Origin of the sequence: Rhodosalinus halophilus (genome assembly GCF_003298775.1) — a bacterium.
Taxonomy (GTDB): Bacteria; Pseudomonadota; Alphaproteobacteria; order Rhodobacterales; family Rhodobacteraceae; genus Rhodosalinus; species Rhodosalinus halophilus.
In genome coordinates this window covers 1-52,869 of the sequence record NZ_QNTQ01000013.1, presented here as the reverse complement: position 1 = coordinate 52,869, position 52,869 = coordinate 1, and the positions used below count along the sequence as shown (strand labels likewise).

Below are 52,869 nucleotides of genomic sequence, written 5' to 3'. Positions count from 1 at the left end.
GGAGCAGCCCCAGTCGGGCTGGATCGTCGCCGCGCCGGTCGTCTCGGACATCCCCCAGGCCTCGCGCGCGTTGATGCCGATGCCGCGAACGAAGGCCAGCAGATCCTCCGAGATCGGCGCCGCCGCCGTGATCGCGAAGCGGCAGCGCGAGAGCCCGAGGTAGCTGCGGATGTGGCGGTAGATCAGCAGATCCCAGAACCGCCAGCGCAGCCGGTCCGCGGCGCTCCAGCGGTCGCGCCGCTTCGCGCCCAGCTCCCTGGCCACCTTCAGCGCCTTGAGGATCACCGGCCGCCTGAGCCGCCCCGCGGTCGCCGCCTGCACGCTGATCTCGGCCTGCGTCTTCTCCCAGATCCGCGGCACGCCGAAGAAGATCTCGGGCGCCACGTCGCGCAGGTCGAGGCGGATGGTGCGCAAGGATTCGCCGAAGTTCATCACCATCTGCCCGGCGAGCGCATTGGTCACCGTCACGTTCTGCTCGGCGATGTGGCAGAGCGGGAGATAGCTCAGCACGTTGGTGCCCGGCGGGAAATCGGCGAAGATTTCGCGCGAATACTCCGCCGCGGCCGAGAGGTTCGCGTGGCTGATCATCGCGGCCTTGGGCAGCCCCGTCGAGCCCGAGGTGAAGACCATCATCGCGGTGTCGTCGCCCCTCACCAGCGCCTGGCGGCGCGTGATCTCGGTGCGCCGGCGCTCGAGCGCCGCGCGCCCGCGGTCCATCAGCGCCTCGAAGCTCACGAGATTGAGCTCCCGGCTCTGGCCGGTGCCCCGGGGGTCGAAGACGATGAGCTGGCGCAGCTTCGGCAGCCGCCCCCGGAGCTCCACGATCTTGTCGAGCTGTTCCTGGTCCTCGATGAACAGGATCTCGGTGTCCGACGCGTTGACCAGATGCTCGATCTCCGCCGCCGGACTCGTGGGATACATGCCCACCACGACGCCCCCCGCCGCCGCGATGCCGAACTGCGCCAGCACCCATTCCTGCCGGTTCTCGCTGAGAATCCCGCAATGGGCGCCGTGATCCATGCCCAGCTCGATCAGCCCGGCCGCCAGCGCGCGGGAGATTTCGTCCAGCCCGGCCCAGGTCAGTTCCTGCCAGATGCCGAACTCCTTCTGGCGCATCGCCACGCGGTCGGGGGCGGCCTTGGCGTGGCCCGCGATCATCTCCACCTGCGTGCGGACGGTCCGTGCCATGGCCCTCTCCTCAGCTCAGCCAGCGCTTGCGGCGCTTGTAGTGTTTCACGTCGCGGAAGCTCTGCCGCGCCTCGCCCTCCTCGGCCACGCCGAGGTAGAAGCTGCGGATGTCCTGGTCGTCGCGCAGCTTCTCGACCGGCCCCTCCATGACGATCTGCCCGTGCTCCATGATGTAGCCGTAATCCGCCACGGAGAAGGCGACGCCGGCGTTCTGCTCCACCACCAGCAGCGTCACGCCGTCCTCGGCGTTGAGCCGCCGGATCGTCGCGAAGATCTCCTCGACCACCTTCGGCGCCAGCCCGAGCGAGGGCTCGTCCATCAGGATGAGCTGCGGCCGTGCGATCATCGCCCGCCCGAAGGCCAGCATCTGCTGTTCTCCGCCCGAGAGATAGCCCGCGATCTGGCGCCGGCGCTCCTTCAGCACCGGGAAGAAGTCCCAGACCTTGTCGTAGTCGGCCCTGGCGTTGCGGCGGTCGAGCGCATAGCTCGCCGCCACGAGATTGTCCTCGACGGTCATCTCCGCGAAGATCCGCCGCCCCTCGCGCACGTGAAATAGCCCCTGCTGCACGAGCCGGTCGGGCGCGATCCCGCGGATGTCCTGGCCCTTGAACAGGATCCGCCCCTCGCCGACCTCGCCGTTTTCCAGCTTCAGCAGGTTCGAGGCCGCCTTGAGCGTCGTCGTCTTGCCCGCGCCGTTGGTGCCCAGCAGCGTGACGATCTTGCCGTCCGGCACCTCGAGCGACAGGCCCCGCAGCGCCTGCACCACGTGGTGATAGGTCACCTCGATGTTCTCGATGGTCAGCACGGGCGGCCAGTCCTTTCAATGGTCCTCAAATACCCCCGCCGGAGGCAGTCCCGGGCCGGGACGGCCCGGGACTTTCCGGCTCAGACGGTGAACCAGTCCGAGGCGGGCGTGAAGAGATTGGTCTCGGCCGAGTACTGGTAGACACGGCCGGTCCCGATCTTGTTGCCCTGCATGCTGACCGGCACGCCGAAGAAGCCGCCCGACTCCCAGTTCTGGATCGAGGCCAGCGCCTCGGCCGCGTTGTCGGCGGTCAGCTCCTTGCCCTCCTCGTGGACCTGCCGCAGCGCCATCAGCCCCAGCTCCATCGCGCAGAGCGACTGCAGGCCCCAGGTGGGCATGTAGTTCTCCAGCGGCGTGCCGGCGAAGTTCTTCTTCTGGTATTCGGCGTAGCGCGCATAGCGCGGCGCGTTGTCGTTGTCGTAGGAGTAGCGGTAGGGCATGACGCCGAGGTAGCCGTCGAGGAAGGGGCCGGCCTCGGCCGTGACCCGGTCGGCGATCAGCTTCTCCATGCCCCAGAAGGTGCCCATGAACTTCGTGGGCAGGCCGAACTGCCGCGCGCCGCCGATGAGCTGCGGCCAGACGCCGGTGACGTAGCCCTGCAGGATGCAGTATTCCGCGTTCGACTGGGCGAGCTTGGTGACATGGGTGGGGATGTCCGCGCCCTGCGCCTTGGTGCTCTCCTCCAGCACCACCTCGATGCCCAGCTCCTCGGCCTTGGCGCGGCCCGATTCCAGCGGGTCGCGGCCGAACTCGGTGTTGGAATAGATGAAGGCCACGGTCGAGCCGCCCTGGTTGGCGATGCTCTCGAGCAGGATGTCGAACTGGTCCTCGTAGGAGGGGCCGGCGAGATACTGATAGGGGTTCTCCTCGGGCTTCGCGAGCTCGGAGGCGAAGGAGGTGGAGCCCATCAGCCGCGCGTTCTCGCCCCGGAGCTCGGGCGCGACGAGCTTCATGAAGCCGGTGGAGTCGCCATAGTAGTAGACGAGGTTGGGCTCGGTCGCGAGTGCGCGCTGGTAGTTGGCGAGCGCGTTCTGCGGGATGTAGCCCGAGTCCTCGGCCGTGGTGCGGATCGGCACGCCGCCGATGCCGCCGTCCTCGTTCGCCAGATCCTCGAACATCTTGAGGGCGGGCGCGACGAGCTGGCCCGCGGTGGCGAAGGGGCCGGTCATCGGCAGCGACGAGCCGAAGACGTATTCGCTGGGCTGCGCGCGCAGGATCATCGGCGTGCCGATCGCGGCCGAGGCCGCGGCGCCTGTGGCGAGGAAACTGCGTCTCGTCAGTGTCATCTGGATCTTCCTCCCTGGGTTTGGGTCTCGCGTGTTCTTGGTCTTGGGCCTCATCGGGCGAAGGGCCAGCGGTTCATGGCCCTGAGCGCCCGGTCCGCCATGTGGTTGAGGCCGAGGGGCTCGAAGAGCAGGAATAGCACGATCAGAAGGCCGAAGGCGATGTCCTGCAAGGGCGCGAGGAGCTGCGCCATGCTGGCCTCGCCGCCCGTGGCCACGCCGAAGAGCGACTTGATGACCTCGGGCACCATGACGATCACGATCACGCCGAACACGGGCCCCATCGTGCGCCCCATGCCGCCCACGATCATCGCCGCGACGAGCTCCAGCGACAGCGCGAGCTCGAATTGCTCGGGCAGGATGCGGGCGTAGAAATAGGCGAAGAGCGCCCCCGACAGTCCGCAGAGCGCCGCCGAGATCGCGAAGCTGGTGAGCTTGTAGCGCAGCAGCGAGATGCCCATGATCTCGGCCGAATAGTCGCGGTCGCGGATCGCGATGAAGGCCCGGCCCACCCGCGTGCGAAAGAGGTTCTGCACCGCAAGCAGGGTGAGCACCCCCAGCGCCGCGATCAGCACGAACATCTCGCGCTTGGTGTCGAGTTCCCAGCCGAAGAAGTCGGGCGCCGGCGTGTTGATGCCCACCATGCCGCCCGTCCAGTGGGCGAAGGCCTCCTGCTCGATCAGGAAGATCACGATGAAATTGGCGCTGAGAGTCGCCACGGCGAGGTAGAGCCCCTTCACCCGCAGCGAGGGCAGGCCGACGATGATGCCGACGAGCGCACTCACCGCCACCGCCACTGGAATGGCGATCAGCGCCATGAGCCCGTCGGGGATCACCCCCGCGAAGCCCGCGTGGAAGATCGCCACCGTGTAGGCGCCCACTGCGACGAAGGCCGCGTGGCCCAGCGATATCAGGCCCGTGTATCCCGTCACCACGTTCACGCCGACCACGGCGATCAGCAGGATCCCCATCTGGCAGGCCACGAGGATCACGTAGTCGTTGGCGAAACCGGCCATGCCGGCGAGCACCGCAAGCGAGGCCGCGAAGAAGGCCCACTTGTTGCGGTTGTCGAAGACCCGCTCGTCGGCGGCGTAGGAGGCCTTGAGGTTGCCGGTGATCATATCCGCTCGACCTCCTTCTGCCCGAAGAGCCCGTGCGGCCGGATCAGGATGACGACCAGAACGGCGACGTAAGGCACGATCTCGGCCCAGTCGCCGCCGAGCTGCCACTGCGTCATGGCCTCGAGCACGCCCACCGCGAGCGCCGCGATGAAGACGCCCACGTAGCTGTCGAGCCCGCCCATCAGCACGATCGCCAGCACCGAGAAGCCGAAGAGCCCGAGCGAGGGCGAGATGCCGTTACGGGTGGCCAGGATCGCCCCCGCGATGGCGCCGGTGGCGGCGGCCAGCATCCAGGCGCGGCTGAAGACTTTGGGCACCGAGATGCCCATGGAATAGGCGGTGGACTGATCCTCGGCGGTGGCGCGGATCGCGACGCCGGACTTGGTGAAGCGCACCATCGCGACGATCGCCCCGAAGATCAGGAGCGCCACGATCATGTTCACGATGTCCGCGCCGAAGAGGAAGATGGTCGTTCCGAACATCTCGAAGCGCACCGGCGCGTTGGGCGCGATGTGGGGGACGAAATCGGCGTCCGCCGTCCAGACGAGCTGCGCCGCGCCCGCGAGGATCGAGATCAGGCCCACGGTTATCATGATCATCGCGAAGACCGACTGCCCCATCAGCGGGCGCATCAACGTCCGCTCGATGAGAAGCCCCAGCGCGGCGTTGGCCAGCACCGCGCCCGCGAGACCGAAGAGGATGCGCGGCAGGTTCTGCACCCAGTCGAGCACCGCGCCCATGGGCGAGAACATCGGCAGCCCCTCGCGCATCTCCATCAGCCAGCCGGGCTGCCACGAGGCGAGCCAGGCGGGCGCCCACTCGGCGCCGGGGATCAGCACCGCGAAGGTGTAGTAGAAATAGGCGCCCACCATGATGACGTAGCCGTGGGCGAAGTTCACGACCTTCGTCGCCTTGAAGACCGAGACGATGCCCACCGCGATCAGCGCGTAGATCGCGCCCGACATCAGCCCGTTGATCGCGAACTGCAGGAACTGTCCCATCTCTCCCCCTTCAGGCCGCCGCGCCCAGATAGGCCTCGATCACCTCGTCGTCGCGGCTGACCTCGGCCGGCGTGCCTTCCGCGATCTGCTGGCCGAAATTGAGCACGACGATGTGGGAGCAGATGTCCATCACCAGCGCCATGTCGTGTTCCACCAGCAAGATGGTGGTGCCGAACTCTTCCTGCACGTCGAGGATGAAGCGCGCCATGTCGGCGGTCTCTTCCCGGTTCATGCCGGCCACCGGCTCGTCCAGCATCAGCACCTTGGGCCGCATGGCCAGCGCGCGGCCGAGCTCCACGCGCTTCTGCAGGCCGTAGGGCAGGGCGGTGATCGGCGCCTTGCGGATGTGGTCGATCTCGAGGAAATCGATCACCCGCTCCTCGATCTCGGCGCGGAAGGCGAGCTCCTCGCGCCGCGCCGGACCGAAATAGGCGAGCGCCTGCCAGACGTTGGTCTTCAGCCGCGTGTGCCCGCCGAGCTTGATGTTGTCGAGCACGGTCATGCCGCGGAAGAGCGCGATGTTCTGAAAGGTGCGCGCGATGCCCAGCTCCGCGCGCTTGTCCGGCGTGAGCCCCGTGATGTCGCGGCCCGCGAAGGCGACGCGCCCGCGATCGGGGGTGTAGAACCCCGATATCGCGTTGAAGAGGCTCGTCTTTCCCGCCCCGTTCGGGCCGATGACGCCGGTGATCTCGCCCGGCTTCGCCTCGAAGGTGATGCCCTGCAGCGCCTTGATGCCGCCGAAGGACAGGTGAAGGTCGCTGACGCTCAGCATCCCTGTCGGTCGCTCCCTGCCCGGTCAGGGGCTCGCGCCCCGCGCCGGTCCTCCCTGTGGTGCCGCTGCGCCTCTTCCCGGGGCGCGTGGCGGTTCCCGTGAAGACTAGTCAACATGTCCCGCCGCGCAACTTTTTTGCGAAGCGCGCCGGGGCGGACGCTGCGTCAACCGGGACTTGCGCGCCGGCGCGGCGAATATATATGGTGAAATCGGAATGTGTATCACTGGAGGCGGACGATGAGTGCGGCGAAGAAAGTGACCTGTCTCGACTGCGGACAGGTGAACCGGGTGCCGGCGGAGCGGCTGACCGCGGGGCCGAAATGCGGCACCTGCGGCGCGCCGCTCATCCCGTCGAAGGCCGTCGAGGTGGATCCGAAGATCCTCGACAAGGCGGCGCGCACCGACGATCTGCCGCTCGTCGCGGATTTCTGGGCGCCCTGGTGCGGCCCGTGCCGGATGATGGCGCCGGAGTATTCCCGCGCCGCAGGCGCGCTGCGGGGCCGCGCCCGGCTGGTGAAGCTCAACACGCAGGATTTCCCGGAGGCGGGCGCCCGGCACGGCATTCGCGGCATCCCCACGGTGGTCGGCTGGTCTGGCGGGCGCGAGCGCGCGCGCCAGAGCGGGGCGATGCGCGCGGGCGATATCGAGGCCTGGGTGGCGCGGCTGGGCTGAGGCCCTCAGCCGCGGGCGGGGGAGAGCCGCGCGACAGCCGACCGACCGGCGAGCGCGGGCAGGCGGCGCAGGGTGCGCCGGGCGATGTCGCCATACTCCAGCTCGCCGCCCAGCATCCGCATGTAGTCGTAGCGTAGCCGCCCTGACCGTCGGAAGGCGGAGAGAAACCCGTCGCGCAGCGCCGTGCCGTGGATCACGTGGCCCATGAGCGCCGCGTGCCGCAGCGCGCGATGGATGGGGCGCAGCGCCCGGGCGTAGTCGCGCAGCGCCGCCTCCGGCCGTCCGCGGGCGAGCGCGCGGGCGGCGGCCTCGCCCGCCATGCGGCCGCTCGCCAGCGCGTAGGCGATGCCCTCGCCGGTGAGCGGATCGACGAGCCCCGCGGCATCCCCCGCGAGCATCACGCGCTTCTGGCCCGGCACCCTGCGGAAGTCGCCGAAGGGCAGGAAGGCCCCTTGCACCTTCACCCGCTCCGGGTCCACGCCCAGCATCGCCATGTAGGCGCGCATCGCCGTCTTCATCGAGGGGTTGCGCGCATGCACGCCGCCGACCCCGACGGTGGTGCTGCCCGATTTCGGGAAGCTCCAGCCATAGCCCCAGTCGGCGGCGCCGAAATCGATCCGCACCGGCGCCGCCGCTGCCGCCTCGGGCGGCGGCGCCTCGACCTCGAGCGCGAAGCCGATGCGCGCCGGATCGAAGGGGCGGCCGAAGAGCGCGCGGGCGACGATACTGGTGGCGCCGTCCGCGCCGACGATCAGCGGGGCGGTCAGACGCTCGCCGTCTCGGAAGGTGACCGCACGCGCCTGCGGATCGACCTCGGCGACGGGACGCCCGGTGTGATCCTCGGCCCCGGCCGCGAGCGCCGCCTCGACGAGATGCGCGTCGAAGCCCACGCGCGTCGTCATCCAGACCGGGGGCACCCCCTCGATCTCGCCCAGCGGCGCGCCGGCGGCGTGAAAGGCGAAACGGCCGCGCGGCTCGAGAAGCGGCTCGGGAAGGGGACGCCCCAGAAGCGACATGGCCTCTGCCCGCGCGCGCCCGGTGACGCCGCCGCCGCAGAGCTTGTTGCGGGGGAAGGCATGCCTGTCGATCAGCGCGACACGCAACCCCCTCGCGGCGGAGGCATGCGCCGCGGCGGCCCCCGCGGGGCCGGCGCCGATCACGAGAAGATCGAAGCTGCGCATCACCGCCCCCCGGGCTTGTCGCTCCGCGGTGTCGTTAGCACAGCCTGACGGCGCACGCCATGCGGACAGGGGCGGATCCGCCGAGCCGGATCAGGGATTGACGCGCTGCCCCTCGCGCGCGCCCGGATGGTCGGCGGCCGGGCGCTCCTGTCGCAGGGCCGCCACCGCGATCAGTATCAGTGCCAGCGCAGCGCCGCCGAAGACGTAGAGCGCGAGCGCCTGTAGCCAGCCCGCGCCCATCGCCAGGGCGACGAGGGCCGCGGCCATCCCGCCGAAAGCGCCCAGAAGAATACCTGCCAGTGCCATGTGCCCTCCGCACCTTTGGTCACCGCTCATGGTGCGGCTGACAGGTTAAGAAAGGAAAAACGGCGAAAATTGGGCAGATCGACCGGGTTCGATCGGGTTGGTCGCGCCTCGTCTCCAGTTCGTCACATCATGACCGTGACGCGCGTGCCGATCGGGACGCGCTCGTAGAGGTCGATGACATGGTCGTTGAGCATGCGGATGCAGCCGTTCGAGACCGATTGCCCGATCGTCGAGGGCGCGTTCGTGCCGTGGATCCGGTAAAAGGTGTCGCGACCGTTCTGGAACAGGTAGAGCGCCCGCGCGCCCAGCGGGTTGCCGGGCCCGCCCGGCTGGACGTAGTCGTTGTCCTTGAAACGGGCGTATTCCTGCGGGTCGCGCTCGATCATCTCCTCGGTCGGCCGCCAGGTGGGCCATTCCTTCTTTACCTCGATCACGGCGGTGCCCGTGAACTCCAGCCCCGCGCGGCCCACGCCGACGCCATAGCGCAGCGCGCGCCCGGGCTCGTCCACGAAATAGAGGAAGTGGCTGCGCGGCAGGATGACGATATGCGGCGCCGCGATGCCCGTGCGCATGTTCACGCGCTGCGGCTGCAGCTTGCGCGGCAGCTGGAACTGCGCGGCGGCGGCGCCGGGCAGGGCGGCGGCGGCCGCGGTCGCGGCGAGAAGGGTCCGGCGGTCGATCATGGTCTTGTTCTCTCGTCTTGGGCCAGTGCAGCGGTATCTTGCCACCGCTTTCTGGCGATTCAACGGCGCGCGTGCCGATTCGGGTCCGCCACCCGCGCGGCCGCGGGCGGACGCCGCGCAGGTGTTGCCCCGGGGCTTCGGCCCGGCCGTCGCCCTAGCCTGCGGTCTCCGCCGCGATCCAGGCGAGATAGTCGGCATGGGCCTCCATCGGGATGCGCAGGATGGGCGGGCAGTCGTAGGGATGCAGCCGCCGGATCTCGGCCTCGGCGCGCTCGGCGAGATCGGCCCGCGTCTTGAGCAGCAGCGGCACCTCGGTCTCGCGCGCGACGCCGCCCTGCCAGTGAAAGACGGAGCGGATCGGCGCGTAGCGGTTGGCGCAGGCGGCCAGCCGGGCAAGCACGAGTCCCTCGGCGATGGCGTCGGCACTGGCCTCGTCGGGGCAGTTGGTCAGGATCGCGATCATCGACATGGGGCCCAGTCTTCCGCGGAGCCGGCGGGCGCGCAACCCGTAGGGTGCGTGATATCACGCACCCTACGTCGCCGGCGTCGGGCCCAGCGCAAAGCGAAAGGGCGCGGCGGATCGCTCCGCCGCGCCCGTCATGTCGTCCGGTCGGGCCGGATCAGGCGAGGGCGAGGTTCGACGCCGACTGGCGGCCGTCGCGGCCGGTCTCGACGTCGTAGGTCACCTTCTGGTCATCGGCGAGGCCGGTGAGGCCTGCGCGCTCGACGGCCGAGATGTGGACGAAAACGTCCTTGCCGCCCGTCTCGGGCGCGATGAAGCCGAAGCCTTTGGTGGCGTTGAACCATTTCACGGTGCCATTGGCCATGTCCGTGGTCTCCATAGTTGTGCGCTGCCCGCGACATGCGGCAGCCTGGCGTCAGTCGTCCGTGTCGATGAACTGAACGCCGGTAAGGGAGACAGCTGGTCGAGAGGAGTAACGTTAGCCCGCCCCCTGTGACAGGTCCGGGGCGGCGTGGCAAGGGAAATCGGTGTAGGGTGCGTGATTGCACGCACCCCTGTTCACCCTGGGTTAACCGTGCTCGCGCATGCAGGGCGCATGCCTGACTACATCCGCCCGCGCATCCCCGGCGCCACCATCTTCTTCACCGTCGCCCTGCGCGAGCGCGGCAGCGAAATGCTCGTCCATGAGATCGCCCGGCTGCGCGATGCGGTGCGCCGTACGCGGAGCGAGCGGCCGTTCCGCATCGACGCCTGGGTGGTACTGCCCGATCACCTCCACGCCGTCTGGACGCTGCCTGAGGGTGATGCCGATTTCGCCACGCGCTGGCGCCTGATCAAGGCGCGGTTTTCCCGGGGGCTGCCGGCCGGCCCCCGCCGCCCGAGCGACGTGGCGCGCGGCGAGCGCGCGATCTGGCAGCGCCGGTTCTGGGAGCATCACGTGCGCGGCGAGGCCGAGTACCGGGCGTTCGTACGTTACTGCCACCTGAACCCCGTCCGGCACGGTCTGGCAGAGACACCCGAGGCGTGGCCGTTTTCCACCGTGCACCGCGAGATCCGCGCTGGCCGATGGCCGTAGGGTGCGTGCTGGCACGCACCTGTGGCGGCCCGGCGTAGGGTGGTGCGCGATGTCACGCACCTGATCCGGCAGCGTGGTGCGTGCGAGCACGCACCCTACGAAAACCCCCGGGGGGCGTTTCCGCCCATCGACTCACCTCACCTCGCGAACTTCTTGTACTTGATCCGCTTCGGCTCCACCGCGTCCGGGCCGAGCCGGCGCTTCTTGTCTTCCTCGTAGTCCTCGAAGTTGCCCTCGAACCACTCGACATGCGCCTCGCCCTCGAAGGCGAGGATATGGGTGCAGATACGGTCGAGGAAGAAGCGGTCGTGGCTGATGACCACGGCGCAGCCGGCGAAATCGGCGATCGCGTCCTCGAGCGCGCGCAGCGTCTCCACGTCGAGGTCGTTGGTGGGCTCGTCGAGCAGCAGCACATTGCCGCCCTCCTTCAGCAGCCGCGCCATGTGCACGCGGTTGCGCTCGCCGCCCGAGAGCAGCCCCACCTTCTTCTGCTGGTCGCCGCCCTTGAAGTTGAAGGCGCCGACGTAGGCGCGGGAATTGATCTCGGCGTCGCCGAGTTTGATCACCTCCTGCCCGTCGCTGATCGCCTCCCAGACGGTGTGGTCGGGGTTGAGCGCATCGCGCGTCTGATCGACGTAGGAGAGTTTCACCGTGTCGCCGTAGTCGATGCGGCCGGCGTCGGGCTGCTCCTGCCCGGTGAGCATGCGGAAGAGGGTGGTCTTGCCCGCGCCGTTGGGCCCGATCACGCCGACGATGCCCCCCGGCGGCAGGGAGAAGGTCAGATCCTCGATCAGCAGCTTGTCGCCATGCGCCTTGCGCAGTTGTTCCACCTCGATGACCTTGCCGCCGAGGCGCGGGCCGTTGGGGATGACGATCTGCGCGCGGCCGACGCGCTCGCGCTCGGACTGATTGGCCAGTTCCTCGTAGGCCTGGATCCGGGCCTTGGACTTGGCCTGCCGCGCCTTCTGCCCCTGCCGGATCCATTCAAGTTCGCGCGCCAGCGTCTTCTGCTTGGCCTTGTCCTCGCGCGCCTCCTGCTCCAGCCGCTTCGCCTTCTGCTCCAGCCAGCTGGAATAGTTGCCCTCGTAGGGAATGCCGCGGCCGCGGTCGAGCTCGAGGATCCAGCCGGTGATCTCGTCGAGGAAGTAGCGGTCGTGGGTGACGATCAGGCAGGTGCCCTTGTAGTCGATCAGGTGCTGCTGCAGCCAGGCGATGGTTTCCGCGTCGAGGTGGTTGGTGGGCTCGTCCAGCAGGAGCATGTCCGGCGCCTCCAGGAGCAGCTTGCAGAGCGCCACGCGCCGCTTTTCGCCGCCCGAGAGGCTGTCGACGCTGGCCTCGTCCGGCGGGCAGCGCAGCGCCTCCATCGCCTGGTCGACCTTGCTGTCGAGATCCCACAGCCCCTCGCCGTCGATCTCGTCCTGCAGCGCCGCCATCTCCTCGGCGGTCTCGTCGGAATAGTTCATGGCAAGCTCGTTGAAGCGGTCGAGCTTGGCCTGCTTGGCCTTCACCCCCTCCATCACGTTGCCGCGCACGTTGAGATCGGGGTCGAGCTCGGGCTCCTGCGGAAGATAGCCCACCGTCGCGCCCTCGGCCGCCCAGGCCTCGCCGGTGAAGTCGGTGTCGATGCCGGCCATGATGCGCAGGAGGGTCGATTTCCCCGCGCCGTTCACGCCGACCACGCCGATCTTCACGCCGGGCAGGAAATTGAGGCGGATGTTCTCGAAGGTCTTCTTGCCGCCCGGATAGGTCTTGGAGACGCCGTCCATGTGGTAGACGTACTGGTAGCTGGCCATCGGCTGTCGCACCTTTCAAGAAACTGAGGGAGTGTCCGCTGCGTGATACTTGAGCGCGCGGGCCGGGGCAATCGGGCGCGCGATTGACTCTGGCCGCCCGCTGCGGTCTGCCTCGCGCGGCGACAGGGCAGGGGATGCGATGGATCGGCCGGGCACGGGGTTGCCGCCGGTGCGGGCGGAAATGCGGGTGGGGCTCCTGGGCGGCTCCTTCGATCCGCCGCACGCGGGGCACCTGCACATCTCGAAGGAGGCGCTCAAGCGCTTCGGACTCGATCGGGTGTGGTGGCTGGTCTCGCCCGGCAACCCGCTCAAGCCGCATGGTCCCGCGCCGCTTTCCGAGCGGATTGCGGCGGCGCGGGCGCTGGTCGATCACCCGGCGATCGCCGTCACGGATTTCGAGGCCCGCGTCGGCACGCGCTACACCGCCGAGACGCTGAGGGAGCTCCGGCGCGCTTGTCCCGGCGTGCGCTTCACCTGGCTCATGGGGGCGGACAACCTCGTGCAGTTCCATCGCTGGGAGAACTGGCGCTCGATCATGCGGGCGGTCCCGGTGGGCGTTCTGGCGCGGCCGGGCCTGCGGCTCGCGGCGCAGACCTCGGTGGCCGCGCGGGCCTTCGCCCACGCGCGCCTGCCGGCCCCGCAGAGCCGGCGGCTGGGCGGCGCGGTGCCGCCGGCCTGGTGCTTCGTCAACGTGCCGATGGTGGATCTGAGCTCAAGCGCGATCCGGGCGCGGGGGGAGTGGCGCGGCCGCAAGCCGGGCTGAGGCAATCCCTGCGGTGATCACCAGCGCCAGCCCCGCCCAGGTCAGCGCGTCGGGCAGCTCTCCGAAGACCGCCCATCCCAGCGCCACCGCCGCGAGCAGCTGGAAATAGACGAAGGGCGCGAGGCGGGTGGCGGGCGCCGCGGCATAGGCCGTCAGCAACAGAAGGTTGCCCAGCATCGAGGCGGTCGCCGAGGCGAGGGTCAGCGCAGCGACCGGCGGCGTGATCGCGGGCCAGAGCGGCAGGGCGACGGGCGTCAGGATCAGTCCGCCGGTGACGAGCTGGGTGACGAGAAGCGCGCGCGGCGGCGCGAGCGGCGCGAGCCAGCGCGACGAACTCAGATAGGCCCCGTAGCACAGGCCCGCTAGCACGGCGAAGCCCATGCCCGGCCCGGCGCCGAAGCCGGGCCGCACCACCAGCAGCACGCCGGCGAAGCCTGCCAGCATCAGCGCGGTGCGCAGCGGCGTCACCGGCTCGCGCGCGAGAACCGCCGAAAGCGCGTAGCTGAAGAGCGGGCCGACGAAGAAGGCGGCGAAGACGTCTGCGACCGGCTCGGTCCTGAGTGCGGTGAGGATCGCGCTGATCCCGCCGGCCAGCAGCAGGCCCCTGAGCCAGATGCGCCAGTCGCCGAAGAGGCGCAGGGTACCGGGCGGGGCGAAGGCCCCGATCAGCGCCGCCCCGATCGCGAACCGCGACCACGCCACGAACAAGGGGCTCACGCCGTGCGAGCCGGTCAGCAGCTTGCCTGCCGTGTCCCCCGCAGGCACAAGCGACATGGCGACGAACATCAGCCCCGCGGCCTTCCACATGGGGGCTGCGCCTAGCACGCGCTCGTGAAGGGGGGAAGCGTGCGGGGCGCTTGTCAGGCCGCGGCCTCTGGGGTTAGCTCACGACGGAGGAGGGCGGTCGATCCAATGCGCGAGACGTTGAACCGCAGGGTCTTTCTGGCCGGACTGACCGCCGCCGCGGCCGGGCCGGCGCTGGCAGCGCCGCCCGTGGCGTCGCTGCGCCCGCTGGCGCGCGGCAGCGCGTTCCTGAAGAGCTCGCTGCCGACGCTCGAGGACATCATCGCGCAGGCGCGAATCGAAGGGGCCGTCGGCGTGGCGCTCGCCGATCTCGAGACCGGAGAGATGCTCGAGACCGCCCGGCCCGACGCGGAATTGCCGCCGGCCAGCACGGCCAAGGCGATCACGGCGCTCTACGCGCTCGAGTCGCTCGGCCCCGCACACCGCTTCGAGACGCGTGTCCTCGCGGCCGGCGAGATCCGCGACGGCGTGCTCAAGGGCGATCTCATCCTCGCGGGGGGCGGCGATCCGACGCTGGATACCGACGGGCTCGCCGCGCTGGCCGACGGCATGAAATCGGCAGGCCTGCGCGAGGTGCGGGGGCGCTTCCGCGTCTGGGGCGGCGGCCTGCCCTACGAGCGGGAGATCGACCCCGGCCAGCCGCCCTACGTCGGCTACAACCCCGCGATTTCGGGGCTGAACCTGAACTTCAACCGCGTGCATTTCGGCTGGAAACGGGCGGGCGACGCCTATGAGGTCACCATCGACGCGCGCTCGGCCAGCTACCGGCCGGAGGTGCGCATCGCCCGGATGCAGGTCGAGGACCGGAGAGGCCCGGTCTACACCTACGAGGACCGCGAGGGGCGCGACCACTGGACCGTGGCGCGCGGGGCGCTCGGCAACGGCGGCGCGCGCTGGCTTCCGGTGCGGCGGCCGGCGCTTTACGCGGGCGAGGTGTTCCAGACCTTCGCGGGCGCGCACGGCATTCGCCTGCCCGCGCCGGAAGAGGCCGAGGCGCTGCCGGCAGGCGCAGAGGTGCTGGCCCGGCGCGAGAGCGCGCCGCTGCCCGAGATCCTGCGCGACATGCTGGATTATTCGACGAATCTGACCGCCGAGGTCGTGGGCATCGCGGCCTCGCTGGCGCGTGGCGCGACGGTGCCCTCGCTCGCCGCCTCCGCGCAGGAGATGTCGCGCTGGGCCGCGCAGGTGCTCGGCATGCGCAACGCGCGCTTCGTCGATCACTCGGGGCTGGGGGATGCCTCGCGCGTAACCGCGGCCGAGATGGCGGGCGCGATGGTGGCGGCCGGCCGCGCGGGCGGCTTCCGTCCCCTGCTCGAGCGCTACGACGTGCGCGACGAGCGCGGCGCGCCGATGCGCGACGCGCCCTTCGCGGTGCAGGCCAAGACCGGCACGCTGCATTTCGTGAGCACCCTGACCGGCTATCTGACCGCGCCCGGCGGGCGTGCGCTGAGCTTCGCGATCCTCACCGGCGATCTGGAGCATCGCGCCACCCTGACCCGCGCGCAGCTCGACCGGCCGCAGGGCGCGCGCGCCTGGGCGGGCCGCTCGCGCCAGCTGCAGAGCGCGCTTCTGCGGCGCTGGGCGAAGCTCTACCGGGCCTGACGCCTCAGGGCTGGATCACGATCCTGACGGCATCCATCCCGACCTCGCGCACGAGGTTGAAGAGAATCCGCGCGTTTTCGGGCGCGAGGCGAATGCAGCCGGCCGAGGCGGGGGCGCCCAGGCGGTCCACCTGATCGGTGCCGTGGATCGCGTAGTTGCCGTGAAAGAAGATCGACCAGGGCATCGGCGCGCCGTCGTAGAGCGTCGAGCGGTGATCCGGCGAGAGCGCCTGCGGCCGGAAGGTGCCCGTGGGCGTGACCTTGCCGGGCCGCGCGGTGGAGACCGGCCATGTCGCGATGGTCTCGCCCTCGAGCCGCACCGTCATCAGCTGATCCGACAGATCGACCCGCGCCTCGAGCTTGACCGCCGCCGCCGCCATGACCGCGCCCGCGAGCCCGGCCGCGAATGCAGCGACGACAAGCGGCGCGGCCCTCATGCCCGCATGTGGCGGGCGCGCGCGCCACGCTCGATCGCCGCCGCGTGCAGCCGGTCGAGGGCGAGCTCGTAGCGGATCTCCTCGAGCAGCCGGAGTTCGCTCTCGCGCAGGGTGCCGTCTGCGGCGGCCACGTCGCAGGCCAGCGCGTAGGCGGTCTCGTAGAGCCGCTCGGGCAGGTTCTCGCGCAGCAGCCCGAACAGCGCGTCCAGCCCGTCCTCCTGCTCGAAGAGATCGAAGACGACCTGCGCGGCCGATTTCATGCGGTCGATGTCGTAGTCGGCGAAGACGGGAAGATGGTTCACAGCAGCCTGGATCTTGACCAGTTCGGCGGTGCGCAGATCCTCGTCGCTGGCGGAGACGGCGACCATGAGCGCCACCAGGCAGTCCTGCGGGCTCAGCGGGTGGGTAACATTCTCGTTCATCTCGGTTCCCGGCTCTCGGACCAGCAGATTATTGACTGCCCGCCGCCCCGGCAATAGGTAGCGGCCGCGCGCGCGGCAAGGGGCCGCGGCGCAATCCCGGGAGCGAGCCATGAGCGATGCACGACACGCGGCGATGAACGCGAAGGCCTGGCCTTTCGAAGAGGCGCGGCGCGTGCTCAAACGCTACGAGTCCGGCCCGCCCGAGAAGGGGCATGTGCTCTTCGAGACGGGCTACGGCCCCTCCGGCCTGCCGCATATCGGCACCTTCGGCGAGGTGGCCCGCACCACCATGATCCGTCGCGCCTTCGAGACGATCTCGGACATTCCCACGCGGCTGATCTGCTTTTCCGACGACCTCGACGGGATGCGCAAGGTGCCCGACAACGTGCCCGACCCCGAGGGCTTGCGCGAGCATCTGCAGAAGCCGCTCACCTCCGTGCCGGACCCCTTCGGCAAGTTCGAAAGCTTCGGGCACCACAACAACGCCATGCTGCGCCGCTTCCTCGACGCCTTCGGCTTCGAGTACGAGTTCTATTCCGCGACGGAGTTCTACCGCTCCGGCGCCTTCGACGAGATCCTGCTGCGCGCGGCCGAGCGTTACGACGATCTGATGAAGCTGATGCTCAAGACGCTGCGCGAGGAGCGGCAGAAGACCTATTCGATCTTCCTGCCGCTGCACCCCGAGACCGGGCGCGTGCTTTACGTGCCGATCAAGCATGTGGACGCGAAGGAGGGCACCGTCACCTTCGACGACGAGCGCGGGCGCGAATGGACCGTGCCGGTCACCGGCGGGCACGTGAAGCTGCAGTGGAAGCCCGACTTCGGCGCGCGCTGGGCCGCGCTCGGCGTGGACTTCGAGATGTACGGCAAGGACCACTCGACCAACACGCCGGTCTACGACGGCATCTGCCGCATCCTTGGCGAGAAACCGCCCGAGCATTTCACCTACGAGCTTTTCCTCGACGAGAACGGCGAGAAGATCTCGAAGTCGAAGGGCAACGGGCTGACGATCGACGAATGGCTGACCTATGCCTCGACCGAGTCGCTCAGCTACTTCATGTTCCAGAAGCCCAAGACGGCGAAGCGGCTCTATTTCGACGTCATCCCCAAGGCGATGGACGAATACCACCAGCAGCTGCGCGCCTACCCGGACCAGCCCGTGGAGAAGCAGCTGGAAAACCCGGTCTTCCACATCCACTCGGGCGACGTGCCGACGAGCGGGATGGTGGTGCCGTTCTCGATGCTCTTGAACCTCGCCTCCGTCTCCTCGGCCGAGGACAGGGAGGTGCTCTGGGGCTTCATCCGCCGCTACGCGCCGGAGGCCAGCCCGGAAAGCCACCCGGACCTCGACCAGGCTGCCGGCTATGCGGTGCGCTACTACAACGACTTCGTGAAGCCCTCGAAGGTCTACCGCGCGCCCAGCGATCTCGAGCGCGAGGCGCTCACCGAGCTGCGCGACAAGCTGGAAGCGTGGGACGGGCCGGTGGACGCCGAGGCGTTGCAGTCGATCGTCTATGCCGTCGGACGCGAGCGGTTCGAGCCCCTGCGCGACTGGTTCCGCGCGCTCTACGAGGTGCTGCTGGGGGCGTCCCAGGGGCCGCGCTTCGGCGGCTTCGTCGCGGTCTACGGCGTGTCCGAGACGGTGGCGCTGATCGACAAGGCGCTGGCGGGCGAGTTGGCCTGATCGAGAGTTCCGAGCCCGCACGCCTGCCGCGGCTCATGCGCCCGCTGGTCCGGCTGGCGGGCATCGCGCAGCCGAAGGGACGGATGCCGCCCGACATGGCCGCCACCTTCGACAAGGCCACGCTGCGCGCATCCGTCGAGCGGATGATCGCCAGGGCCCCCGAACGGCGCGTGCCGGCGCAAGGACGCTGCTTCGCGACAGCCGCGGTGCGCGAGTCGAAGCGCGCCTTCGCCCGCGTGCTTTGACGGTGGCGGCGCCCGGTCTACCTGTCCCTGCGTCAGCCGAAGGAGACCCGCCCATGCGCCGCCTGCTGCTCGCCCTTTTCGCCACGCTCGCGCTCGGCCTGCCGCTTCGGGCCGAAGAGGCGGCCGCGCCGGCCATCCGCGACGTGATAAGCGCCCAGATCGACGCCTTCCGCGCCGATGATTTCGCCCGCGCCTTCACCTATGCCAGCCCCGGCATCAGGAACGTCTTCCGCACGCCCGAGAACTTCGGGCGCATGGTCCGCCAGGGCTATCCGATGGTCTGGCGCCCGGCCGAGGTGCAGTTCCTCGAGCTCGAGGCGCGCGGCGGCGCATTGCACCAGAAGGTGCTGATCCGCGACGGCGACGGCGTCGCGCATGTGCTCGACTACCGGATGGAGCCGGACGGTCAGGGCGGCTGGAAGATCGACGGCGTCCGCATCCTCGAGGCGCCCGAAGTGGCGGCCTGACGCCGCGCCCGTAGGGTGCGTGCTTGCACGCACCGCTGCCTCGCACGCACCGGCTGACGCCGCCCCCCGTAGGGTGCGTGCTTGCACGCACCCTACGGATACGCCTGACACGCCCGCTCAGCGGCGCGGCTCCGCCTCCCAGATGCGGTAGAGCGCGGCCAGCCGCTTCGCCGCACGCTTCGGCTTTTCGGAAAAGAACCGCGCGCCCAGCGCGAAGGCCTCGCGCTCGAGCTCCGCCAGCGCCCGGTCGGCGATGCGCGCGAGTTCCGTCGCCGTCTCGGGCGCGAGCTTCGGCGCCGCGTCCGAGGCCAGATGCGCGGCATAGAGCGCAAGGTCGTGGTGGTCGCCCAGCACGTCCGACAACCGCTTGGCCTCATGCGCCCGCGCGCTCACCGGGCCGGGCCAGACCGGCGACAGGATGCGGCAGTGATACCAGTGGTATTTCACGCGCTTGCGCCATTCGTGCATCGCCTCGACGGTGGGCGCGCCGCGGCAGTCGGCATGGGCCCTGGCCGCGCGCTCCCATGTCCTGGCGAGGCCGCCCTCGATCACCTGCCGCGGCTTGTCCCTGATCGTCCAGTCGGGGATGCGCGCGGCCAGCGCGTCGAGCGCCGCGCGCGTGTCGTCGCCGATCGTCTCCGACACCCCCTCCTTGCGCCGCGTGAGCGCGGCGCGCACGGGCGCGAAGCGCCCCGGCTCCGCCTCGTCGCGCGCCATCAGCCGGTCGTGCGTCTCGATCAGCGCCTCGAGGTCGCGCAGCCCCGAGAGCCCGCGCGCGAGGTCGCGGATCGCCGCGTTCTCGTCGGAATAGGCGCGGAACCCGGGACGCACCAGCCGGATCAGCCCGCGCAGCTTCTTGCAGCGCTTGCGGATCTGGTGGATCGCGTAGTGCGGGTCGAGGTCCGGGTCGCCCGCCTCGCGGCGCGCGCGATCCACCTGTTCCAGCGCGATCCGCCGCAGCGCGTCGCCGAGCGTCGGGTCGCTTTCCTTGAGCTTGTAAGGCATGGGCCGTCCCTTTCGTTCGGCGCGCAACGTAACGGTGGTCTCGGGGAGAGTTAAGCCTTGGCGGCTACCACGCCCGGGCACCCGGCGCGCCGGCGCCGGCCGAGGCGAAAGGGGCAAGCGATGAACAAGGCGATCACCGAGGGCGCGGCGCTGATGCCGCCGCCCTTCGCGGACGGGCTGGGGCAGTGGTCGAAGGGCGACGGCACGCCCGGCTCGGACACCTACGAAGGCGATCCGAACGCCGCCTTCGTGCCGGCGGATCAGGATTTCGGCGGCTGTCTCGAACTGCTCAAGGGCGAGGACGTGCAACGCCTGCGCTACATGGGACAGACCCCCATGCTCGAGGGCTGCTACCTGCGCGTCACCGCGCGCGTGAAGGCTGTGTCGGGGAATCTGCCTGCCGTGCGCATCGCCGGCTGGCCGGGCGACGCGGGCGGCGCGGAGGTGACGGGGCTCACCGTCCGGGGCCCCGAGGTTGCGCTCACGCAGTATGGCGCGGTGACCGAGGTTTCGGCGATCGTGGGGCCGGGCCTGCGCAGCGGGGTCGACATGGTCTGGGGCACGCAGCCCGCCTACGGGCATTTCGGGCTGGACCTGACCGGTCCCTCGGGCGGGGTGGTGCGGATCGACGATCTGCGGATCGAGGACGTCACCCACGTCTTTCACCGCGACATGATGAGCTGGGTGGACGTGCGCGACTTCGGCGCGCTGGGCGACGGCGTGACCGACGACAGCGCCGCCTTCGAGGCCGCCGACCAGGCCGCGAACGGGCGGCGGATCCTGGTGCCCGAGGGCACCTGGCGGCTGACCCGGAACGTCACGCTCGACAGCCCGATGATCTTCGAGGGGCGGCTGTCGATGCCCGACGACGCGATCCTCTCGCTCACCCGCGACTTCCGCCTGCCGGTATATATCGAGGCCTTCGGCGACGAGGAGCAGGGCTTTCGCAAGGCGTTCCAGGCACTGCTCAACAACGCCGATCACGAATCGCTCGACATGGGCGGGCGGCGCGTCTCGATCACGGGTCCGATCGACATGGCGGCCGCCGTGCCGAACCGGTCGAGCTTCGCCCAGCGCCGGGTGATCCGCAACGGCCAGATCTACGCCGAGGGCGACACCGTCTGGGAGCCCGAGGTGGTGACCTCGCAGGCGACCTATTCGGCCGCAGAGCCCAGGCGTCTCACCAACGTGGCCAACATCGCCAACGTCCCCGTCGGCGCGCTGGTCGAAGGCGCAGGCGTGGGGCGCGAGATCTACGTCCGCTCGAAGAACGTGGCGGCAGGCGACCTGACGCTGTCGGAGCCGCTCTACGACGCCGAGGGCACGCAGGTCTTCACCTTCACACGCTTCAAGTACATGCTGGATTTCAGCGGCTTCGAGCGGCTCGACCGCTTCGCGCTCGCCGATATCGAGCTGCAGTGCAACACCGTGGCGAGCGGCGTCATGCTCGCGCCGGTGGGCGTGGGCTTCCAGCTGCGCGAATGCTTCGTCACCCGCCCGCGCGACCGGGGGCTCACCTCGATCGGGCAGGGCTGTCAGGGGATGCTGGTCGACCGCTGCCAGTTCATCACCCGCGAGGGAGACGTGCTGGCGCAGAACCGCACCACCATCGCGCTCAACGCCAACGCCAACGACATCAAGCTGCGCGACAACCGCTGCACGCAGTTCCGGCACTTCGCGGTGCTCGGCGGGCAGAACGCGGTGATCTCGGGCAACCACTTCTTCCAGGGCGACTCCGCCGCCAACGGCGTGCGGCTGGCCGGGATCGCGCTTCTGACGACCAACACCTCGGCCACGATCACCGGCAACTACGTGGACAACTGCTTCATCGAGTGGACGAACGAGCGCGACCCGGATCCTTCCTTCACCGGCGGGTTCAGCTTCGCCGGGCTCTCGCTGACCGACAACACCTTCCTTTGCAGCGGGGTCGCGCCGTGGTTCTCCTATCTCGTGGTCAAGCCGCACGGGCCGGGGCACGGGATTACCGGCCTCACGGTCACGGGCAACGTCTTCCGCGCCGTGGGCGGGATCATCGACCGGGTGGAGCGGGTGGACACGACCTTCGCCGATCTCGACTACGGGCGCACGCGCGACGTGACCTTTGCGGGCAATACCTACCACAACATCGGCGCGCAGGCGGCGAACCCGCTGCGGCTGTCGCACACCCAGAACACCGAGGCGGCGAGCTGGACGATCGACGGTGCGCCGCGGCTGCCCTTCGGCGGACGGGCGCGCCAGATCGACGCGCTGGTGCCGACCGACCGGATCCGCAACGCGGCCGGGGTCTCTGTGCCCGAGTTGCCGCATGCCGATCTCGAAGTCGGCGCCGACGGCGATCAGCTGCGGCTGAACTGGTCCCAGCCCGTGCGCGGCCGCGTCAGCGTGATGGTGCGGATGGACAACTGAACCGGCATCCGGGTGGGCCGGCCCCGGCTTTCAATGGTCCATAAATACCCATGCGGCGCCCGGGTCCGCGCGTCCGGTTCATTGAAACGTGGGTATGGGTATTTGAAGACCATTGAAGAACGCGGTTCGCCGGTCGCTCAGCCGCCGGGGGCGAGGTCGGCCGGCTGCAGCATATAGGCCTTGCCGAAGCCGCCGTTGAGCAGCGCGCGGCTCACCTCGAAGCGCAGGAAGGAGAAATCGGCGAACCCGATGTAGAGCTGCGCCTTGGGCTGCTGCGTCAGGTAGTGCGCGGCGAGATCGGCATGGCCGGGCGCGCCGTGGCGCAGAAAGCGCGCGGTGGCGATCAGCGTGATCCGCGGATGGGTCAGCGGATCGCCCCGCGGCCCCGGCTCTCCGAGCAGCAGCGAGCAGGCCGGATCGGCCTTCAGGGCCTGCGTGTGATGCGACAGGTCGGAGACGAGGCTCACCGGCCGTCCCTCCGGATCGGTCGCCACGGCGACCCGGCTGACCACCGGGTGGCCGCTTTCCGGATCGCGGACGGCAAGGGCGCCGTGCCGGGCGGCGGCGATCAGCTGCCGCGCCAGCGCGCGGGCCTCGTCGTCGGTCTCTCGGATCGGGTACTGGGCCATGCGTGGCAACCTAGGCGCGCGGGGCCTGCCGCGCCATATCAGAAGCGCTGCCACAGCCCCAGCGCGATCCCGCCCGTGCCATCGGGGTCGAGATCGTGGAAGACCCCGAGGGTGAGCGCGCTGCGACCGCGCAGGGGCATGACGGCCGCGGCCTCGATGCGGGCGAAGGGCGGGTCGCCCCATTCGCGTCCGGTCTGAAGCTGCAGCAGCGCCTTTCGCCCGGCCGCGCGCGTGACGCCCAGGGTGAGATCCAGCTTGGCATCCGTTGTGCCGTCGCCGCCGATCTCGGCCAGTGCGTCGGCGGCGATCCATCCCGTGCGGTGCCCTTCGCCGAAGCTTCGCCCCAGCGAGACCCCGGGGCGGACGACGGCGCGGCCGTTCACGGTGCCGAGCCCGACTTGCCAGGACAGGTGCAGCCCGGCGACGCGGCGCCGCTGCGCCCACTGCAGAAAGATCACCGACTTTCCGCCGCCGTCGATCGCGCGCCCCGCGTCGAGGCCGAAGGTCAGGCGCTCCGTCGCGCCGTATTCGAGATAGAGCGCGGCATAGTCGCCCCGGCCCCCCGGCGTCCCGCGCCAGGTCGCGCTCGCGAAACCCTCGCGCTCGCCGCGGGGCCAGGGGCCGGCCGCGGCCGGCGCCGCAAGGACCACGAGGCCCGCGGCGAGAAGTGCCCCTGACAGCTTGCGCAGCATCGCGGCCTCCGCTTCGGGAGAGAGGATTTCGCCCGTGTCTTAATGATCGGTTAATTCGGCTGGAGGCCGGCGCTGGCGCCGGCCGCGCTTCGCGTGCTATTCTGCGCTGCGGCGTCGCCGCAGGGCGCGGGACGAAACGGGGGCAGCAGCATGGCCGAAGGCCGCATCATCACCATCGCGCAGCAGAAGGGCGGATCGGGCAAGACGACGCTCGCGGCCAATCTCGCCGTCGCATGGACCCGCGCCGGCAAGTCCGTCGCGCTCATCGACACTGACCCGCAGGGCAGTCTGGGCCGCTGGTTCATGACCCGGATCGAGGGGCGCGAGACGCCCGACCTGGAGTTCGCGACGTCGTCGGCCTGGGGCGTGGGCTACGAGACCCGCAAGCTCGCCGGCAGCCATGACATCGTGATCGTGGACACCCCGCCCAAGGCCGACAGCGACCTGCGGCCGGGACTGCGCGCCGCCGATCTGGTGATCGTGCCCGTGGCCTCCTCGCATGTCGATCTCTGGGCGACCGAGGGCGTTCTGGATCTTGCCCGGCGCGAGGGCAAGCCGGCGCTTCTGGTGCTCAACCGCGCGCGCGCCGGCACGCGGCTCGGCGCCGAGGTCGCCGATGCCGCCCGCGCGCTTGACGCCATGGTGGCCGAGACCGCCGTCGCCCACCGCGTCGTCTATGCCGAGACGCTGGGGCAGGGGCGCGGCGCGCTCGAGGCGCCGCGCGGCCCCGCGCGCGACGAGATCGCCGCGCTCGCCGAGGAGGTGGCGCGCCACCTCTGAACGCGCTAAGCCGCGCCCGAGGCGAGCGGAGTCGGCATGCCCGAAAAGATCGAGACTCTCGCCCGGCTGATCCGGGCCGAACGCGCCCGCGGCGCCCGCCCGGTGTCGCGGCTGGGGTATTTCTGCGCGCCCTTCCGGCCGGCCGAGGGCCCGTATTCCGACCGGGTGATCAAGGTCTATCGCGCGTTGCCGGATCGCGACGCCGGGCTTCTCGAGCAGCTCGCCACCGCGCATGCCGCCTATGTCGCGCTGCTGCGCGACGCGGGCGTGCCCCTCCCCGAGACGGAATTCCGCCTGGTGCCGCTCGACGGCGGGCGCGCGCCGGTGATCGTGCAGGAGGCGCTGCCGCCGGAGAGCATGATGCGGCCGCAGATCCGCGCCGCCACGCCGGAGCAGGCGGTCGCGCTGATGGAGGCCGCGGGGCAGGTCATCGCCCGCTTCTGGCATGCGGTGCGGGAACACCCGGGCCGCGTGGGCTTTCACCCCTCCATCCGCAACTTCGCGGTGCGCGACGGGGAGGCCGTCTTCTTCGACACCTTCCCGCCGCTCATCGGCTATTCGCGCGAGGAGATGGGACGGCTTTTGCTGGTCTTCTCCGACAAGCGGCTGATGCGGCTGGTGGGGCCGCTTCTCCGGGCGCGCGTCACGGCGATCCAGGACGAGTGGTATTCGCCCGCCGAGACGCTGGTCGGACTCGTCGGCAGCGCGTGCCGGCTGCGGCCATCGGAGGTGCAGCGCTTTCTCGACTGGGGCCGGGATTTCGCCGGCCGGGAGATGGCGCCCTGGCAGGACGAGATCCGCCAGGGCCTCGCCACGCCGCCGCGTCTGCCCAGGGAGTGGACGGCGCTGCGCCGCCTGCTGGGGCTGGAGGGCGAGCCCAACCTCTGAGGCCGCGCGCCGTCGCCAGGGAGCGGTCAGGCGGCGCGGGCCGGTTTTCGCTGCGCGCCAAACGTGCAAGACTCCGGCCGACAGAGGAGCCAAGCCCATGCTGACCGTCGATCCCGCGCGTTCGTGCCAGACCGTGATCACCACCTTCGAATGCTCGCCCGGCACCTGCCAGGATCTTCTGGAGTCGCTGCGCGACGCCTATGACGCCTTCATCTCCAGACAGCCCGGCTTCATCGCGGCGGCGCTGCACGTCAACGATGCGCAGACCCGGATCGCCAACTACTCGCAGTGGGAGCGGCGCGAGGACTTCCTCGCCATGCTGCGCAGCGACGAGATGCGCCAGCGCAACCGCAAGCTCAACGACCTCGCCCGCAGTTTCGAACCGGTGATGTACGATGCCGTCGCAGCCTTCGGCTGACAGCCCCGACCCTTTGGCGCTCGAGACGCGCGAGGGGCTGCCCGAGGCGCTCAGGACGCTGCTCGAGCACTACCCCCGCGCCGGCTGGGCGGAGGATCCGGGGTTCGCGGGGCTGGTGGAGTTCTGGCTCGACCGGCACGGGATGTTCCGCAAGCTCTCGACGCTGCTCGCTGACGAGGCGGGCGCGGCCGAGGCGGGCCGCCTCGACCCCGAGCGGTTCGCCCCGCGGCTCGCGCGATTCGGCGGGATGTTCCTGCAGGAGCTGCACGGCCATCACCTGATCGAGGATCATCAGTATTTCCCCGTGCTGGCCCGGCTCGAGCCGCGGCTCGAACGCGGCTTCGGCCTGCTCGACGCGGATCATCACGCGCTCGACCCCTGGCTCGCGCGGCTGGCCGAGCGGGCTAACGCGGTGATCGGCGCGGTGCAGGCGTGGCAGGGCGGGGCCGAACCCGCCGGCCGGCTGGCCGAGGATCTGGCGGCCTTCGCGCCGCTGCTGGAGCGGCACCTGACCGACGAGGAGGATCTGGTCGTGCCCGTCCTGCTGCGCCATCGCGGCGCGGGGCTCGGATGACCTGTGTCAATGACCGGCGCGGCCCGATCGCGTCAGAGTGACGCGGGATCAAGGAAAGGAAACCGCATGTACAAGCACATCCTGGTGCCGATCTCCTTCGAGGAGGGGCGCGACGCCACCGGCGCGATCGAGGTGGCCAAGGCGCTCTCCGACGAGGGCGCGCGCGTGACGCTGCTCCACGTCATCGAGCGGCTGCCGAGCTACGCCATCTCCTACATGCCGCAGGACTACGTCACCAACGCCCGCAAGGCGATCGAGGAGGAGCTTTCCAACATGGCCTCCGGCGTGCCCGGTGCCGAGGCCATCGTGATCGACGGGCATGCGGGACGCACCATCCTGGACTGGGCGGACGAGAATCACCCCGACTGCATCGTGATCGCGTCGCACCGGCCGGGCATGCAGGATCTGCTGCTGGGCAGCACCGCCACGCAGGTCGTGCGCCATGCCGCCTGCGCCGTGCATGTGATACGCTGAGACTGCCATTGAAGGGAGGAGAACCGCCATGACCATCCGCCAAGTCTTCCGCCGCGCAACGCTTCCGGCAGTCGCCGTCGTTCTGGCCGGCCTGCCCGCGGTCGCCGAGGAACACCCCCGCGTGGGCATCACGTCCGAGATCGACAGCGTGACGGTCGAGACCCGCTCGGGCCCCGTCGAGATCCGCCGCGTTCAGGATCCGGAGAACACGCTCGAGGGAAGCTGGGCGCGTACCTCGCGGCCCTGCCCGGAGTTCTGCATCCAGCCGCATCAGCCGGCCGAGGGCGTCTCGACCATCGGCGAGCTGGAGCTGCTCGACAAGCTTCAGGACCCGGAGGTGATCGTCGTCGACAGCCGCACGCCCGACTGGTACGCCGGCGGCACCATCCCCGGCGCCATCAACATCCCCTATACCGAAGCCGTCGACCGCATGGGGGATCTCGGCTGCGAGATCGACTTCGACGGCTGGAACTGCGAGGGCGCCAGCGAGGTCGCGCTCTTCTGCAACGGCCTGTGGTGCGGCCAGTCGCCCGCCGCGATCCGCCGCATGATCGAGGCGGGCTTCCCGGCCGAGAAGATCAGCTACTATCGCGGCGGCATGCAGACATGGCGTCTGCTGGGCCTGACCGTCACGGGCGGCGAGGGATGAGCCGCGCTTGAGCCCCGGCCGCCTTCTGGTGACGGGGGGCGGCGGACGGATCGGCCGGCTGCTCGCGCGGGCCTGGGCCGATGCGCCGCCGCCGCTCGCGGCCCTCTGGCAAAGCCGTAAGCCTCTGCCCGGCGCGATCGGCTGGTCTCCGCTCGAGGGGACGGAGGCGCTGGTGCAGGCGCTGCGCGGGACGCCGCCGGACGCCATGCTGGTGCTGTCGGGCGTGACGCCCGGCCCGGACGCCGAACTCGACCTCAACGCCGAGCTCGCCGAGGCCTGCCTCGCGGGGGCGCGGGCCGCCGGCATCCCGCGGGTGCTTTACGCGTCGTCCTCGGCGGTCTACGGCCCGCCGCGCGATCGTCCCTTCACCGAGCGTGACCCGCCGCGACCCGTGAGCGCCTATGGCGCGGCCAAGCTCGAGGCCGAGGCGGTTTGCGCGCAGGCGCGCGCTGAGGGGCTGGAGGTCTGCGCGCTGCGGATCGGCAACGTCTTCGGGGCCGACGCCCTGATGGGCAATGCGGCCCGGCTGGAGCCCGGCGAGGCGCTGCGGATCGACCGTTTCGCCGACGGGCAGGGGCCGGAACGCAGCTATATCGGACCCATGACTCTGGCGCGCGTGCTGGGCGCCCTCGCCGCCGATCCCGCCCCGCTGCCGGCGGTGCTGAACCTCGCCGTTCCGGGGGCGGTCTCCATGGCCGATCTCGCCTCCGCCGCCGGGCTGCCCTGGCGCTGGACCCCCGCGCCGGAGGCGGCCGTGCGACGCCTGCTGCTCGATTGCACGGCGCTCGCCGCACGCGTCCCGCTCGCGCCGGAGACGGGCACGGCCAGGTGTATCGCGGCGGAACTCGGCGCCTTGCCGGACAGGCCGCCGAGCCTAGCTTGACGTAGGGGAAGCTGTGTCCCCGACCAGGGAGGATCGTCCGATGAAGACCATGACAGCAGCGGCGCTCGTCGCGCTCGCGGCGGCGCCGGCCATGGGGCAGGAGCGCACGCCCGCGCCCGAGGGAGCGCGGGCCTATATCATCACGCCCGAGGACGGGGGGGGTCGTCACCGCGCCGGTGACCCTGCGCTTCGGACTCTCCGGCATGGGCGTGGCGCCGGCCGGGGTGGAGCGCGAGGAGACCGGCCATCACCACCTCGTCATCGGTGTCGCGCCGGAGGATTTCGACTTCTCCGAACCGGTGCCCTCCGACGCGCAGCACCTGCATTTCGGCGCCGGCCAGACCGAGACCACGCTGGACCTTCCGCAAGGCGAGCACACCCTGTGGCTGCTTCTGGGCGATGCCTTCCACGTCCCCCACGACCCGCCCGTGATGTCCGAGCCGATCACCATAACGGTCGACTAGGGCCAGGCGCTGGCGGTCCCGGAAGGACTCGAACCCTCAGCCTGCCGATTAGAAGTCGGCTGCTCTATCCTGTTGAGCTACGGGACCGCTTCCGGCCTTTTCCGCCATGCGGGCGCGTTTGGCAAGCGCGGCGGGGGGCTGCGCGGGAACCTGATGCGTCATTTGAGCTGGCTGTCCTTCGAGGCGCGCCGGTTCGGCCCGCCGCGCGTGACGGGGCGCGCGTCGCGCTCCACCTGGCAGTCGCGGCAGAGCTTGACGCCCGGGATCGCCCGGCGGCGCGCCTCGGGGATAGGTTCGTCACATTCGGCGCAATTCGCGCGGCTCTCGCCCTGCGGCTGTCGCCGTGCTCTCAAGCGTTGCAACTCGTCCTCGATCGAGGCTTCGATCTGCGCGTTGACCGCGCCATCTCGCGTCCAGCCTCCGGCCATGCCGCACCTCCGCCACGAAGCCTACCATTTCAGTGAACGGCGCGCGAGCCTGCCGCTCGACGCACCGAGATCGATGCGGAGGATCCAGACGACGGGGCCGAAGACTTTGGCCCGGTTTGCGTGTCGCCGGCGCGGTCCGGACGCCCGGCGCACACGCCTGGTCGCCAGGCGCGACCGTCGAGCAGATGGTGGCCCGCTCCGGCGGACCGCAGGCCGCTCCGATCGACGACTTCGGAAAACTGCTGCAGTCCTACGCGACCGTCGGGGCCTTCGAGGCGCTTGTGCAGTCAATCGCCGAACTGGAAGCGCGCGAGGCGCGGCTTCGCGCGGAAATGGCCTTCGTCGAAATGGCCTTCGGTCGGCCCGCCACCGGCGCGTCGCAGGGCGCGGAGGCGACGCTGCCTCCGGGTGCGGAGATGCTCGACATCTGGGCCTTTCTTCCCGCCGAGGATGCGGGCGCATCGCCGGAGGCGGTGCTGCGGGGGCTGTCGGGCTATGACATTGCGGCCTTCCGCCGGCTCCAGCGTGACCGCCCGGACCTCGCGGTCATCCGCTTTCCCGAGCGCGTCGCCGCGAACGCCCTGCTTTCGGACGTGCGCGAAACGCAGCAGAAGCTGATCGTGGACCACGTGGCGCAATGGCTCGTCGCCTGGAACGGGCTCGAGGTGAAGCGCGACGCGCTCGCGCGCCAGGCCGATCGGTATCGGGAGCAGCAGTCGGTCCTCGAGGGCAACCTAGGTCTTCTCGAGGCGCAACTGGAAAACGTGCGGTCCCTGCGCGAAAGGGGGCTCGCGCGGGAAACCGATCTGCTGAACCTGCAATCTGCCTATGCGAACCTGCTGACCTCGCGGCTCGCCCTGCTCGACGCGATCTCGGAAAACGAGACGGAACGTCTCGAACAGGAGCGCCTCATGCGCAGCTTCGACTCGAACCGCAGCGCCGAGATCGGCGCCGAGCTCGAGCAGGTGCGCGGCGCCTTGATCGAGGCGCGCAGCCGGAAGGAACAGGCGCGTCTCGCCGCCAATGTCGCGGCGGCCTGGCGCGGGACGGGCCATGCGTTCGAAGAGACCCCGCGATTCCGCTATCAGATCCGACGCGGAGGGCAGGGGGATCTCCTGCCGGCGGGCCCGTCTGCCGAAGTCCTGCCCGGCGACGTGGTTCTCGTGTCGCTGATCGAAGACTTCTGAGGCGGCTCGCCCGGCTAGCCCGTCAGATACCGGATCGCCAGAAGGATCAGCGCCCACAGCACCGCGCCCGCCAGCAGCGCGGGACCGAGCACGCGCGCCAGGGCGAGGTCATCCTGCTGCTCGTCCTCGGACGCGCGTAGCGCGCGGCCGCCATCACGGGCGGTATCCTGCCGGGTCGGCGGCTTGTGCGCGCCGCCGGTGGAACGCACGGAAACGCTCGGCCCGCGCAAGGCCGGGCGATCGTCCTTGCCCGGCTCTTCCGCGGCCGCTGAGTGCGACGCGTCCCTCTCGCGATAGATGCGGTTCACCTTGCGACACTCCTCGCGATGCGTCCTGATGCTCATGTCCCGGGGCCATACCCCCAAAATGGGAGGTAGCGAGCGCGCCCGTCAAGGCAACCGCAAACCGCAGTGAGGCCGCTCGGAGCGGTTTTGTCGGGAGCGCCATGGTGGCAGGCGAGCCGCGGTTGCGAGATACCTCGGGGGCACGCGCTCAAACCCCAGACGACGTGGCGGCGGGAGTCGAGGAAGCCGCGTGTCCGCCAGCGCGGTCTCGAGGCGGCGAAACATGGACCCCGTCGCGCTTTACCCGGGCAACGCCTCGGGGCTCAGCACCGCTCCCTGACGTCGCAGAAGGGTCTGAACCGTCGCGGCGTCGAACCGGCCCGCGGCCTCGAGCGCGGCGGCGACGCCCGCCGCCTGGCCGGTGGCCATCGCGGTTCCCATGACCCGGATCGCGGCGCCGGCCTTGCGGTCGCCGTCGGCAAGGCGTCCGGCACAGAAGAGATTCGGCGTGTCGGCGCTGTGCAGGCAGGCCAGCGGAATCTGAAAGGGATCCCGATCCGGCGGGACGTCGAAGCTCGAGGCGAAGCTCGCCCGGTCGTGCCATTCCGCGCCCCAGGCGCCGAGCGCGATGCAATCGTCGAAACTGCGTCGGCCTTCCACATCCGCCCAGGTCAGCTGGCGGCGGCACACGAGGTGGCGGGATTCGCGGGTGCCGATCTCGGGGCCCGTCGAGACGAGATAAGCATTCTCGCAGCCGGGGATCGTGCGCACGGCCTCCAGATAGGCCCAGGCCTGCCGGCGCGCGTCGCGCTCCGCGCGTGAGAGCGACAGCGCATCGCGCGGATCGTAGTCGGCCGAGGCGAGGTAGAGCACGAGGTCGTGCGAGTTGGGCAGCCGCACGACGACGCAGCGGTCCTTGGTCACGCTGCCCGGGGCGAAGCCCTGCGCGGCCACCGCGTCGATCAACTGATCCGTCGTGACCTCGACGTCGGCGGGGATGCCGCCGAAGCGCGTGCCGAGCGTGCCGAGGTTCACGCCGTCAGGGTTGCCGTAGCGCGTCGCGGCGCCCGCCCGCGCGGCAAGGTCGCCGTCGCCCGTGCAATCGACGAAGGCGCGCGCCTCCAGTTCGGTCTCGCCGCCGTGGTCGGCGACGGTCACGGCGCGCAGCCGGCCCACGTCGCGCCGCGCGGCGGTGACGAAGGCGCCGTGCCGGACCTCGACGCCCGCTGCCTCGGTGAGCCGGTCGAGCACGCGCTTGAGCGGCTCGGGATCGAAGGGCAGGAACACGCCGCGGAAGCGCATCACCGGGCCTAAGCCGCCCATCTCGCGCAGGCCCTGCATGACCTCCTCGGCGATGCCGTAGACGGCCTGCCGCGGCGTCTGGCTCAGCGTCATCATCCCGCACCAGGTCGAGACGTTGCGCATCGTCGCCGCGCCGCCGAGGCAGCCGTTGCGCTCGATCAGAAGGGTCCGGGCGCCGGCGCGGGCCGCGGCGATGGCGGCTGCTGTGCCCGCCGTGCCGCCGCCCGCGACGATCACGTCCCAGCCGCTCACGTCCGCCAACCCAGCACCCGGCGCTCGATCTGCGCGATGGCGGCGCTGACGATCACGCCGAGCAGCGACAGGATCACCACCCCGGCGAAGAGCCGCTCCAGGTCGTAGAGCGACCCCGCCTGCAGGATGTAGGCGCCGATGCCGTATTCGGCGCCGAGCATCTCGGCGGCGACGAGCAGGATGATCGCGATGGCGAGCGAGATCCTGAGACCCGAGAGGATCCCCGGCATCGCCCCCGGCAGCACGATCTTGCGCACGATGGAGAGCCACGACAGGCCGAAGCTCTGGCCCATGCGGATCAGCGAGCGGTCCACGTTGTCCACCGCGCCGTAGGTCGCCACGACCGTCGGCGTGAAGGTGCCGAAGGCGATCAGCGCGTATTTCGAGCCCTCGTCGATGCCGAACCAGATGACGAAGAGCGGCAGGAGCGCGATCTTCGGGATCGGGAAGATCGCCGCCACGAGCGGCACGAGACCCGCGCGCACGTAGGAAAAGAGCCCGATCAGCACGCCGAGCAGGACGCCCGCGCTCGCCCCGAGGGCGGCGCCCACGGCGAGGCGGCTCAGCGAGGGGCCGAGATGCTTGAAGAGCAGGCCGCTGTTCCAGAGCTCGACGAAGGTGCCGAAGACGTCCGACGGTCGCGGCAGCGTCAGCGGCGAGATCCATCCCGCGCGCGTGCCCCATTCCACGAGCGCGACGAGCGCGACGAAGACGGCGACGCCGACCCAGCGCCGCGACTGCGGCGCGAAGCCGCCGCCGCGGAAGCGCACCTCCATCGCGGGCCCGTCGGAGGCGGGGCGCTCCGTGGCGGCCGTGGTGTCAGACATCGATCAGCTCCTCCTCGGCCGCGCGGGCCTCGTCGCGCATCATCTCCCACAGATGCCGCTGGACCTCGTCGAGGTCCGGGTCGGCGTAGAGACGCTCGGCCAGTGGCTTCTCGATCTCCACCACCTCGCAGATCCGCCCCGGGCGGCGCGAGAGCACGACGATACGGTGCCCGAGGCGCACCGCCTCGGCGAGATTGTGGGTGACATAGACGGAGGTGAAGGGCTGGCGCGTCCAGAGCGTGATGAGGTCGTCCATCAGCAGTTCGCGGGTCTGGCTGTCGAGCGCCGAGAGCGGCTCGTCCATCAGCATCACCGCCGGGTTCACGGCGAGCGCGCGCGCGATGGCCACGCGCTGCTTCATGCCGCCCGAGAGCTGCTTGGGCAGCGCGCTCGCGAAGTCGGAAAGCCGCGTGCGTGCGAGCACGTCGTCGATGATCGCGCGCGCCCGCTTGCCGCGGATGCCGTGATCCTCGAGCACCAGCGAGATGTTGCCCTGCACCGTGCGCCAGGGCAGCAGCGCGAAGTCCTGAAAGACGAAGGTGAGCGGATTGAGGCAGCCCTCGGGCGGAGCGCCGATCTGCAGGACGCGGCCCTCCATGGGGCGTTCCAGCCCGCCGATGAAGCGCAGCAGCGTCGATTTTCCGCATCCCGACGGACCGACGAGACAGACGATCCGGCCCGCCGGAATGGCCAGCGAGATGTCCTGCAGCACCTCCGTGTCGCCGTAGGCGTGGCGGATCGCCTCGAGGCGGATGTCCATGCGCGCTCCTGTCGGATCGGGGGCGAGAAAAGCTTGACGGGCCCGCCCCGGCGCGAAGCCGGAGCGGGCCGCGACGTCGTGACCGGCTCAGGCCTGGAAGGTCTCGACGTAGCTGGTGTCGACCAGCATATCGAGCGTGATCGACTCGTCCACGAGCCCCTCCGCCTGGAACCACTCCAGCTGATCGCGGACCGAGGCGACGTTGAGCCGCGCCCCCTCGTTGATGCGCATGGTTCCGTTGATGATGGAGGGCGCGGCCTTGTCGAGCGGCCGGTCGGTGTAGACGTAGTTGTGAATGAGCTTCACCATCTCGTCGACGCCTTCCTGGCCGCCGGCCCTGTCGATCATCGTGGCGTTGTAGTCCGACACCCCGCGCGAGAAGCCGGCCAGGAAACTCTCCGTCAGCGCGCGCTCCTCGGCGGCGTTCTCCGTCGAGGTGAAGACGGTCGTGGTCTGGTAGCGCGGCAGGTAGTCCTGCACCGCCCCGATGATGTGGACCGCGCCGGAGCCTGCCAGCGGCTTGGCGATATGGGGCACGATGTTCCAGGCATCGATCTGGCCGGACTTCAGTGCGCCGATCACCGCGCCCACCTTCTGGAGCGGCTTGTAGGTCAGCTCGATCCCCTCGGCCTCCGCGACCCGCGAGCCGACGTAGTGGAAGGACGAGCCCGTCTGCGTGACGCCGTAGGTCTTGCCGTCCAGCATCGCCGGGCTGGTGATTCCGGACTGATAGGCCGCGTCCGAGACGAGGATCTGCTGGCCGTCGATGCCCTCTTCCTCGGACAGCGCGCCGCCGATCACCTTCACCGCGCCCTTCTGCGCGAGCGAGATCAGCCCGCCCGAGATTGCGGTCACGCCGAAGTCGACGTCGCCCGAGGCGATCGCGACGGCCATCGGTTGCGCCGCCTGGAAGAACTTCAGCTCCACGTCGAGGCCCGCGTCGGCGAAATAGCCGCGCTCCACCGCGATGAAGCTCCCCGAATGCGAGGTGAAGCGCAGCGCGCCCACCACGACCTTGCGGTTCTGCGCGATCGCCGGCGCGGCGAGGCCCGAGGCGGCTGCAGCGCCGATCAGGCCGATCGTCTGTCGTCTGTTCAGTTTGACCATGGTCTCCTCCCTTGGGTCTGTTCGGTCGTCGGTCTTCTCACGCCCCCATGTCCGCCCGGATGTCCTCCGCCTGGAGCGTCAGGGCGCGGGGCACGTCTCGATCCAGAACCGCGCGGCACAGCGCGTCGCGCCTGGCGCCGCGCGCGGCGAAGTCGATCCCGCCCTCGCGCAGACGCGCCAGCCGGAAGCGGCGGGACTGGTTGAAGAACCTGGCGGCCACGTCGACGAGGCGCGGCGAGGCGCACGCCTCGACGAGCGTGCCGGCGAAGCTCCGGCAGGCCTCGTCCCATTGCAGGGCGGTCAGATCGCCCGGATCGGCCTGCACCGCCGCGTCCGCCCGCGACAGCGCGTGCTGCGCCGCGACGAGCCGGCCCTCCCAGGCCACGCCGCCGCGCTCCATCGATCGCGCGAGGCCGAGGCGCTCCACTTCGAGCCGCATGAGCAGGATGTCCTGCCGGTCCTCCTCGCTGGCGGAGGTCACCCGGAACCCCCGCTGCGAGGTCGCCTCGACCATGCCCTCGGCGGTCAGCATCCGCAGCGTCTCGCGCATGGAATGGGTGGACCCGCCATAGGCCTGCCGCAGCGCGTCGATCTTGAGCTTCTGATCGGGGCGCAGGACGCCGAAGGAAATGTCGCGCCGAATGGCCGAGGCGAGCATTGCGACCACCGTCGCTTCGTCCTTCCTGTCCGTCCCGAAGAACACGGCGGTCGCGCCCCTGGCTCGTCAGCTCGATAATATGACACATTCTTCGGATCGTTGGGCCGACCCTGTCAAGCGCGGTCGTGTTTCCGGCGACTGCCGATTGCGCGATCCGGACGCGCGACGGATGACGCGACACCTGCCCGCGAGATCGGCGGCGCGCGCCCGTCGCGCAGAAACGACCGCCCGGCGACTTGCTTTGCGCCGCGCGGCGCGCCATGGCTGTTGCAGATGTCCAGCACCACAGGGAGACGAAAGATGATGAAGAGACGCGCATTCCTCGCCGGCACGGGCGCCGCGGCGCTCGGAACGCTCGCTGCGCCCTCGGTCCTGCGCGCGCAGTCCGGCCCGCTCAAGGTCGGCACCTACGGCGGCTATTTCGAGGAGAGCTTCCGCACGCACGTCTACCCGGACTTCACCGAGGCCACCGGGATCGAGGTCGAGTCCATCCCCGAGCCCACCGGCGAAGCCTGGCTCGTGCAGCTTCAGCAGGCCGCGCGCGCGGGCCAGGCGCCCGCGGACGTGTCGATGATGGCGCAGGTCGCACGCATCCGCGGCGAGCGGGCTGGCCTCTGGGCCGAGATCGACCGCGGCGCCATGCCCAACGTGGACAACCTGCCCGAGCACTTCGTCTACGCCTACGACGACGGGCGGTTCTACGGCACCGGCGCGGTCAGCTGGTTCATCACGCTGGTCACCAACACCGAGGTCTACCCGCAGGCGCCCGAGAGCTGGACGGCCTTCTGGGATCCGGCGAACGAGAACAGCCTGGGCCTGCTGGCGCTCGCCTCCAACTCCTTCCTGCTCGAGATCACGGCCACGGTGCACTTCGGCGGCAAGGAGATCCTGGAGACCGAGGAAGGGCTTCTTCAGGTCATGGAGAAGCTCGCCGAGGTGAAGCCCAACGTGCGCCTCTGGTACCGCGACGAGGGCCAGTTCCAGCAGGCGCTGGAGACCGGCGAGATTCCGATGGGCCAGTACTACCACGACGTGACGGGCCTCGCCGCGGCGGACGGCAAGCCGGTGCGCTCGACCTTCCCGAAGGAGGGCGCGGTGCTCGATTCGGGCTGCTGGGTCGTCTCGCGCGCGTCGCAGGCGATCGAGGCGAGCCAGGTCTTCATCGACTACATGGCGCAGCCCGAGGTGCAGGCGAAGCTCTCGCGCTTCGTAGGCACCGCGCCCACCGTGCCGCGCGCGATGACGGACCTCACGGACGAGGAATTCGCCGCCGTCTCGTCGGACATCGCGCCCATCATCCCGGAATACGACCTCTACATCGACCGGGCCGACTGGGTGAACCAGAAGTGGTCCGAGATCGTCACCGGCTGACGCCGCGCGACAGGGCCGGCGCCGCGGCGCCGGCCCGCAACGGAAAGACTTCATGACGGAACTCTCCCTGCACGGCCTGACCAAGCGGTTCGGCAGCTTCACCGCCGTCGACGGCGTCTCGATCGACATCCCGGACGGCAGCTTCGTCTGCCTTCTGGGCCCCTCGGGCTGCGGCAAGACGACCCTGCTGCGCCTGCTCGCGGGGCTGGAAGAGCCCTCGGCGGGCCGGATCTCCGTCGACGGAGAGGACGTCACCGGCACGCCCGCCCATCTGCGCGGCTTCGGCATGGTGTTCCAGTCGCTCGCGCTCTTCCCGCATCTGACCGTGGCCGAGAACGTGGCCTATCCGCTTTCGATCCGGGGCACGCCCAGGGACGAATGCCGGCGCCGGGCCGACGAACTGCTCTCGCTCGTGCAGCTCGAGGGCATGGGCGGGCGGCGCATCCACCAGCTTTCGGGCGGCCAGCGCCAGCGCGTGGCGATCGCGCGCGGGCTGGCCATCGAGCCGCGGCTCTTCCTGCTCGACGAGCCGCTCTCGGCGCTCGACGCCAACCTGCGCGAACACATGCAGGTCGAGCTCCGCCAGCTCCAGCAGCGCCTCGGCGTGACCACGGTCGTCGTCACCCACGACCAGAAGGAGGCGCTGACGATGGCGGACATCGTGATCGTGATGGACAAGGGCCGCGTGCAGCAGGTGGGCGCGCCGATGGAGGTCTACCGCGATCCCGCGAACGCCTTCGTCGCCGGCTTCATCGGCACCTCGAACCTTTTGCCCTGCGAGCTCGGCGAGGGAGAGATCACCGTCTCGGGCCGGCGCATCGCGCTCGATCCGGGCGACCGGGTGAAGGCCCGCCCGGGCGAGGCCGTGCTTTCCGTACGACCCGAGGACATCCGCCTGTCCGCTGACGGCCTGCCGGGAAAAATTAGTTTTGTCAGGGATCTCGGGGAGAGCGTTCAGGTTCTGGTCGAGCACGAGGGGCACGAGATCACCGCGCTCTACGCGCCGGGCGCGCGCCCGGAGGTCGCAGTGGGCGAAACCGTGGGCGTGGAGTTCGTGCCCGGCACCCGCGTGGTGCTTCCGGCATGAGCGCGCGGGCGGACAGGCCGACGCCCGGCTGGCTCGCCGCGATCCCGGCGGCGTGGCTCGCAGTCTTCTTCCTCGTGCCGTTCGCGATCATGCTGGGCGTGAGCTTCGCGCATCGCGTGCCCGGCGGCTTCTACGAGCCGGGATTCGAGCTCGACAGCTACGCGCGGTTCCTCTCGCCCTTCTTCGGCCGGATCCTGCTGACCTCGGTCGCGCTTTCGGCGGGTGCCGCGGCGATCTGCGTGGCCCTCGCCTTTCCCTTCACCGTGATCCTCGCGCGGATGGGGGGCCGGGCGCAGACGCTGGTGCTGGTGGCGCTCCTGGCGGTGCTCTCGCTCTCGGAGGTGATCATAGGATTCTCGCTCTCCACCCTGCTGTCGAAGACCGCGGGCGTCGGCAACTTCTTCGCCTGGCTCGGGCTGATCGAGGAGTCGCGCGCCTACACGCCCAGCCTCTTCGCGCTGATGACGGGGCTTTGCTATCTCGCGCTGCCCTACGCGGTGCTGGTGCTCTATCCGCCGGTCTCGCGGCTCGACCCGGAACTCGGCGAGGCCGCGCGGATCATGGGGGCGACGCCGCTCCGTGCCTTCTGGACGGTGACGGTGCCGATGCTGCGCGCGCCGCTCTTCGGGGCGGCGATCCTCGTCTTCGTCTTCACGCTCGGGGTCTATCTGCTGCCGCAGGTGCTCGGCCAGCCCGCGCACTGGACGCTGTCGGTCCACATCACGGATCAGGCGATCTTCCAGTCCAACCTGCCCTTCGCTGCGGCGATGGCGGTGCTGCTGCTTCTCGTCTCGCTCGCGATGGTGGGGATCACCCTGCTTCTGGGGCGCGCGCGATGAGCCGGAAGCTTCAGGCGGCCTATATCCTCGTCATCCTCGCGGCGCTCGCCGCGCCCATCGTGGTCGTCGCGGGGGTCTCGCTCAACGCCGAGCAGGCGCTGCTCTTTCCGCCGCCGGAGATGTCGCTGCGCTGGTACGGCGCGCTCTTCTCGTCGCCGGACTGGCTGGTGCCGCTGCGCAACTCGCTCGTCATCGCAGCGGTCTCGGCGCTGCTGGCGGTGCTGGTGGCGCTGCCGCTGGCGCTGCATGTCTGGTCCCGCGGCGGCTTGCTGTCGCGCGCGCTCTACACGCTGGGCGTCGCGCCCTTCATGCTGCCGCCGGTGATCTCGGCGCTGGGCTTTCTCGTGTTCTGGGTGACGATCGGCATGTACGGGCAGATGGCGGCGACCATCGTCTCGCACGGGGTCTTCCTCGTGACGCTGCCGGTGGTGACGCTCTCGCTGGGGCTCGGCGCGATGGACCCGGCGCTGGTGGAGGCGGCGCGGACCATGGGCGCGACGCGGGGCCAGGTGATGCGCACGGTGATCCTGCCACTGCTCCTGCCCTACATCGTCTCGGGCTACGCCTTCGCCTTCGTGCTGTCGCTCAACGAGTACATCATCGCCTACATGGTCGCGGGCTTCACGGTGGAGACGCTGCCGATCAAGATCTTCAACAGCCTGCGCTACGGCTACACGCCGATCATGGCGGTGGTCGCGGTGCTCTTCGTGGCGCTGGCCGTGGCCGTCTTCGGCCTGATCGGCCGGTTCGGGAACCTGCCGAGGCTGCTCGGCGCGGAACGGGTGGAGGAGCGATGAAGCTTGCACTCTGGCAGGGGGCGGGAACGCCGGGCGACCTCACCGCCACGGTCGCGGCGGCGGCACAGGCGATCGACGACGCGGCCCAGGCGGGCGCCGCGCTGCTGGTCTTTCCCGAGGGGTTCCTGACCGGCTATCACATCCCCGATCTCGCCCCCGGCGGCCTGCCGGGCGTGGAGGCGGCGCTTTCGCAGGTGGGGGCGGCGGCGCGGGCCTCCGGCCTCGGCGTCGTCATGGGCACCCACCTCGACCGGCCGGAGGGGCTGCGCAACGCGGCGGTGGTCTTCGGACCCGACGGCGCCGAGCTCGGCCGCTATCACAAGCGCGCGCTCTTCGGCGGCTGGGAGAAGGCGACCTTCGTGCCCGGCGACGCGCCCTGCCGCTTTCGGCTCGGCGGCGCGACGGTGGGGGTGCTCATCTGCTACGACGTGGAATTTCCCGAACTGGTCCGCGCCGAGGCGCAGGCCGGCGCGGATCTCGTCGTGGTGCCCACCGCGCTCATGGCGCCCCATGACCGCGTCGCGCGGCAGATGGTGGCGGTGCGCGCGCTCGAGAACCAGATCTTCCTCGGCTACTGCAACCGCGCAGGCACCGAGCCGGGAATGTCCTTCGTCGGGCTGTCGTCGATCTCCGGGCCCCGCGGCCAGACCCTCGCGCAGGCCGGAACGGGCGAGGAGACGGAGATGATCCTGGCGGAGCTCGATCTCTCCGAGATCGCGCGGGAACGGGCGGAGGCGAGCTACCTGGACGATCTGGTTGAGCTGCCCGGCCTCTGAACACCCGGCGCGAGCGGGCATCGGGCGCCCGCGGAGGCCGTGGCGTCCGCGCGTCAGGGCAGGACGCAGAGCATCTCGTAGAGCAGGTTCGCGGCGATCAGCGCGGTGTTGCCCGAGGGGTCGTAGGGCGGCGAGACCTCGACCAGATCGCAGCCCACCAGGTTGAGCCCGGCGCAGCCGCGCACGATCTCGAGCGCCTGCCAGGTCGAAAGGCCGCCGGGCTCCACCGTCCCGGTGCCAGGGGCGAAGGCCGGGTCGAGGCTGTCGATGTCGAAGGAGAGATAGACCGGCGCGTCGCCCACCGTGGCACGCACCCGCTCCATCAGCGGCGCGGCGGAGCGATACCAGAGCTCCTCGGCCTGCACGACCGTCCAGCCCTGCGCGCGGCCCCAGTCGAAATCCTCCGGCGCGTAGCCCGTGCCGCGCAGGCCGATCTGGAAGACACGGTCGTTGAGCAGGCAGCCCTCCTCCCAGGCGCGGCGGAAGGGGGTGCCATGCGCCTCGGCCTCGCCGAACATCGCCTCGTTGATATCGGCATGCGCGTCCACGTGGACGAGCGCGACCGGCCCGTGCCGCTCCTTCATCGCGCGCAGGATCGGCCATGTCAGCGTGTGATCGCCGCCGAGCGTCAGCGGCACCGAACCGTGGGAGAGGATTTCCCGGTAGTGCTCCGCGATGATCTCGACCGACTTCTTGAGATCGAAGGTGTTGATCGGAACGTCGCCGATATCCGCCACCTGCATCCGCTCGAAGGGCGCCGCGCCGGTGGCCATGTTGTAGGGGCGCAGCATCCGGCTCTCGTCGCGGATCTGGCGGGGACCGAGCCGCGTGCCGGGTCGGTTCGAGGTGCCGATGTCCATCGGGATGCCGACGAAGCAGGCGTCGAGCCCTTCGGCCGTCGCCTGCGCGGGCAGGCGCATCATGGTGACGGGGCCGCCGAAGCGGGGCATCTCGTTGCCGCCAAGCGGCTGGTTGTAGCGGGTCATGGCTCCTCCTTCGTGGCGATCATGCGGGCGAGGGGGCGCACCTGCCGTGCGACGCGGGCGCGAAGCTGCGCGAGGGTCATGCCCTCGTCCTTCACGAACTCGATGAACTCCATGTTGAGGTTGTTGAAGAGCAACTGGCCCAGCGCCTCGGCATCGAGATCGGCCCGCACCGCGCCGCGCGCCTGCAGCGTCTCGAGGAGCGCCGTGACCTGCCCGGCGAGGCGGCGGTCGAGCTCGAGGTAGCGCCGGCCGTTGGGCGTCTCCGGCGCCTCGATGGAAAGCGCCATGGCCGAGCGCCACATCTCCTTGGAAAGATACTCCAGCGAGTGGTCGTAATAGCTGAAGATGAGCGCCAGCACCGCCTCGGCCACACCGTCGGGCGGGTCGGCCACCAAAGGCTCGCCTTCGTCGAGAACCTCCTCCACCTCCATCGTCACGGTGGCGATCAGGATGTCGCCCTTGGTGCGATAGTAGTTGTAGACGGTTCCGACCGAGACTTCCGCCGCCTCGGCCAGATCCTCGATTCGCACGGCGCGGTAGCCGTCGGCCCGGAATCGCGCCACCGCTGCCTGCAGAATGCGCTTTTCGCGGTCTGCCTTCTGTCTTTCGCGCAATCCGGCCATCGGTGCCGCGGAAACCTCTATGAACAGCTTCATCTTTAGTGTTGACTATAAAAATGAAGCTGTTCAACTTTTTTCGGAAGAACAGACCGCGACAAGGGAGAAAAAGATGAAGACCGCCATCGCTCGCCTTCTGGGCACCACAATGCTGGGTCTCGCCGCCGGCGCTGCCGCCGCGCAGGAGGAGCTGAACGCGCTCGTCTGGTGCGATCACACCGACCCGAAGCTGATCGAGCCCTTCGAGGAAGAACACGGCGTCACCGTGAACCTGCGCGAATACGAGGGCACCGGCGCCGCGCTCGCGCTGCTCGAACAATCCCGCCCGGGCGACTGGGACGTGCTGGTGATCGACGGAATCGACGTCTTCCGCGCGGTCGAGGCCGGCATCCTCGCGCCCCTGCCCGAGGACGAGCTGCCGGAGGCCGACTTCTTCCCCGAAGTGGTGATGAAGGAGAACAACTCCGCCGACGGCGTGACCTACGCGGTCACCGAGAAGTTCGGCTACAACACCATCTCCTACAACGCCGAGGCCGTCGATCCGGCGGACATGCAGGATCTCTCGACCGTGTGGTCGGACAAGTACGAGGGCCGCATCACGATCTACGACTACTACCTTCCGGTGATGGGCCTCGCCGCGCTGGCCTCGGGCATCGACACGGCCGACATCACGGCAGACGACCTGGAGACCATCGGCGGCGTCATGTCCGACATGCGCGCCAACGCGGCCTCGGTCGCGGGCGTGGTCGCGGCGCAGACGGCGCTCGCCACCGGAGAGGTGGACATCGTGGTCGGCGGGGGCGAATGGCTGACGGCCGTCCTTCAGGAGGAACAGCCCGAGCTCACCTGGACGATCCCCGATGAGGGCGCGGTGCGCTGGTCGCAGTCGATCGGGGTGCTCGCCGACAGCGAAAAGCCCGACCTCGCGCTGGAGTTCGTCAAATACATCGTCAGCCCCGAGGGGCAGGCGCGGCTCGCCACTTCCTCGTGCTTCTGGGGGATGCCGGCCAACATGAAGGCGGGCGAGCACCTGACCGACGCGCAGAAGGAGGTGCTGCGCTGGGACGCGCAGGAAACGTATCTCGCCAACACGCAGCTCTACCCGGCGCCGGATACCGACCTCGACATCGAGATGCAGGACCTCTGGCTCGAAACCCTTCAGCAGTGAGCGCGCGGGCCGACAGCCTGAAGGGCTGGGGCTTCGCCGCCCCGGCCCTTCTCTGGACGACGGCCTTCTTCGTCGTCCCCTTCGTGGTGATGGCCGCGATGAGCCTCGCCACGCTGGACGGGCGCACGCTGATCTGGGGGCTTCACGCCGACAACTACCTCGAACTCGCCGAAGAGCGCTATCTCTGGCGCGCGGTGCTGGTCTCGCTCGAGATCACGGCGACGGTGACGGTGGTTTCGGTCGTGCTCGCCTATCCGCTGGCCTGGATCATCGCCTTCCGCGTGCCGGCGCGCTGGCAGCGGCTGGCGCTCCTGCTGGCGATCCTGCCCTTCTGGACATCCTACGTCGTGCGCTCCTACGCGTGGCTTCTGGTGCTCGCGCGGGAAGGCGTGGTGAACCAGACGCTGATGACGCTCGGGATCGTCGCCGAGCCCGTGACGCTCGCCAACACGCGGATCGCGACGGTGACGGGCTTCGTGCATTTCTTCGTGATGCTGCTGACGCTGACGATCTACGCCAACCTCGTGCAGCTGTCGCCCAACTACCGCCGCGCGGCGATGGACCTTGGCGCCAACGCCTTTCAGACGTTCCGGCACGTGATCCTGCCGCTCACCCTGCCGGGGATCGCGACGGGGGCCTTCCTGACCTTCGTGCTCTGCATCGGCGACTACATCACGCCGCAGATTCTCGGCGGCAACACCGAACTCACCGTGCCGCAGGTCATCATGGTGCAGCTCGGCCGTCGCGCGGACTTCCCGCTCGCCTCGGCGCTCGCGATCGTGCTGATGGCGCTGGTCACGCTCGCCTATCTCGCCTGCGCCCGCTGGCTGAGGATCGACCGGCTGTGATGCGCGTGCTGCCCTGGCTCTATCTCGCCGCCGGTTTCCTCTTCATCTACCTGCCGGTGGGCGTTCTGGTGCTGTTCTCGTTTCAGGAGGGGACGCTCCCGGTGCCGCCCTTCGAGGGGCCGAGCCTGCGCTGGTATGCCGAGGTGCTGGGCGACGACGACCTGACCGCGGCGCTGCTGAACTCCGTCGTGGTGGCGGCGGGGCAGGGGGCCGTCGCGGTGACGCTGGGCTTTCTCGCCGCCTACGGGCTCGCGCGGCACGTCGTGCCGGGGACGGTCTTCCTGCGCGCGCTACTGATCGCGCCGTTGACGGTGAGCTACCTGATCGTGGGCCTCGGGCTGCTGATCGTGGTGCAGCGGGCGGGGCTCGGGCTCTCGCTCTGGACGGCCGGGATCGGGCACGTCGTCATCAACCTGCCGATCTGCTTCGCGATCATCTACGCCTCGATGGGCGCGCAACAGCAGAACGCCGAGCGCGCGGCGCGCGATCTCGGCGCGGGCGAATTCGACGTGATCCGCCTCGTCACCGTGCCGATGCTCGCGCCCGCGATCCTGGCGGCCTATTTCCTCTCCGTCACGCTGAGCTGGGACGAGTTCATCATCGCCTTCCTGCTCACCCGCTTCGAGGTGACGCTGCCGGTGGAGATCTGGTCGATGCTGCGCTCGGGGCTCTCGCCGCGGCTCAACGCCATCGGGAGCGTCGTCTTTCTCGTCTCGGTCACCGCCGTCGTGCTGGCCGAAGTGCTGATCTTCAGGAGACGCCGATGACCGCTCCCGTCACCGTGGAGGCCGTGACCCACCGCTTCGGCGCGTTCGCCGCGCTCTCCGACATCCGTCTCGAGATCGCGGCCGGGGAATACGTCACGCTGCTGGGCCCATCGGGTTGCGGCAAGACCACGCTGCTCTCGGTGCTGGGCGGCTTTCTGGAGCCCGGCGAGGGCCGCGTGCTGATCGGCGGGCAGGACATGACGCATGTCCCGCCCGCGAAGCGCCCCACGACCACGATGTTTCAGGACTACGCGCTCTTTCCGCACATGAGCCTTGCAGACAACGTGGCCTTCGGGCTGCGCATGGCCGGGGTGGGCAAGCGCGCGCGGATGTCCCGCGCGGCCGAGATGCTGGCGCTCGTGGGGCTCGGCGAGGCCGGCGCCAAGCGCCCGCACGAGCTCTCGGGCGGGCAGCGCCAGCGCGTGGCACTCGCCCGCTGCCTCGCCGTCGAGCCGGAGGTCCTGCTTCTCGACGAGCCGCTGGGCGCGCTCGACCTGAAGCTGCGCCGCTCCATGCAGGACGAGCTCAAGGCCATCCAGCGGCAGGTGGGCACCACCTTCGTCCACGTCACCCACGACCAGGAGGAGGCGATGGCCATCGCCGACCGCATCGTGGTGATGAACGCGGGCCGGATCGAGGACGAGGGCGCGCCGCGGCGCATCTACCGGGAGCCGCGCACGCTCTTCGCCGCGGGATTCATGGGCGAGATCAACCGCATCCCCGCGCGCGCCGTCGCGGGCCGGGTGGAGACGCCCTTCGGCCCGCTGCCCGCGACGCCGCCCGCGGAGGGCGGCGCGCTCGTCGCCTGCCTGCGGCCCGAGGCGGTGAGCACCGCGCCCGCCGCCTTCGAGATCGGCCCGGCGCGGGTGCGCGACGCGGCCTTCTTCGGCACCTACTGCCGCGCGCATCTGGTGCCGGAGGCCGCGCCAGACCTCACCCTCGTCGCGCATCTGCCGCCCGACGCCCTGCCCGAGGAGGGGGCGGTCCTGACGCTTCACGCCGAGCCGGACGCCCTCGCCGTGTTTCCCGAGGAGTGAGATCCATGCAACGCGCCCGCCCCGAGGACTGGTATCGCGTCGAGACGAAGGGCGACGACGTCACCCTGATCGACGAGCCCTTCATCCAGCCCTTCTACCGCTGCAACTGCTGGCATGTGCGCGGACGCGACCGCGACATGCTGGTGGACAGCGGCATGGGCGTGGTCAGCTTGCGCGAGTGGGTGCCGCTGGTGACCGAGCGCGATCTGACGGCGGCGGCGAGCCACACGCATTTCGACCACATCGGCTGCCACCACGAGTTCGCGGACCGCGTGGTACACGAGGCCGAGGCGGAGATCCTGGCCAATCCCACCAATGCGGCGACGCTGGCCGACCCTTACGTCACCGACGAGATCTTCGACCGCCTGCCGCCCGAACCTTATCAGTCCACGACCTACCGCGTGACCGCGGCGCCCGCCACGCGGACGGTGCGCGACGGCGACGTGATCGACCTGGGCGACAGGCATTTCGAGGTGATCCACACCCCCGGCCACTCCCCCGGCGGCATCGCGCTCTGGGAGGCCGCAAGCGGCATCCTCTTCTCCGGCGACATCGTCTACGACGGCCCGCTGATCGAGGACACCTACCACTCGGACGCGGCCGACTATTACCGCTCCATGGTGCGGCTCTACGACCTGCCGGTGCGGGTCGTCCACGGCGGGCACTTCCCAAGCTACGGCGCCGAGCGACACCGCGCGATCATCCGCGCCTGGCTCGACGAGAAAGAGCGCGGCTGACCTGCGCGCAGGCGCGCGTCCTATACTTCGGCGCGCATGACGAATACCCCTCTCCGGACGGGCGAGTCGCCGCGCCGTCCGCGACGGGCGTCCGTGCCGATCGCAGACGACGCGCCACGCCGAAGGGAGGCGAGAGGAGGGAACGCCATGCTGACGGAAGCCGCCGCGCGCGCCGGGATCGCCGAGCCGGGTCTGCTCAAGGATCGCGCCTATGTGGCCGGCGTCTGGATCGAAAGCGCCGAGGGGACGCGGATTCCGGTGACCGATCCTGCGACGGGCGAGGCCTGCGGCGAGGTCGCGGCGCTCACCGCCGCGCAATCCGCGGCCGCGGTGGACGAGGCCCATCGCGCCTATGCCAACTGGTCGCGCCTTCTGCCGCAGGAGCGGTCCACGATCCTGCGGCGCTGGTTCGAGCTGATGACCGCGGCGCGCGAGGATCTCGCACGCATCATGGTGCTCGAGCAGGGCAAGCCGCTCTCAGAGGCCCGGGGGGAGATCGACTACGCCGCCTCCTTCGTCGAGTTCTACGCCGAAGAGGCGAAGCGTCCCAACATCGAGGGCGTCACCTCGCATCTGCCCGACGCAGAGGTCGAGCTCTGGCTGGAGCCGGTGGGCGTCGCCGCGCTCGTCACGCCCTGGAATTTCCCCTCGGCGATGCTCACGCGCAAGGCCGCCGCGGCGCTCGCCGCGGGCTGCACGGTCGTGGCGCACCCCTCGGCCGAGACGCCCTTCTCCGCGCTCGCCCTGGCGGAACTGGCGGAGCGCGCCGGCATGCCGGCGGGCGTCTTCAACGTGATAACGGGGCAGGCGCCCACGGTCGTCGAGCCCTGGACGCAGGATGCGCGCGTGCGCGCGCTCTCCTTCACCGGCTCGACCGAAATCGGGCGGCTGCTCTACCGGCAGTCGGCCGACACCGTGAAGCGGCTGGTGCTGGAGCTGGGCGGGCACGCGCCGGTGATCGTCTTCGCGGACGCGGACCTGGATCACGCCGTGGCCGAGACGATGAAGGCGAAATTCGCCACCTCGGGGCAGGACTGCCTCGGCGCCAACCGCATTTACGTGGAGCGCGGCATCTACGATGCCTTCGCCAGCCGCTTCGCCGCCGCGGTCGAAGCGCTGACCGTGGGCGCGGGCCTGGACGACCCGGACATCGGCCCGCTGATGAACCCGCGCGCGGTGGCCAAGCAGGAAGACCACGTCCGCGACGCGGTGGAGCGGGGCGCGCGGATCCTGTGCGGCGGCGAGAGGCTGCCGCAGGGCGGTCTCTTCTACGCGCCCACCGTCCTCGCCGACGTGCCCGACGGGGCGCGGATCATGCAGGAAGAGACCTTCGGCCCCGTCGCGCCGCTGACGCCCTTCGACAGTGAGGATGAGGTCGTTGAGCGTGCCAACGCCACCGAATACGGCCTCGTGGCCTATGTCCACAGCCTCGATCCGCGGCGGATCTACCGGCTCTCGCGGTCGCTGGAGTTCGGCATGGTCGCCGTGAACCGGACCAAGGTGACCGGCGCGCCCATCCCCTTCGGCGGCATGAAGCAGTCCGGCCTCGGCCGCGAGGGCGCACGGCGCGGCATGGAGGAGTTCATGGAGGTGAAATACGTCTGCCGCGACTGGCGCTGATGGGCAGCCGCGCGCCTCGGCGGCGGGAAACCAAAGCCCGGCGCCAAGCGCCCTCTCGGCGCGGGTATTGCCGCGGATCGTCCTCTCGACCACCTTCGGGCTCCGTGAGGACCGCCAGCGGAAGGCGACCGCGTGCCGGCGCCGCGCCGGGGCTGAGCCAGTCTGCGGCCGTTGCGCCGCGATCATCCGCACGACAGAGGCCTTCGGTCAGGCCGCCCGTTGAGGCTGCCTGCGCTTCGATTGCCCCGCGCCGCGAAACCTGCTTGGCTGATCCAAGGGTTTCCAGCATCGGCGGGTCCGCGGAGATGAACCAGCGATCCCCAGCCAGACCACCCAGCCTCGCCGAGGCTGATCTTTCCGCGAAGCTGGGCAGGAAGGCCTACAAGGCCGCGCTCAAGGAGCTGCAGCGCAGCCTGACCGCGCTGCAGCAGACCTATCTGTTCTCGGGCCACAAGGCGGTGATCGTCTTCGAGGGCTGGGATGCCGCCGGCAAGGGCGGCACGATCCGCCGGATGTCCGCGGCGCTCGACCCGCGCAGCTTCAAGGTCTGGCCGATCGGCGCGCCGCGGCCCTACTATCTCGACCGGCATTACCTGCTGCGTTTCATGGACAGGCTTCCGCCCACGGGCGCGATCTCGGTCTTCGACCGATCCTGGTACGGGCGGGTGCTGGTCGAGCGGGTCGAGGGCCTGACGCCCGAGGAGCGCTGGCGCGCGGCCTACGGCGAGATCCGCAGCTTCGAGCGCATGCTGCGCGATGACGGGACGCGCCTGGTGAAACTCTTCTTCCACATCACGCCCGACGAACAGCTCGCCCGCTTCGAGCGCCGTCTCCGCGACCCGCTGAAACGGTGGAAGCTCACCTACGAGGATTTCCGCAACCGCGAGAAATGGGAGGACTACGCGGAGGCGATCGACGAGATGCTCGCGCGGACCTCGACGGAAGATGCGCCCTGGCACGTCATCCCGGCCAACGACAAGCGTTTTGCGCGGGTCGCGGCCCTGCGCCACATCGTGCGCGGTCTGAGCGAGGGGGTCGAGGTCGCGCCGGTGGTGCCGGGCCGCGCGGTGCTGGATGAGGCCGACCGGATGCTGAACGTCGATCCCGACCTGATCGAGAGCCTGCGCGGGCGCACCGACTGACGCGGCGCGGGGGCGTCAGCACACCTCCCTGAGCAGCCATTCGGCGCGCGAGATGTGTTCGCGTGCGACGCGCAGCTTGCGGTCGAGGTCGGCGCGTTCCTCCGCGTCCGGTTCGGCGGCGATCCGCGCGAGCAGGTCGGCCTCCTTGCGGCGCAGCTTGTCGAGCACCTTCTCGACGTGCTCGGGCGCGATGCGCTGCGCCTTGCCGGCCTCGAGACGCTGCTGATACTCCGCAACCTTCTCGGCCAGCTTCTTCAGTCCCATCACAACGACCCCGAGCCCGTGTTTCGCGGCAGTCTACCCTTCGTCTGTGACAGTCCTGTTGCAGTCCTTTCCCCGGTGGGGGCTGCCGGCGTGCCGGCCGCCTCGCCGATCTCCTCCTCGTCGAGCGCGAGCAGCTCCTCGACCTCCGCCACCGCGCGGTCTTCCTCGGCGTAGTAGGCAAGCGCGGCGGTCACGAGTTCGCGCATCGCGGCATCCGCGTAGCTCGCATCGTTGAGAAAGGAGGTCGCCGCCGCCGGATCCAGCGCCCCGTCCTGAAGAAGCGCGCCGACGCGGGCGTTGCGCGACCGCGCGTCCGCCTCGATCTGCGCCGCCTCCTGGTCGAGCCACAACACGCTGCGCGCATCCGGCTCCTCAAGCCCCAGATCGCGGATCGCGACGACGACCCGCGCGACCTGTGTGCGCAGCTCGTCGTAGAGATCGGTAATCGCCCCCTGCGGACGCGTCGTGTAGCGCAGCACGTTCTTGCGGATGTGCTTGACCGATTTCACTGCGCGCACCAGCCCGCCCGACAGATCGCGCAGCGCGTCGATCCGCGCGGCGATGTCGGGCGCGAGCTTCCGGCCCCCCGCGCGCGTGGCGAAATCGACGATCGCGGCGTAGAGCGTCTTGACCCGCCGCTCGTAGCCGTCGCCGATGTCGAGGTCGATGGGCGCGCGGCTGGCCCGCACGGCCGCGCCGATGTCGCGGGCGCCGAACACGTCCTCGCGGTGCAGGTTGAGCCCGTGCAGGATCAGCTTGGTGGCGTTGTCGTAAAGGTGCAGCACCTCCTTGCGCAGCGCGCTCTCCAGCGTCTCGGGGAAATCGTCCACCGCGGCATTCAGGTAGCGCGGGCGCGAGACGTCCGGCACGGGCTCGGGGATGCGCCATTCCAGCAGGCGCACGAGCGGGCGCATCAGCGGCAGCATCAGCACGATGCCGGCCGCGTTGAAGATCGTGTGAAAGACGGCGAGCTTGAGCGCGAAATCCTCCTCGGCGATGCCGGTGCGCGCGGCGACGAGATCCACCGCCTCGCGCAGCTGCGCGACGAGGATCAAGGCGAGCGCCGCCGTCGCCAGGTTGAAGATCAGATGCGCCAGCGCCAGGCGCCGCCCCTGGTAGCCCGCGCCCAGCGCACCGATCATCGCGGTGACGGTCGTGCCGACGTTGGCCCCGATCGCGAGCGCGATGGCGTTCTCGTAGGTGATCTGCCCGGCGGCCAGCGCGGTGAGGATCAGCACCATCGTCGCGTGGCTCGACTGCATGACGACTGTCGCCGCGGCGCCGAGCGCGGTATAGACGACGAGGCCCAGAAGGCCCGGCAGCGCATAGCGCGCAAGGTCGATCTGCCCCTGGACGTCCTCGAAGCCCAGCTTCATGTAGTGGATGCCGAGGAACAGGAAGCCGACCCCGGCGAGCGCGTAGCCGATGCCTCGTGGGACCGGCGCCTTCTGGAACACCAGCAGCGCGCTCACCGCGATCATCGGCATCGCGTAGGCCGCGATGTTCACCTTCAGCCCCAGTCCCGCGACGATCCAGGCGCCGGTCGTCGTGCCGAGGTTCGCGCCGAAGACGATGCCGATCCCGCCGACGAGCGAGATCAGCCCGGCGCTCAGGAACGAGATGGTGACGACGGAGACGAGCGAGCTCGACTGCAGCAGCGTCGTCGAGACGACCCCGAACAGAAGCGCGCGCGGCGTCGATCGCGTCGCCGCGCCCAGCAGCCGCTCCAGCCGCCCGCCGCCCAGCAGGCGGAAGCCGTCCTCGAGCATCAGCATGCCGAAGAGAAAGATCGCCACCCCGGCCGCGATCTCCTGCAGCGCCGGGCTGAACCAGAAGGCCAGCAGCAGCGCGCCCGTCGTCGCGGCGAGGTAGTATCGCTTCATCCCCTGGGCCCTGCCATCCGGCAAGCATATCGCCTCCGACAAACAAGAAAAGAAAGACCGCGAGGACGTCGGAACCAACCGTGGCAGGCCCGTAACGAGGGGGCCACGAGGGCCGGACGTGATGGCCGCGGCCGCGAGCGCTCCTCGGTGCGCATTTGTCTCGGCGTGGCCGTCGGGATCGCGCCTTGTCTCCGTTCGGGGCATCGCGGTTCCGACTCCCGTCCCGTCGAGAACCGGCCGCAGGCGCCCTGCGTGCCAGGAGCGGGCATTCATATCACTGTCACTCCCGCATGCTCATATGAGCGCCGGGGGTGCACGGATGGACAGGCGATCGGCGATTCTTGCAGCTGCGCAGCGTCACGGCCGCGTATCCGTGGACGCGCTCGCGTCGGAGCTCGGTGTCTCGGCGCACACGATCCGGCGGGATCTCAATGCGCTTTGCAGGGAAGCGAAGCTCCGACGGCTGCATGGCGGGGCGGAATTCGTCGAAGGCAGCGCGAATCTGCCCTACGCCGCCCGGTCGGTGCTGAATTTTCCAGCAAAGCAGGCCATCGCGCAGGTGGTCGCGGAGCTCGTGAAGGATGGCGCGACGGTCTTCGTGTCCATCGGCACGACGCCGGCGATCGTCGCCGGCGCGCTTGCGAAGAAGGAGGCGTTGACGATCGTGACGAACAATCTGAACGCCGCCTTCGCGGTCTCCGAGAACAGCACGCATCGTGTCATTCTGCCCGGCGGCGAGATGCGGCTGCCCGATCGTGACTTCCTGAACGAGGCCGCGATCGACCTCTTCGGTGCCTATCGCGCCGATATCGGCATCTACGGCGTTGGCGGGATCGATACCGACGGCAGTCTGCTCGACTTCCACAGCACCGAGGTCCGTGCGCGCGAACAGATCCGGGCGAACAGCCGGACTGCGGTGCTCGTGGCCGACCGGAGCAAGTTCGGCCGTCGGGCTGCAGCGGTCGGCGGGCATCTGGGTGACGCCGATCTGATCGTGCTGGACGCCCGCCCGGATCCCGCCTTCGCGGGTCTTCTGGCGCCGGTCGAGGATCGCCTGCGCCTTGCATGCGACCAGGGGGCGGCGGCATGAGCTCCGAGGCTTACGTCGCGCTCGACGGCGTCACCCGCCGGTGGGAGGGCAGGGGCGGCGTCGCCGACGTGTCGCTCGAGGTGCCGCACGGCGCCTTCGTCTCGGTGCTGGGGCCCTCGGGGTGCGGCAAGTCCACGCTGCTGCGCCTGATCTCGGGGCTGGAGACCCCCGAGCGCGGCAGGGTGGATATCGCCGGTCGGGACGTGACGCCCTTGCCCGCCTCGAAGCGCGGGCTGTCGATGGTCTTCCAGTCCTACGCGCTCTTTCCGCACCTGAGCGTGCGCGAGAACATCCTCTTCGGGATGCGCGTGCGCCGCGTGCCGAAGCCCGAGCGCGAGGCGAAGCTGGCCGAAGCGGTCGGGATGCTGGGGCTCGAGGGGCTCGAGGCGCGCAAGCCCGCTGCGCTG

Annotated in this window: 60 protein-coding genes and 1 tRNA gene (1 of these 61 only partly in view); 31 read left to right on the top strand and 30 right to left on the bottom strand. The window is 70.0% G+C overall.

What is annotated here, in order from left to right; all coding sequences use genetic code 11:
* From DRV85_RS13600 to DRV85_RS13575, 6 genes are all read right to left on the bottom strand, one after another.
* Positions 1-1,188, bottom strand: partial view of an AMP-dependent synthetase/ligase gene (locus DRV85_RS13600; RefSeq protein ID WP_113290023.1) — the 5' portion only. 618 nt of this gene lie to the left of the window's left edge; the window shows 1,188 of its 1,806 coding nt (coding positions 1-1,188); it begins with the start codon at positions 1,186-1,188; its stop codon lies off the left edge, out of view.
* Between the two features lie 10 nt (positions 1,189-1,198).
* A complete protein-coding gene (locus tag DRV85_RS13595; protein WP_113290022.1) occupies positions 1,199-1,993 on the bottom strand; it encodes an ABC transporter ATP-binding protein in 795 nt (264 codons plus the stop codon).
* Positions 1,994-2,073: 80 nt separating this feature from the next.
* Positions 2,074-3,279: an ABC transporter substrate-binding protein gene (locus DRV85_RS13590; protein ID WP_233495516.1), complete on the bottom strand. Its 1,206-nt coding sequence runs from the start codon at positions 3,277-3,279 to the stop codon at positions 2,074-2,076.
* A gap of 50 nt (positions 3,280-3,329) precedes the next feature.
* Positions 3,330-4,397 carry a branched-chain amino acid ABC transporter permease gene (locus DRV85_RS13585; RefSeq protein ID WP_113290021.1) on the bottom strand — a complete coding sequence of 356 codons (1,068 nt, stop codon included), beginning with the start codon at positions 4,395-4,397 and terminating at the stop codon, positions 3,330-3,332.
* Complete coding sequence (locus DRV85_RS13580; RefSeq protein WP_113290020.1) at positions 4,394-5,398, bottom strand: branched-chain amino acid ABC transporter permease; 1,005 nt, start codon at positions 5,396-5,398, stop codon at positions 4,394-4,396. Before DRV85_RS13580 ends, DRV85_RS13585 begins: the two co-directional genes overlap by 4 nt.
* Before the next feature lie 10 nt (positions 5,399-5,408).
* Positions 5,409-6,170 carry an ABC transporter ATP-binding protein gene (locus DRV85_RS13575; RefSeq protein ID WP_113290019.1) on the bottom strand — a complete coding sequence of 254 codons (762 nt, stop codon included), beginning with the start codon at positions 6,168-6,170 and terminating at the stop codon, positions 5,409-5,411.
* A gap of 237 nt (positions 6,171-6,407) precedes the next feature.
* On the opposite strand from DRV85_RS13575, the gene DRV85_RS13570 reads away from it, so the two are divergent.
* On the top strand, positions 6,408-6,842 hold the full coding sequence (locus DRV85_RS13570) for a thioredoxin domain-containing protein (RefSeq protein WP_113290018.1): 435 nt from the start codon (positions 6,408-6,410) through the stop codon (positions 6,840-6,842).
* Between the two features lie 5 nt (positions 6,843-6,847).
* Here DRV85_RS13570 and DRV85_RS13565 read toward each other — a convergent pair whose 3' ends face one another.
* The 5 genes from DRV85_RS13565 to DRV85_RS13545 form a co-directional block, all read right to left on the bottom strand.
* The gene (locus DRV85_RS13565) at positions 6,848-8,023 is read right to left on the bottom strand and encodes a geranylgeranyl reductase family protein (protein WP_113290017.1); all 1,176 of its coding nucleotides are present in this window, start codon (positions 8,021-8,023) and stop codon (positions 6,848-6,850) included.
* A gap of 90 nt (positions 8,024-8,113) precedes the next feature.
* Entirely contained in the window at positions 8,114-8,329 is a 216-nt protein-coding gene (locus tag DRV85_RS13560; RefSeq protein WP_113290016.1) for a hypothetical protein, read from the bottom strand.
* A 122-nt stretch (positions 8,330-8,451) separates the two neighbouring features.
* Positions 8,452-9,012 (bottom strand): L,D-transpeptidase, encoded by a 561-nt coding sequence (locus DRV85_RS13555; protein WP_113290015.1) that lies wholly within the window; start codon positions 9,010-9,012, stop codon positions 8,452-8,454.
* Positions 9,013-9,166: 154 nt separating this feature from the next.
* Positions 9,167-9,481, bottom strand: coding sequence for a divalent-cation tolerance protein CutA (gene cutA / locus DRV85_RS13550; RefSeq protein ID WP_199525943.1), 315 nt, complete (start codon positions 9,479-9,481; stop codon positions 9,167-9,169).
* A 151-nt stretch (positions 9,482-9,632) separates the two neighbouring features.
* On the bottom strand, positions 9,633-9,839 hold the full coding sequence (locus DRV85_RS13545) for a cold-shock protein (RefSeq protein WP_113290094.1): 207 nt from the start codon (positions 9,837-9,839) through the stop codon (positions 9,633-9,635).
* A 231-nt stretch (positions 9,840-10,070) separates the two neighbouring features.
* On the opposite strand from DRV85_RS13545, the gene DRV85_RS13540 reads away from it, so the two are divergent.
* Entirely contained in the window at positions 10,071-10,550 is a 480-nt protein-coding gene (locus DRV85_RS13540) for an REP-associated tyrosine transposase (protein WP_113290014.1), read from the top strand.
* A gap of 137 nt (positions 10,551-10,687) precedes the next feature.
* Here DRV85_RS13540 and ettA read toward each other — a convergent pair whose 3' ends face one another.
* Positions 10,688-12,343: an energy-dependent translational throttle protein EttA gene (gene ettA, locus DRV85_RS13535; RefSeq protein ID WP_113290013.1), complete on the bottom strand. Its 1,656-nt coding sequence runs from the start codon at positions 12,341-12,343 to the stop codon at positions 10,688-10,690.
* A gap of 181 nt (positions 12,344-12,524) precedes the next feature.
* On the opposite strand from ettA, the gene DRV85_RS13530 reads away from it, so the two are divergent.
* Positions 12,525-13,106, top strand: a complete 582-nt coding sequence (locus DRV85_RS13530) for a nicotinate-nucleotide adenylyltransferase (RefSeq protein ID WP_233495523.1) — start codon at positions 12,525-12,527, stop codon at positions 13,104-13,106.
* On the opposite strand, the gene DRV85_RS13525 is transcribed toward DRV85_RS13530, so the two are convergent.
* Entirely contained in the window at positions 13,056-13,913 is an 858-nt protein-coding gene (locus DRV85_RS13525) for a DMT family transporter (RefSeq protein WP_113290011.1), read from the bottom strand. The two genes, DRV85_RS13530 and DRV85_RS13525, sit on opposite strands and share 51 nt — an antisense overlap.
* A gap of 105 nt (positions 13,914-14,018) precedes the next feature.
* Between DRV85_RS13525 and dacB the strand changes: the two genes are divergently transcribed.
* Positions 14,019-15,512: a D-alanyl-D-alanine carboxypeptidase/D-alanyl-D-alanine endopeptidase gene (gene dacB, locus DRV85_RS13520; protein ID WP_113290010.1), complete on the top strand. Its 1,494-nt coding sequence runs from the start codon at positions 14,019-14,021 to the stop codon at positions 15,510-15,512.
* Between the two features lie 4 nt (positions 15,513-15,516).
* On the opposite strand, the gene DRV85_RS13515 is transcribed toward dacB, so the two are convergent.
* Together DRV85_RS13515 and DRV85_RS13510 are read right to left on the bottom strand one after the other, a co-directional pair.
* Positions 15,517-15,948: a L,D-transpeptidase gene (locus DRV85_RS13515; protein ID WP_113290009.1), complete on the bottom strand. Its 432-nt coding sequence runs from the start codon at positions 15,946-15,948 to the stop codon at positions 15,517-15,519.
* On the bottom strand, positions 15,945-16,370 hold the full coding sequence (locus DRV85_RS13510) for a tellurite resistance TerB family protein (RefSeq protein WP_113290008.1): 426 nt from the start codon (positions 16,368-16,370) through the stop codon (positions 15,945-15,947). The genes DRV85_RS13515 and DRV85_RS13510 overlap by 4 nt, the downstream gene beginning before the upstream one ends.
* 109 nt (positions 16,371-16,479) lie before the next feature.
* On the opposite strand from DRV85_RS13510, the gene DRV85_RS13505 reads away from it, so the two are divergent.
* From DRV85_RS13505 to DRV85_RS13495, 3 genes are read left to right on the top strand one after another with little or no spacing between them, the layout of a single operon-like run.
* A complete protein-coding gene (locus DRV85_RS13505; RefSeq protein ID WP_113290007.1) occupies positions 16,480-18,054 on the top strand; it encodes a lysine--tRNA ligase in 1,575 nt (524 codons plus the stop codon).
* A gap of 35 nt (positions 18,055-18,089) precedes the next feature.
* Positions 18,090-18,299, top strand: coding sequence for a hypothetical protein (locus DRV85_RS13500; protein ID WP_113290006.1), 210 nt, complete (start codon positions 18,090-18,092; stop codon positions 18,297-18,299).
* A 53-nt stretch (positions 18,300-18,352) separates the two neighbouring features.
* Positions 18,353-18,766 carry a DUF4864 domain-containing protein gene (locus DRV85_RS13495; protein ID WP_113290005.1) on the top strand — a complete coding sequence of 138 codons (414 nt, stop codon included), beginning with the start codon at positions 18,353-18,355 and terminating at the stop codon, positions 18,764-18,766.
* Between the two features lie 117 nt (positions 18,767-18,883).
* Here DRV85_RS13495 and DRV85_RS13490 read toward each other — a convergent pair whose 3' ends face one another.
* Complete coding sequence (locus DRV85_RS13490) at positions 18,884-19,771, bottom strand: CHAD domain-containing protein (protein WP_113290004.1); 888 nt, start codon at positions 19,769-19,771, stop codon at positions 18,884-18,886.
* Between the two features lie 120 nt (positions 19,772-19,891).
* Between DRV85_RS13490 and DRV85_RS13485 the strand changes: the two genes are divergently transcribed.
* Positions 19,892-22,177: a glycosyl hydrolase family 28-related protein gene (locus tag DRV85_RS13485; protein WP_113290003.1), complete on the top strand. Its 2,286-nt coding sequence runs from the start codon at positions 19,892-19,894 to the stop codon at positions 22,175-22,177.
* Between the two features lie 137 nt (positions 22,178-22,314).
* Here the strand turns inward: DRV85_RS13485 and DRV85_RS13480 are convergent, their stop codons facing one another.
* Positions 22,315-22,806 (bottom strand): HugZ family pyridoxamine 5'-phosphate oxidase, encoded by a 492-nt coding sequence (locus tag DRV85_RS13480; protein ID WP_113290002.1) that lies wholly within the window; start codon positions 22,804-22,806, stop codon positions 22,315-22,317.
* 38 nt (positions 22,807-22,844) lie between these two features.
* Positions 22,845-23,498 carry a hypothetical protein gene (locus DRV85_RS13475; protein ID WP_113290001.1) on the bottom strand — a complete coding sequence of 218 codons (654 nt, stop codon included), beginning with the start codon at positions 23,496-23,498 and terminating at the stop codon, positions 22,845-22,847.
* Positions 23,499-23,648: 150 nt separating this feature from the next.
* On the opposite strand from DRV85_RS13475, the gene parA reads away from it, so the two are divergent.
* From parA to DRV85_RS13435, 8 genes are all read left to right on the top strand, one after another.
* Entirely contained in the window at positions 23,649-24,278 is a 630-nt protein-coding gene (parA, locus tag DRV85_RS13470; RefSeq protein WP_113290000.1) for a ParA family partition ATPase, read from the top strand.
* A 36-nt stretch (positions 24,279-24,314) separates the two neighbouring features.
* Positions 24,315-25,166 (top strand): DUF6206 family protein, encoded by an 852-nt coding sequence (locus tag DRV85_RS13465; protein WP_113289999.1) that lies wholly within the window; start codon positions 24,315-24,317, stop codon positions 25,164-25,166.
* Positions 25,167-25,263: 97 nt separating this feature from the next.
* Positions 25,264-25,584 carry an antibiotic biosynthesis monooxygenase family protein gene (locus DRV85_RS13460; protein WP_113289998.1) on the top strand — a complete coding sequence of 107 codons (321 nt, stop codon included), beginning with the start codon at positions 25,264-25,266 and terminating at the stop codon, positions 25,582-25,584.
* Positions 25,562-26,158 carry a hemerythrin domain-containing protein gene (locus DRV85_RS13455; RefSeq protein ID WP_113289997.1) on the top strand — a complete coding sequence of 199 codons (597 nt, stop codon included), beginning with the start codon at positions 25,562-25,564 and terminating at the stop codon, positions 26,156-26,158. The genes DRV85_RS13460 and DRV85_RS13455 overlap by 23 nt, the downstream gene beginning before the upstream one ends.
* Positions 26,159-26,224: 66 nt before the next feature.
* Positions 26,225-26,632 (top strand): universal stress protein, encoded by a 408-nt coding sequence (locus DRV85_RS13450; protein ID WP_113289996.1) that lies wholly within the window; start codon positions 26,225-26,227, stop codon positions 26,630-26,632.
* A 28-nt stretch (positions 26,633-26,660) separates the two neighbouring features.
* Positions 26,661-27,281, top strand: a complete 621-nt coding sequence (locus DRV85_RS13445; RefSeq protein ID WP_113289995.1) for a rhodanese-like domain-containing protein — start codon at positions 26,661-26,663, stop codon at positions 27,279-27,281.
* Between the two features lie 7 nt (positions 27,282-27,288).
* The gene (locus DRV85_RS13440) at positions 27,289-28,164 is read left to right on the top strand and encodes an NAD-dependent epimerase/dehydratase family protein (protein ID WP_113289994.1); all 876 of its coding nucleotides are present in this window, start codon (positions 27,289-27,291) and stop codon (positions 28,162-28,164) included.
* Positions 28,165-28,340: 176 nt separating this feature from the next.
* Positions 28,341-28,628 carry a DUF4399 domain-containing protein gene (locus tag DRV85_RS13435; protein ID WP_233495515.1) on the top strand — a complete coding sequence of 96 codons (288 nt, stop codon included), beginning with the start codon at positions 28,341-28,343 and terminating at the stop codon, positions 28,626-28,628.
* Between the two features lie 10 nt (positions 28,629-28,638).
* Here the strand turns inward: DRV85_RS13435 and DRV85_RS13430 are convergent.
* A tRNA-Arg gene (locus tag DRV85_RS13430) sits at positions 28,639-28,715 on the bottom strand.
* Between the two features lie 71 nt (positions 28,716-28,786).
* Complete coding sequence (locus tag DRV85_RS13425) at positions 28,787-29,056, bottom strand: DksA/TraR family C4-type zinc finger protein (RefSeq protein ID WP_113289993.1); 270 nt, start codon at positions 29,054-29,056, stop codon at positions 28,787-28,789.
* A gap of 185 nt (positions 29,057-29,241) precedes the next feature.
* Between DRV85_RS13425 and DRV85_RS13420 the strand changes: the two genes are divergently transcribed.
* Positions 29,242-30,243 carry a hypothetical protein gene (locus DRV85_RS13420; RefSeq protein ID WP_147238852.1) on the top strand — a complete coding sequence of 334 codons (1,002 nt, stop codon included), beginning with the start codon at positions 29,242-29,244 and terminating at the stop codon, positions 30,241-30,243.
* 14 nt (positions 30,244-30,257) lie between these two features.
* Here DRV85_RS13420 and DRV85_RS13415 read toward each other — a convergent pair whose 3' ends face one another.
* The 6 genes from DRV85_RS13415 to DRV85_RS13390 form a co-directional block, all read right to left on the bottom strand.
* A complete protein-coding gene (locus DRV85_RS13415; RefSeq protein WP_113289991.1) occupies positions 30,258-30,587 on the bottom strand; it encodes a hypothetical protein in 330 nt (109 codons plus the stop codon).
* A gap of 240 nt (positions 30,588-30,827) precedes the next feature.
* Positions 30,828-32,081, bottom strand: coding sequence for an FAD-dependent oxidoreductase (locus DRV85_RS13410; protein ID WP_113289990.1), 1,254 nt, complete (start codon positions 32,079-32,081; stop codon positions 30,828-30,830).
* Entirely contained in the window at positions 32,078-32,908 is an 831-nt protein-coding gene (locus DRV85_RS13405; protein ID WP_113289989.1) for an ABC transporter permease, read from the bottom strand. The genes DRV85_RS13410 and DRV85_RS13405 overlap by 4 nt, the downstream gene beginning before the upstream one ends.
* A complete protein-coding gene (locus tag DRV85_RS13400; protein WP_113289988.1) occupies positions 32,901-33,668 on the bottom strand; it encodes an ABC transporter ATP-binding protein in 768 nt (255 codons plus the stop codon). Before DRV85_RS13400 ends, DRV85_RS13405 begins: the two co-directional genes overlap by 8 nt.
* Before the next feature lie 87 nt (positions 33,669-33,755).
* The gene (locus DRV85_RS13395; protein WP_113289987.1) at positions 33,756-34,775 is read right to left on the bottom strand and encodes an ABC transporter substrate-binding protein; all 1,020 of its coding nucleotides are present in this window, start codon (positions 34,773-34,775) and stop codon (positions 33,756-33,758) included.
* Positions 34,776-34,812: 37 nt separating this feature from the next.
* Positions 34,813-35,478 carry a GntR family transcriptional regulator gene (locus DRV85_RS13390; protein WP_338066972.1) on the bottom strand — a complete coding sequence of 222 codons (666 nt, stop codon included), beginning with the start codon at positions 35,476-35,478 and terminating at the stop codon, positions 34,813-34,815.
* Positions 35,479-35,733: 255 nt separating this feature from the next.
* Here DRV85_RS13390 and DRV85_RS13385 point away from each other — a divergent pair, with 255 nt between their 5' ends.
* The 5 genes from DRV85_RS13385 to DRV85_RS13365 are packed head-to-tail and all read left to right on the top strand — an operon-like array spanning position 35,734 to position 40,303.
* Positions 35,734-36,804 (top strand): ABC transporter substrate-binding protein, encoded by a 1,071-nt coding sequence (locus tag DRV85_RS13385; RefSeq protein ID WP_113289985.1) that lies wholly within the window; start codon positions 35,734-35,736, stop codon positions 36,802-36,804.
* Positions 36,805-36,856: 52 nt separating this feature from the next.
* Positions 36,857-37,891 (top strand): ABC transporter ATP-binding protein, encoded by a 1,035-nt coding sequence (locus DRV85_RS13380; protein WP_113289984.1) that lies wholly within the window; start codon positions 36,857-36,859, stop codon positions 37,889-37,891.
* Entirely contained in the window at positions 37,888-38,730 is an 843-nt protein-coding gene (locus DRV85_RS13375) for an ABC transporter permease (protein ID WP_113289983.1), read from the top strand. Before DRV85_RS13380 ends, DRV85_RS13375 begins: the two co-directional genes overlap by 4 nt.
* A complete protein-coding gene (locus DRV85_RS13370) occupies positions 38,727-39,527 on the top strand; it encodes an ABC transporter permease (protein ID WP_113289982.1) in 801 nt (266 codons plus the stop codon). Before DRV85_RS13375 ends, DRV85_RS13370 begins: the two co-directional genes overlap by 4 nt.
* A complete protein-coding gene (locus tag DRV85_RS13365) occupies positions 39,524-40,303 on the top strand; it encodes a carbon-nitrogen hydrolase family protein (RefSeq protein ID WP_113289981.1) in 780 nt (259 codons plus the stop codon). Before DRV85_RS13370 ends, DRV85_RS13365 begins: the two co-directional genes overlap by 4 nt.
* Positions 40,304-40,356: 53 nt before the next feature.
* Here DRV85_RS13365 and speB read toward each other — a convergent pair whose 3' ends face one another.
* Together speB and DRV85_RS13355 are read right to left on the bottom strand one after the other, a co-directional pair.
* The gene (speB, locus tag DRV85_RS13360) at positions 40,357-41,289 is read right to left on the bottom strand and encodes an agmatinase (RefSeq protein ID WP_113289980.1); all 933 of its coding nucleotides are present in this window, start codon (positions 41,287-41,289) and stop codon (positions 40,357-40,359) included.
* Positions 41,286-41,945 (bottom strand): TetR/AcrR family transcriptional regulator, encoded by a 660-nt coding sequence (locus tag DRV85_RS13355; RefSeq protein WP_233495514.1) that lies wholly within the window; start codon positions 41,943-41,945, stop codon positions 41,286-41,288. The genes speB and DRV85_RS13355 overlap by 4 nt, the downstream gene beginning before the upstream one ends.
* Before the next feature lie 73 nt (positions 41,946-42,018).
* On the opposite strand from DRV85_RS13355, the gene DRV85_RS13350 reads away from it, so the two are divergent.
* The 7 genes from DRV85_RS13350 to DRV85_RS13320 all read left to right on the top strand — a co-directional run bounded on the left by DRV85_RS13350 (position 42,019) and on the right by DRV85_RS13320 (position 49,225).
* Complete coding sequence (locus tag DRV85_RS13350) at positions 42,019-43,074, top strand: extracellular solute-binding protein (protein WP_113289978.1); 1,056 nt, start codon at positions 42,019-42,021, stop codon at positions 43,072-43,074.
* Positions 43,071-43,922: an ABC transporter permease gene (locus DRV85_RS13345; RefSeq protein WP_113289977.1), complete on the top strand. Its 852-nt coding sequence runs from the start codon at positions 43,071-43,073 to the stop codon at positions 43,920-43,922. The genes DRV85_RS13350 and DRV85_RS13345 overlap by 4 nt, the downstream gene beginning before the upstream one ends.
* A complete protein-coding gene (locus tag DRV85_RS13340; RefSeq protein WP_113289976.1) occupies positions 43,922-44,689 on the top strand; it encodes an ABC transporter permease in 768 nt (255 codons plus the stop codon). Before DRV85_RS13345 ends, DRV85_RS13340 begins: the two co-directional genes overlap by 1 nt.
* Entirely contained in the window at positions 44,686-45,726 is a 1,041-nt protein-coding gene (locus tag DRV85_RS13335; protein WP_113289975.1) for an ABC transporter ATP-binding protein, read from the top strand. Before DRV85_RS13340 ends, DRV85_RS13335 begins: the two co-directional genes overlap by 4 nt.
* A 5-nt stretch (positions 45,727-45,731) precedes the next feature.
* Entirely contained in the window at positions 45,732-46,463 is a 732-nt protein-coding gene (locus DRV85_RS13330) for an MBL fold metallo-hydrolase (RefSeq protein WP_113289974.1), read from the top strand.
* Between the two features lie 147 nt (positions 46,464-46,610).
* Positions 46,611-48,083: an NAD-dependent succinate-semialdehyde dehydrogenase gene (locus tag DRV85_RS13325; RefSeq protein ID WP_199525937.1), complete on the top strand. Its 1,473-nt coding sequence runs from the start codon at positions 46,611-46,613 to the stop codon at positions 48,081-48,083.
* 305 nt (positions 48,084-48,388) lie between these two features.
* Positions 48,389-49,225 carry a polyphosphate kinase 2 family protein gene (locus DRV85_RS13320; RefSeq protein WP_113289973.1) on the top strand — a complete coding sequence of 279 codons (837 nt, stop codon included), beginning with the start codon at positions 48,389-48,391 and terminating at the stop codon, positions 49,223-49,225.
* A gap of 15 nt (positions 49,226-49,240) precedes the next feature.
* On the opposite strand, the gene DRV85_RS13315 is transcribed toward DRV85_RS13320, so the two are convergent.
* Positions 49,241-49,489 carry a hypothetical protein gene (locus tag DRV85_RS13315; RefSeq protein ID WP_113289972.1) on the bottom strand — a complete coding sequence of 83 codons (249 nt, stop codon included), beginning with the start codon at positions 49,487-49,489 and terminating at the stop codon, positions 49,241-49,243.
* Positions 49,489-51,372, bottom strand: a complete 1,884-nt coding sequence (locus DRV85_RS13310; RefSeq protein WP_113289971.1) for a Na/Pi cotransporter family protein — start codon at positions 51,370-51,372, stop codon at positions 49,489-49,491. The genes DRV85_RS13315 and DRV85_RS13310 overlap by 1 nt, the downstream gene beginning before the upstream one ends.
* A 298-nt stretch (positions 51,373-51,670) precedes the next feature.
* On the opposite strand from DRV85_RS13310, the gene DRV85_RS13305 reads away from it, so the two are divergent.
* Positions 51,671-52,462, top strand: a complete 792-nt coding sequence (locus DRV85_RS13305) for a DeoR/GlpR family DNA-binding transcription regulator (RefSeq protein WP_420820924.1) — start codon at positions 51,671-51,673, stop codon at positions 52,460-52,462.
* Positions 52,459-52,869: ATP-binding cassette domain-containing protein (locus DRV85_RS13300; RefSeq protein WP_147238851.1), on the top strand; the 411-nt coding region annotated here is incomplete at its 3' end. The genes DRV85_RS13305 and DRV85_RS13300, both read left to right, overlap by 4 nt.

What these genes read in the sequence shown, in the direction of transcription:
- DRV85_RS13590 (WP_233495516.1), bottom strand. Translation starts at nt 3,279, where the DNA reads ATGACACTGACGAGACGCAGTTTCCTCGCCACAGGCGCCGCGGCCTCG.
- DRV85_RS13585 (WP_113290021.1), bottom strand. Translation starts at nt 4,397, where the DNA reads ATGATCACCGGCAACCTCAAGGCCTCCTACGCCGCCGACGAGCGGGTC.
- DRV85_RS13580 (WP_113290020.1), bottom strand. Translation starts at nt 5,398, where the DNA reads ATGGGACAGTTCCTGCAGTTCGCGATCAACGGGCTGATGTCGGGCGCG.
- DRV85_RS13575 (WP_113290019.1), bottom strand. Translation starts at nt 6,170, where the DNA reads ATGCTGAGCGTCAGCGACCTTCACCTGTCCTTCGGCGGCATCAAGGCG.
- DRV85_RS13570 (WP_113290018.1), top strand. Translation starts at nt 6,408, where the DNA reads ATGAGTGCGGCGAAGAAAGTGACCTGTCTCGACTGCGGACAGGTGAAC.
- DRV85_RS13565 (WP_113290017.1), bottom strand. Translation starts at nt 8,023, where the DNA reads ATGCGCAGCTTCGATCTTCTCGTGATCGGCGCCGGCCCCGCGGGGGCC.
- DRV85_RS13560 (WP_113290016.1), bottom strand. Translation starts at nt 8,329, where the DNA reads ATGGCACTGGCAGGTATTCTTCTGGGCGCTTTCGGCGGGATGGCCGCG.
- DRV85_RS13555 (WP_113290015.1), bottom strand. Translation starts at nt 9,012, where the DNA reads ATGATCGACCGCCGGACCCTTCTCGCCGCGACCGCGGCCGCCGCCGCC.
- cutA (WP_199525943.1), bottom strand. Translation starts at nt 9,481, where the DNA reads ATGTCGATGATCGCGATCCTGACCAACTGCCCCGACGAGGCCAGTGCC.
- DRV85_RS13545 (WP_113290094.1), bottom strand. Translation starts at nt 9,839, where the DNA reads ATGGCCAATGGCACCGTGAAATGGTTCAACGCCACCAAAGGCTTCGGC.
- DRV85_RS13540 (WP_113290014.1), top strand. Translation starts at nt 10,071, where the DNA reads ATGCCTGACTACATCCGCCCGCGCATCCCCGGCGCCACCATCTTCTTC.
- ettA (WP_113290013.1), bottom strand. Translation starts at nt 12,343, where the DNA reads ATGGCCAGCTACCAGTACGTCTACCACATGGACGGCGTCTCCAAGACC.
- DRV85_RS13530 (WP_233495523.1), top strand. Translation starts at nt 12,525, where the DNA reads ATGCGGGTGGGGCTCCTGGGCGGCTCCTTCGATCCGCCGCACGCGGGG.
- DRV85_RS13525 (WP_113290011.1), bottom strand. Translation starts at nt 13,913, where the DNA reads ATGTGGAAGGCCGCGGGGCTGATGTTCGTCGCCATGTCGCTTGTGCCT.
- dacB (WP_113290010.1), top strand. Translation starts at nt 14,019, where the DNA reads ATGCGCGAGACGTTGAACCGCAGGGTCTTTCTGGCCGGACTGACCGCC.
- DRV85_RS13515 (WP_113290009.1), bottom strand. Translation starts at nt 15,948, where the DNA reads ATGAGGGCCGCGCCGCTTGTCGTCGCTGCATTCGCGGCCGGGCTCGCG.
- DRV85_RS13510 (WP_113290008.1), bottom strand. Translation starts at nt 16,370, where the DNA reads ATGAACGAGAATGTTACCCACCCGCTGAGCCCGCAGGACTGCCTGGTG.
- DRV85_RS13505 (WP_113290007.1), top strand. Translation starts at nt 16,480, where the DNA reads ATGAGCGATGCACGACACGCGGCGATGAACGCGAAGGCCTGGCCTTTC.
- DRV85_RS13500 (WP_113290006.1), top strand. Translation starts at nt 18,090, where the DNA reads ATGCGCCCGCTGGTCCGGCTGGCGGGCATCGCGCAGCCGAAGGGACGG.
- DRV85_RS13495 (WP_113290005.1), top strand. Translation starts at nt 18,353, where the DNA reads ATGCGCCGCCTGCTGCTCGCCCTTTTCGCCACGCTCGCGCTCGGCCTG.
- DRV85_RS13490 (WP_113290004.1), bottom strand. Translation starts at nt 19,771, where the DNA reads ATGCCTTACAAGCTCAAGGAAAGCGACCCGACGCTCGGCGACGCGCTG.
- DRV85_RS13485 (WP_113290003.1), top strand. Translation starts at nt 19,892, where the DNA reads ATGAACAAGGCGATCACCGAGGGCGCGGCGCTGATGCCGCCGCCCTTC.
- DRV85_RS13480 (WP_113290002.1), bottom strand. Translation starts at nt 22,806, where the DNA reads ATGGCCCAGTACCCGATCCGAGAGACCGACGACGAGGCCCGCGCGCTG.
- DRV85_RS13475 (WP_113290001.1), bottom strand. Translation starts at nt 23,498, where the DNA reads ATGCTGCGCAAGCTGTCAGGGGCACTTCTCGCCGCGGGCCTCGTGGTC.
- parA (WP_113290000.1), top strand. Translation starts at nt 23,649, where the DNA reads ATGGCCGAAGGCCGCATCATCACCATCGCGCAGCAGAAGGGCGGATCG.
- DRV85_RS13465 (WP_113289999.1), top strand. Translation starts at nt 24,315, where the DNA reads ATGCCCGAAAAGATCGAGACTCTCGCCCGGCTGATCCGGGCCGAACGC.
- DRV85_RS13460 (WP_113289998.1), top strand. Translation starts at nt 25,264, where the DNA reads ATGCTGACCGTCGATCCCGCGCGTTCGTGCCAGACCGTGATCACCACC.
- DRV85_RS13455 (WP_113289997.1), top strand. Translation starts at nt 25,562, where the DNA reads ATGCCGTCGCAGCCTTCGGCTGACAGCCCCGACCCTTTGGCGCTCGAG.
- DRV85_RS13450 (WP_113289996.1), top strand. Translation starts at nt 26,225, where the DNA reads ATGTACAAGCACATCCTGGTGCCGATCTCCTTCGAGGAGGGGCGCGAC.
- DRV85_RS13445 (WP_113289995.1), top strand. Translation starts at nt 26,661, where the DNA reads ATGACCATCCGCCAAGTCTTCCGCCGCGCAACGCTTCCGGCAGTCGCC.
- DRV85_RS13425 (WP_113289993.1), bottom strand. Translation starts at nt 29,056, where the DNA reads ATGGCCGGAGGCTGGACGCGAGATGGCGCGGTCAACGCGCAGATCGAA.
- DRV85_RS13420 (WP_147238852.1), top strand. Translation starts at nt 29,242, where the DNA reads ATGGTGGCCCGCTCCGGCGGACCGCAGGCCGCTCCGATCGACGACTTC.
- DRV85_RS13415 (WP_113289991.1), bottom strand. Translation starts at nt 30,587, where the DNA reads ATGAGCATCAGGACGCATCGCGAGGAGTGTCGCAAGGTGAACCGCATC.
- DRV85_RS13405 (WP_113289989.1), bottom strand. Translation starts at nt 32,908, where the DNA reads ATGTCTGACACCACGGCCGCCACGGAGCGCCCCGCCTCCGACGGGCCC.
- DRV85_RS13400 (WP_113289988.1), bottom strand. Translation starts at nt 33,668, where the DNA reads ATGGACATCCGCCTCGAGGCGATCCGCCACGCCTACGGCGACACGGAG.
- DRV85_RS13395 (WP_113289987.1), bottom strand. Translation starts at nt 34,775, where the DNA reads ATGGTCAAACTGAACAGACGACAGACGATCGGCCTGATCGGCGCTGCA.
- DRV85_RS13385 (WP_113289985.1), top strand. Translation starts at nt 35,734, where the DNA reads ATGATGAAGAGACGCGCATTCCTCGCCGGCACGGGCGCCGCGGCGCTC.
- DRV85_RS13380 (WP_113289984.1), top strand. Translation starts at nt 36,857, where the DNA reads ATGACGGAACTCTCCCTGCACGGCCTGACCAAGCGGTTCGGCAGCTTC.
- DRV85_RS13375 (WP_113289983.1), top strand. Translation starts at nt 37,888, where the DNA reads ATGAGCGCGCGGGCGGACAGGCCGACGCCCGGCTGGCTCGCCGCGATC.
- DRV85_RS13370 (WP_113289982.1), top strand. Translation starts at nt 38,727, where the DNA reads ATGAGCCGGAAGCTTCAGGCGGCCTATATCCTCGTCATCCTCGCGGCG.
- DRV85_RS13365 (WP_113289981.1), top strand. Translation starts at nt 39,524, where the DNA reads ATGAAGCTTGCACTCTGGCAGGGGGCGGGAACGCCGGGCGACCTCACC.
- speB (WP_113289980.1), bottom strand. Translation starts at nt 41,289, where the DNA reads ATGACCCGCTACAACCAGCCGCTTGGCGGCAACGAGATGCCCCGCTTC.
- DRV85_RS13355 (WP_233495514.1), bottom strand. Translation starts at nt 41,945, where the DNA reads ATGAAGCTGTTCATAGAGGTTTCCGCGGCACCGATGGCCGGATTGCGC.
- DRV85_RS13350 (WP_113289978.1), top strand. Translation starts at nt 42,019, where the DNA reads ATGAAGACCGCCATCGCTCGCCTTCTGGGCACCACAATGCTGGGTCTC.
- DRV85_RS13340 (WP_113289976.1), top strand. Translation starts at nt 43,922, where the DNA reads ATGCGCGTGCTGCCCTGGCTCTATCTCGCCGCCGGTTTCCTCTTCATC.
- DRV85_RS13335 (WP_113289975.1), top strand. Translation starts at nt 44,686, where the DNA reads ATGACCGCTCCCGTCACCGTGGAGGCCGTGACCCACCGCTTCGGCGCG.
- DRV85_RS13330 (WP_113289974.1), top strand. Translation starts at nt 45,732, where the DNA reads ATGCAACGCGCCCGCCCCGAGGACTGGTATCGCGTCGAGACGAAGGGC.
- DRV85_RS13325 (WP_199525937.1), top strand. Translation starts at nt 46,611, where the DNA reads ATGCTGACGGAAGCCGCCGCGCGCGCCGGGATCGCCGAGCCGGGTCTG.
- DRV85_RS13320 (WP_113289973.1), top strand. Translation starts at nt 48,389, where the DNA reads ATGAACCAGCGATCCCCAGCCAGACCACCCAGCCTCGCCGAGGCTGAT.
- DRV85_RS13315 (WP_113289972.1), bottom strand. Translation starts at nt 49,489, where the DNA reads ATGGGACTGAAGAAGCTGGCCGAGAAGGTTGCGGAGTATCAGCAGCGT.
- DRV85_RS13310 (WP_113289971.1), bottom strand. Translation starts at nt 51,372, where the DNA reads ATGAAGCGATACTACCTCGCCGCGACGACGGGCGCGCTGCTGCTGGCC.
- DRV85_RS13305 (WP_420820924.1), top strand. Translation starts at nt 51,671, where the DNA reads ATGAGCGCCGGGGGTGCACGGATGGACAGGCGATCGGCGATTCTTGCA.